We start from the raw sequence: 57,671 nt of genomic DNA, 5'->3' as shown, positions 1-57,671 counted from the left end.
TGTGAATCAGATTGTCGAGTACATTGTCCATAATGGAATGATGACCGATCTGTCGGTCCTTCAGGATTCTCCGTTTACCGATCGCGGAAGCGTGGTGGATATCTTTACGGATCTGTCGGTATGGGGATCCATCCGGAAAGTGATTGACTCGATCAATGCCAATGCGACGGCGTAAAAACAGATTACGAAAGACAGATTTCGAAAACAGAATACTAAGCGCGTAATGTTCGCTGGATGAAAACGATGTCTGAACAACAAATCCCGCCCGGCCCGGATTATTCCGGAATGGGCGGGATTTGCTGCATTTCAATTACATTATGAGAATCGATCAAGCTGCTTCACTTCAACAGTTTTGTGAGAAGCAGTCAATCTGCTTCATTATGGAAAGATTCCATCTCAGTTCCGCTCAGTCCCCTCTCAGGCACACCTCAGTCGCCCAGGACGCAATCCCACGAGATTCCTCCGGACACAACTTTATCATTGCTGATTACGTTGATGCCGCTCATGGTCATGTGAGTGCTGTCGGTAAGTGTGATGGTGATGGGGCCTTTGTTGGTCGGCGCGTCGATGATCAGCACACTGCTGCTTTTCTCGGAAACGGTGCCGGGGTAGGACTTGCCGTTCGTCCCTTTTCCAAAGGCAACCAGGTTGTAGGAGTTGGCTCCGGTCTGGTCAATCTGAAAACCAAAGGCGGTCGGTTCACCGCTTTTGCCGATGATGTACCATTTGCCGGCAAAGTTATCCTTATCGTCGATGACTATTTCCGTCGTCGGATAGTCGAAATGGAACATTGCGCTTGTGACTGGTTCGTCGTTGTCGATATCGGCGTTCGACTCATAGACATTCAGCCGATCGGGCAGACCTGCCATAATATAGCCGATCACCGTTGCCTCTGTTGTGACGGTGCCGTCGTCTTTCAGCTTTCCCGTCCAGCTTCTGACGGCTTTTTCCGAGCTTGCGGCAGAGCTGAGTTCTGCAAAGCGGAGGCGGTAGCCGCCGAAGGACGGTACGTCCTTGTTCTCCATGTTTTCGTGAATGTCGAAGGTAACCGTACGGTTCAGTTCCGCTTTCACTGCGTTCATACTTTCCAGAAGGAGCTGTTCCGTCCTGCGCTGGTAATCCTTCTGCATTTCTTTCAGGATGGCGCTGGACAGCCGCTGGTACATGCGCTGCTTGTACTGCTTGACGAGCTCTTCTTCCTGATCCTTCGTGATGTTGCCGACGCGGCCTCCGGAGAAATGTTCCGCAAAGTCCGTCTGCAGCTGCCAGACAACGTTATCGCTCTCTTTAAAGAACTTGCGGGCATAGGAATCGATCTCATCCTCGAGGTATTGTTTGAACTGTTTTTCGTCTCCCTCGGAGTCAGCGACCGCTTTGGCGACAATATCCCGCCATTCTTTGGTTTTTCTGGCTACGTGGCTGGTCCCGTAGTCCCTGCCGCCGGGGAATTTATCATTGTAATAGAGATACAGGTTGTTGATTCGCTCGACCTTGTATCCCTGCGCGGCCTGCGCAAATTCCGTGATAGACCGGTCGATCATGCTGACGCCCACCAGACTGATGCCGAGAGCGGTATTCGCGCCGGCGCTGAGGGCAAACATGCCGGCATCCTTGTAGATCGTGAGGATGTCATCGCGGGTTTTTTCTTCTTTGAGGATTTCAATTCCAAGGTTGACTGCGCTGAAGGCAAAGCCGACATTTCCCATCTTATCCCAGAAGCCCTCGTTGAGTTTTGCATATTTTTCCGTGAAGAAGAAAAGGTCGGAGAGCTGCATGGCTGTGCCGGCGTCATTTACCTTCGCGAAAGAGTTGTTGATATCCGTGAAGAAGTCGGTCATGGCGACTTCGCCGAGTTTGAAACATTTCTCACTGGACGCGCCGTTGGCCGCATATTCCGCAAGCGCCGCGGCAGATTCATCCAGATGGCCTCCGTAGAGTGACTCATAGAGCCCTTCGGAATCGATGGACGAGATATAGGCTTTGCGAAGCCCTGCATTTTTCACTTCGAAGCAGCCGTATTTGGACAGATGATCCGTGTGGATGACGACTTCTCCGGCTTCCGCGTCCACGTCAAAGAGCACATCCTCCCATTCGCCTGTCGATTCATTGAAATATTTGGCTCCGACACATTTCGCAGGGTCTTCCCCCGGATCGCAGAATTTTCCGTCATAGGGGATGCGGATGTCGATCCAGGTGTCCAGATCGTGAGTATCCCCGATATTGATTTCATACGTCGTTGCCTGCCAGTCTCCGTTTTCTGCGGTCTCCGTGCCGGCGGGCCGGATGCTGACATCCACCTCGTCTTCCGGATAATCGAACAGAAGCGGAGATAATTCCAGTTTTACCCCTGTTTTGCTGTCTGCGGTAAGGTTCTCAGAGGAGACGGTGACGGTCTCAGCGGGTTCCGGTTCCGCCTGCCGGTCGGCAATGCTCCCGGAAGCGCCGGTATTCTCTGCACTGTCTGGTTTTGATGCATTGTTGCCGGAACCGCCGCAGGCGGTGATAAGCAGGGACAACACTACGGTAAGACTCAGATACTTCATCGAACGTTTTCTCATAAGATCCTCCTTTATACGATATTTTTTTAAAACCATAAAAACAATATCCGGATGTCCGAAAGCACAGTTGTCTATGATATGTCCAAAGGAACAATAACCGCAGAATTCAACGGAAGAAAAAGGGGAATAATATTCAGTTTTGGTTATTTTAAGTATAACATGAACTGTCTTCGTAAAAAAAACATTCTTCGGAAAATAATGCGATGAACCGGCAGGAAATGAGGACAATTCAGGAAGGTTTCCCGGGATATTCCCTGGCGCTTATGCGCAGGCGGAAAGATGGCCTTTGTCTCTCTTGCATTCCGGACAAAAGGAGACTATAACAGGTGGTTAGGGTTAGCTAATTTTGGCTAATCTAAAAAATGATCTGTATGTGGGAGGAATGAGCGATGTCCAGAAGAGCATCCAATTTTCAGCGCGTAGTCATGTCGTGGGGGTACCGTGGAAAAGAGATCTTTAAACCACTGAATACCGGAAAGATCGACGAGCATGTGTCCTGTGTCCGGGAATGGATCGCGAATATTTTCTTTTATTCGAAGAACGGAACGACCGTCATGATCGATGCCGGATACAGTTATCCGCGTCTGGCGGAAAAAATGAAATGGATTGATGTGGACCCGGCCTCGATCCGGCATATCCTGCTGACACATCAGGACACGGATCATGTCGGGGCGGTGGAGCGCGACAGTGACGGACTCTTTCGCAGGGCAAAAGTCTATCTCAGTGAAACAGAAAACAGATATCTGACGGGAGAGGTGCGCCGGAAGGTATGCTTTGGCCTTTATAAGCTCCCGATGGTGGTGAGCGATAATGAGCGGAGGCTCTTAAAAGACGGCGAGATATTTTATATTGGAGACATCCGGGTGGAGGCGATCCTGGTTCCGGGACACACCTGGGGACATATGGTCTATCTGATCGATGACCGGTATCTGTTTACCGGAGATACCATCTGGTTTGGACCGGATGGCGGATACAGTTTTATCGGAGGTCTTGCCGAAGACAATCGTCTGTCGGTACAGTCCCTTGCGGCATTGGAGCGAAATCTCCGCGGCAGAGACATTTTTCCAAAGGTGCTCACCGGACACACCGGATGGTCGGACGATCCGGATTATGTCTTCGCGCATACCGATCTTGTGTGCAATGGATTGAAAAAGCAGAAGCCGCATGATCCGAATGCGCCGTATGACGGTTATGATGAGCGGGAGGACACGGAAGCGCGGGCAAGGAGTGGGATGCTGAAGAGAGCGGAGCCGGTGGTGGTTTCCTGAAGGATAATCCCGGACCGAAAGAGCGTCATCCTTTCCTGAAAATCTTTGAAGCCGGAGTACATTGTATTTGGGGAGAAACAGTGATATTATCAGTAATAATACTACTGATAATATCAGTTTTTTCCGGAAGAAGGGAGCGGTACGATGGCATTATCGAGAGAATTGATGGAGAACTATACACAGATTCTGAGGGAGGAGCTGATTCCGGCGATGGGTTGCACCGAGCCGATTGCGATCGCTTATGCAGCAGCGGTTGCGCGGAAGATCCTGGGGGAGGATCCGGTTCGCGTGGCAGTCAATTGTTCCGGCAACATGATCAAGAACGTGAAGGGCGTGACGGTGCCGAATTCCGGGGGGCTCAAGGGAATCGACGCAGCGGCGCTTCTCGGCATCGTGGGCGGAGATCCGGAGAAGGCGCTGGAGGTGATTGCGAAGGTGACGGACGCTGAGCGGGCGAAGACGGCAGAGATTGTCAAAAAACATATCTGCGAGGTCTCTCTGGTGGAAAATGTTCCGAACCTCTATATCCAGATTCTTCTCACCGGTGAGCATCATACATCCGAGGTTGTCATCAGCAAACGCCATACCAATCTTGCGGTCATGAAGCGAGACGGAAAAGACTGCGGAAACTGTCAGGAAGGCGAGGCGTCCCACAGCCTGGATCAGGTTAAGGAAGAGAAAGAGGACAATGAGCGCCGGAAGATGACGCTGATGGATCTGCTCGAGTACGCGGATACCGTTGATCTGGACGATGTGAGAGAGGTGCTGGAGCGGCAGATTGCATTTAACAGCGCGATCGCACAGGAGGGACTCGACAATGCCTGGGGAGCCGGCGTCGGAAAAACGATCGTGGAACAGTGGGGCGGAAATGTCAAAGAACTCGCCTGCGCCATGGCGGCAGCCGGTTCGGATGCTCGGATGAGCGGATGTCCGCTGCCGGTTGTGATCAATTCGGGAAGCGGAAACCAGGGCATCACGGTTACCATGCCGGTAGTGGTCTATGCGAAGGAGTGGCATGTGTCGCATGACAAAATGCTGCGCTCGCTTCTGGTCAGCAATCTGGTATCCATTTACATCAAGCATTACATCGGCGCGCTCAGCGCGTTCTGCGGCGCGGTCAGTGCGGCCTGCGGTGCCGGTGCGGCCGTGACCTATATGTCCGGCGGTGATTACTCCCATATCGGAAAGACCATTACCAATGCGCTCTGCAATGTCGGCGGTATCGTCTGCGACGGCGCAAAGCCCAGCTGTGCGGCAAAGATCGCGGCGTCGGTTCACGCGGCACTTCTGGGACACTATATGAGTATGGGCGGCCGTCAGTTTGAGGCCGGAGAGGGCCTGGTGGAAGAAGATGTCGAGCAGACGATCAAGAATATGGGATATGTTGGAAAAGTCGGCATGAAGGGAACGGATCACGAGATCCTGAATGTCATGATCGACAAGGTGGATGTCGATTCCAGCCTGTGAAAAAATAGAATAAAACAGACAATTGGCGGAAATGATAAAGTTTGAAAGTAAACTTTCAAACTTTGATTGACGGCTCAAATAGACAAGCAAGCTTGTCTGCTTGAGCCTGGAGGACAAAAATATGGAAGGTAACATCATAAGGATAAGGAAAGAAAAAGAAATTATAACATTTTAACCTGAAAACTGTTACAATATTATGGAAGTATACAAAAATTAAATTGCATTTCATGGCATGAAACGGCAATTGGCAGTGGATGGAGAGAAGCACGCCGGTATTTTTTGAGAACAGAAGGCGGATGATCGGGCGCAGTGCGGCTTCGGAATATCCGGAGAGCAGCATTTTCCAAAAAGCAGGAGCAGATATTGACAGCAAAACAGTAGCAGAAAGTCTTGAAAATGGAGTTGGTCAGTTTGAAACGGAGCTGCCGATTGACGTTGAGGATGCGTCTCCGTTATTTGATCTGTCCGCCTATCCGGAAAATCAGCATGATCTTCTTAGAGAATGCAACCGCAGAATTGCAGAGGCAAACAGCAAATACCGTATTGCCCGGTTTCGGGAGGAAATGTTTGCCAAGGGACTGAAAGCGGGGATGTTTTTCTGCACCTTTGACTGGGACGAGAATCTGCTCAGCTTTGAGTTCAATGATGAAACCCGGAAGATGTTGGGGTATAACGGGGTGGAGGATCTTCCCGATGAATTTGACAGTTGGGTGAAGACGCTTGTCCCGGAGGAAAGAGATGCGATCGTGAAGCTTTTCTGGGATTCCATTCATGTTCACCGGGAGCTTCCGGAGATTACGCACGCCACCTATCGGATGCTGAAAAAAGACGGCACCATTATTTGGATTACCGGAGCCGGTCGTTTCATTCGGCGTCCGGATGACGGATCGCTGGAGATCTATATGGGCTGCTATCGGGATATCACCGCGCAGCAGGAACTGAAGGAACATATAAAGATCATTGAGGCGATCGGTAAAGTGTTCAATTTTTCCCTGTTTATCGATGTACGGGATATGAGTTACCGTGTGATCAGCACCAATGAATATGTGGAGATGGCTCCGAAGGATCCGGATGCCTTTCAGTTTCTCAGAAACAATATTGACACAACCGTGGCGGAGCATTTCCGGACAAGCCTGCACGAGTGGCTGAACCTGAAAATGATTCTTTCAGCCATCGAGGAGAACGGTTCAACCAGTATGGAGTTTTACAGTGAGAGCGCTCACCGCTGGTTTGAGGGGATTTTTATGGTCGGCGACCGGGATGAGGCGGGAAATATCACCCATATCGTATATGGCTGCATCGATACTACAGATGTAAAACTTCAGAAACTCGCCCAGCAGAAGAAGATTTCCGATTTCGAGGCGGAGATTTATTTCGACTCCCTGTCCCGAGTGCGAAACCGGAGATTCCTGGATGAGAAAGTGATCGGTAAACCGTGTCATGCCGTGGTTATGGCTGACATCGATCTGTTCAAACAGATCAATGACACGGCCGGTCATCAGCGCGGCGACGAGGTCATCCAAAGGGTGGCAGAACTTTTGAACCGGTCTGTCCGGAAAGAAGATGTCGTTCTTCGCTATGGCGGCGACGAGTTCATGATGGTGTTTTTTGATATTACCAGGAAGGACCTGGAGGCGAAACTCTCGTATCTGCAGTCTGAAGTGAAGAAGATCACGTTTGAGAAAGAGCCGGAAGTCCATATCACGATGAGTTTCGGCGGAGCATTTGGGATCGATATGGTATATAATCTGATCGGAATTGCCGACAAGGCGTTATATGAATCCAAAAAGAAGCGTGATAGTTATACGGTGATTGAGACATAAAGAGATCCATGAGAGCCGAAGCGTGAGAAATGAGAATTGTGAGGATTGTGACGGAGTACGGATGAACTTTGAATCTGTGATCACGAGAGAGAGCCCCGGGCCGGATGGCCCGGGGCTTTTGCGGTGTGTCAAATCACACAGAAAACGGTGCGCTGCGCCGTCCGGCTGTGGTCCGGCGTTATCCGGCAAACGAACACTGCGCCGTCCGGCTGTGGTTCGGTGTTATCCGGCAAACGAAGCATTATGCCGCCGGCTTGTGTTCCAGATGTTTTATACAGAACGGAACGAGGAAGGTTACATAGAACATCTGGACGAAGCAGGTCAGGAGTGTTCCGCCTGCTCCCGGAATCCCGCTTTTGAACAACGGCAGCAGGATCAGGCTGACGGCATAATATCCGAGAAGTCCTGCCGTGAGTCTGGTCATCCGCGTCATCATCGGGATATCGGTGGAAAAACCGACATATCGTCTTTCCAACACCCAGCCGAGCAGGAAGCCGATGCACCAGCCGACACCCTTGAAGGTGTCGTTGGCCATTTTGGCACCGTCCACCAGAAGTTTTCCGGCTGCGTCATAATCGACCGGATAAGATTTTAGAGCCGCGTATGCGGCAACGGCGACGGAGATACCGATGCCGGCACACATCACCGCGATATCTTTTTCCGGATGCCGATTGATCCATGCAAGAAGCTTTGCCGTCAGCCACATGACAAGAACTCCTGCCGCCAGACCGACCAGAATATCCTGCGGGGTGTGCACGCCGAGGAAATTCCGGCTTAACGCGATGAGTACGGCAATCAATCCAAGGACAACCCGAAGAAGTCGGGGGAGTTCCCGGCGGATCGCGCCTCCTCCGAAGAGAGAGGCGGCATTCATGCTGTGTCCGCTGGGAAATGAATAACCGGTCGCCGACGCGAGGGCATCGCTGTCGGGAATAATCCGGGGATCCCTGATCCAGGGACGGTATACGCAGGCACTCACCTTCAAAAGGCCGTTGACGATGCGGTTGCCGCTCCAGCCCATCAGAAGATAGGTGCCGAAGTTTTTGCTGACGCACCAGTAGATCAGGGCGGTGAAGATCAGGACCGTATTCATTTCTCCGATGTAACTCATCTTGGTCATAAAGGCGGTCAGACAGGAACCGACTCCGTTCCGGAATTCCTGAAAACCCAACAGTATATTGATATCCATGACTTATCCTTCCTGTTATGGCAAAACTGAAATTTAGATTTTATCAAGTTCACTCTTCTTCTTTGGTCAGATGCTCGTCCATGAAATCCAGAATTCCGTCTTCCACGATCTCTTTGAGATCCCGGTAATTGTGAATCTCATGGCGATAGCCCGGATAGAGCATGGTTTCCACATCGTGTCCAGTGTCGATCAGCCAGTTGGTCGTCTGCATGACGCCGGTTCCGAACTGACCGACCGGATCCTGATCCCCCGCGATATTGTAGATCGGAAGCCCGGCCGGAACCTTCTTTGCCCATTCTTCGCCGGTGATATATTCCATCATCTGACCGAAGTAATAGAAGGACTGATTCAGACACGGTCTGCTGAATGCGTCAAACGGGTCGGCGGCGTGATCCTTCTGAACGAACGGATCCGCGCAGATCCATTCATTGCCGATGGAGGCGCCTTCCGGGCATCGGCGGAACATCCAGCCCATCATTTTTGCCGGAACCAGCGGATCCGCCTCTTTTCCCTTTCCGTCATCCATCAGTTTCTGGAGATAATCCAGATTCTCTTTCAGGTTCGGCCATACGCCGAGGGTTCCGCAGATGGTTACACCTGCAAGCTCATCGCCGTATTTTGTGATGTAATCGCGGACGATGAAGGATCCCATGCTGTGACCGAAGAGGAAATACGGCAGGTCCGGGTACATTTTGACCGTCAGGTCATGGAGCCGGTGTTCATCCTCCATCATCGTATGGAATCCTTTGTCACCCCAGTCGCCCCAGGTGTTGTTCTCCAGCGCGGTCTTTCCATGGCCGACATGATCGTCGGCGGCCACGATATAACCTTCTTCGACAAACGTTGAAATCATATGAAGATACCGGCGGGAGTGTTCCCCGAAACCATGGATCAGCTGTACAATGCCCTTGGGCTCGGCAGCCGGGACGTAGATCCATCCGTATACGGTATCTCTTTCATTGAATGACGGGAAATTGACTTCGTGCAGCATAAGACGCCTCCTCTGTTTGATGGATTCGGACCGTGTTCGCGAAATCCAAAGAGGCGGTGTTCCTTACCCGTTCGGATTGGGCGAAAACAGACCGAAATGTGCAGAAAATACAGTGTGAATGGAATGAAATAATCCACAAATAGAGTATAACATGAAAAAATACTTATACCAGAGCGGAATTGTGGGAAGCACACGCAGGAAACGTGAAAATGTTGAACGGTAAATTGTGGATGGAATAATGTGAAGGGAAAATAAAAAAAATAAAAAATTCAGAATAAATCGTTGACAAATGAAACATGATTTGATAAACTATCAAAGTCGCGTGAGCGACAGCAAGGATGTGGGGTGTTAGCTCAGCTGGGAGAGCATCTGCCTTACAAGCAGGGGGTCATAGGTTCGAGCCCTATACGCCCCATCCGATCGGTTCAGGTGAAAGCCTGAACCGAATCTTAAATATGGCGAGGTAGCTCAGCTGGCTAGAGCACACGGTTCATACCCGTGGTGTCGAGGGTTCAAGTCCCCCTCTCGCTATGATCGATTCCGGAAGCAGAGATGCTTCCGGTTTTTTTGTTGCGCAGGAAATTTCTTCGGAATTCCTGTGCAACAAAACCGCTCTGCGGGGATGCGCGCTGCTGAGCGGAAGAGGGCATTCTGGGGGCAGCAGCGATGGCCGGCGGCGACCGCCGCGTTCCGCGTTCTTTCTGCCCGAATTCGTGTCTTCAAGGGAGTTTTAAAAACAATTCGAAAAAATCGAAAAATAATGTTGACATATCACCCCAGGTCTGCTATTATGATGGAGTCGCGTGAGCGACACAAAAGGATGTGGGGTGTTAGCTCAGCTGGGAGAGCATCTGCCTTACAAGCAGGGGGTCATAGGTTCGAGCCCTATACGCCCCATCCAATCGGTTCAGACCTGATCGTCTGAACCGATGATTTTTTCTTAATATGGCGAGGTAGCTCAGCTGGCTAGAGCACGCGGTTCATACCCGCGGTGTCGAGGGTTCAAGTCCCCCTCTCGCTATGATAACCGACTCCGGAAGCAGCGATGTTTCCGGAGTTTTTTACGCGAGCAACGAGCCAAAGCCTGTGCTTGCACGAGGCCTTGGCGACTGCCGCGAAACGGTCGAAAACCGCGAAACGTGTTTCGTCTCGTTGAAGTAACAGGCCCGCCGGCGGCTGCGAAACGTTTGAAGTGCGCGGAGCATGCTCCGGGGCTGACGGCCGAAACAACACGGAGCGTGAGGATGATTGGGCGGAAGCTGTAAGACAGGCTTGTCATGAGGTGAAAAGATGGATTTTTTGAAGATATTTTTGGTTTCCATGGTTCCGATGGTTGAGCTGCGAGGCGCAATTCCATTTTCACAATATCTGGGACTTCCGCTGATCCCGTCGTATCTGATCTGCATCGTGGGCAATATGCTTCCGGTTCCGTTTATCCATCTGTTTGCCAGAAAAGTTCTGGTGGCCGGGAAAAACTGGCCGGTCGTCGGGAATATGTTTGAGTGGATTCTGGACCGTGGAGAAAAGGCGGGAAAAAGGCTGACGGCGAAGGCTGGACGCGGAACCTTTCTTGCGCTTCTCCTTTTTGTCGGAATTCCGCTCCCGGGAACCGGGGCATGGACCGGGACACTGGCGGCCAGCATTCTGGATATGAAGTTTCGGGAGACCGTTGCGGCGGTTATGCTGGGAGTTCTTCTCGCCGGTGTGATCATGATGACCGCAAGTGTGCTCGGTTTCCGTCTTGTATAAGAAATGGCGTAAAAGCACCGGAAAAGGCGCAGGAAACAGCACCGGAAAAACGCAGGAAACAGCGCCGGAAAAGCGTAAAAACATAAGAAAAACATCAGAAAAACATCAGAGGAAACATAAGAAAAAAGTTGCTTTATGGCGCCGCCGCGCGGACCGTTCGTCGGACAGAGACGGGACTTCCGCAGGGGCGCCATTGTTTATATTTTTTTTATCCATTCGTCACAGGCGATATGCTATACTGATTACTAATCGAGAAGACGAAAAACGATCACGGGTATCGGCAGAGTCTGGAACGGCCGGTATCGGAAATCGCTTGTTGACGGAGGCGGAGATGTACTATTTTATCGTCAATCCCAATTCAGGAAGCGGAAGAGGCTTGAAAGTCTGGCAGACAATCGAGCGTATCATCGCCCGAAAGCACATCGAATATGAGGCATATCTGACGGAGGGGCCGGAGCAGGCGGGAGAGTACGCTGCGGCGATCACGGAATCCCTCCGCAAACAATATGAAAGCACGTCGGAAGAAGAATCCACAGATGAGACGGAAACAGCAGACGAACATGTGATGGTCATTGTCGGCGGAGACGGGACATTCAGTGAAGTCCTGAACGGGATGGACACGGATGCACCGGTCACCGTTGGCTATGTTCCCGTGGGAGTGGGCAATGATCTTGCCCGGAGTCTTCGCCTGTCGCGGAGCGTGAATTCCCGCATCCGCAGAATTCTGCGGGCGAAGAAGTACCGCAACCTTGATTACGGCATTATGACAGTGGACGGAGCGGACGGAGAAGCCTGCCACCGGCGTTTTATCGTCAGCAGCGGGATCGGACTCGATGCGGATATCTGCCACCGGGAAGATTCCATGATGCTGAAAATTCTCTTCGGAAAACTGCGGCTGGATCGGCTTTCCCGTTTTTTTGCGCGGTATCACAGCTGCCGGTCGGCGGTTCCGAGCAAAGGCTATATTGTCCTCAACGGAGAGCGGCGAGTGGAGTTCAACAACATTTATTTTGTGAGCGCCATGCTTCTTCCGTATGAATGCGGCGGTATGAAGATCGGACGGGATGCGGGGCGCGGCAACGGGGAACTCTCGATCTGCGTCTATTCGAACAGCAGCCGGACGGAACTGATGAATGCGATGCGGTGCGCGGCGGGCGGACGAAGGAAGATCCGCGGACTCCGGACGTATTCCTGCAAGGAGGCGAAGATTCACACCGAGATTCCGTTTCTTGTCCATGCGGACGGCGAGAGCAGCGGAAACGCGATGACGGATATTCAGGTTTCCTGTGTAAAGGGAAAGATTCGGATGATTATCTGATTTTTATTTGGGAAAGGTAAGAAAGAAACAGATGAGGATAGGACAGGGTTACGATGTACACAAACTGACGGAGGGACGGGAACTGATTCTCGGAGGGGTAAAAATCCCGTATGAAAAGGGACTTCTCGGCCACTCCGACGCGGACGTTCTGCTCCATGCCATCATGGATGCGCTTCTCGGCGCGGCGGCGCTCGGTGACATCGGACAGCATTTTCCGGATACCGATCCGAGGTATGAGGGCGCGGACAGCATGATGCTTCTGCGGGAAGTCGGAAAGATTCTGGAAGAGCACAATTATATCATTGAGAATATTGATTCGACGATCATTGCACAGAAGCCGAAACTCGCGGATTACCGGCCGAAGATGGCGCAGAATATCGCCGATGCGCTCGGGCTGGATGTCGATCAGGTCAGCGTGAAGGCGACGACGGAAGAGCATCTCGGATTTACCGGGCGGGGCGAGGGCATTTCCGCACAGGCGGTAGCGCTTCTTTCGACGGTGGACAATTTCATCTACTACGATCAGACAATGCCAAATGGCGGATGTGCGGGCGGCCGATGCGCCGGATGCGCGGGATGCCTGAAAAATCAGCCGGAGTGATGCATCTGTGAGTTGCGGTGGCACAGAATATTGTTTTGTGATAGAATGGAGGACAGACTATAGCGTTCTGTCTTCCTTTTGTTTAGGCGAGCAAAGAGCCAAAGCTCACGCTTGCGTGAGGCCCTGGCGACTGACGTGAAACGCTCGAAACTTGTGAAGCGTGTTACGACTCGTTTATGCGGGCAGGGAGTCAATGTCCATGCCGGCACAGGGGACATTTGCCCGGATGGTGAGCCGACCTGCGAAGAGCGTCTTATGCCGGGAAAGACAGAATAGAGTAAGATCGTGAACATAAGATCGTGAAAGAATGGAAAAGGGGAAAGTTCGATGAAAATCTTCAACACACTCAGCAGAACAAAAGAAGAGTTCAAGCCGCTTCAGGACGGACAGGTCAGCATGTATGTCTGCGGTCCGACGGTTTATAACTTTATTCATATCGGAAATGCGCGCCCGATGATCGTGTTTGACACCGTGCGCCGGTATTTTGAGTACAAGGGATATAAAGTCAATTACGTATCGAATTTTACGGATGTGGATGACAAGATTATCAAGGCGGCCAACGAAGAGGGCGTGGAGTCTTCCGTTATCTCCGAGCGCTTTATCAGAGAGTGCCTGACCGACATGAAGGGGATGAATATCATGCCGGCGACGAAGAATCCGAAGGCGACAGAAGAGATCGACGGCATGATCGAGATGGTTCAGACGCTGATCGACAAGGGACATGCCTATGTCGCAAAGGACGGAACGGTCTATTTCCGTGTGAAGAGCGACCCGAATTACGGAAAGCTTTCCCATAAGAATATGGATGATCTGGAGTCCGCATTTACCGAGAGAACACTGAAAGTCAGCGGTGAGGACCAGAAGGAAGATCCGAATGATTTCGTTCTCTGGAAACCGAAGAAAGAGGGCGAGCCGTTCTGGGTATCCCCGTGGTGCGAGGGAAGACCGGGCTGGCACATCGAGTGCTCGGTGATGTCCAAAAAATATCTTGGAACCACCATTGACATTCATGCGGGCGGCGAAGATCTCGTGTTCCCGCACCATGAAAATGAGATCGCGCAGAGTGAGTGCGCGAACGGCGAGCCGTTTGCCAAATACTGGATGCACAACGCATTCCTGAATATCGACGGAACCAAGATGTCCAAGTCTCTCGGTAACTTCCGTACCGTCCGCGAGATCAGCGAGCATTATGATCTTCAGGTTCTCCGCCTGTTCATGCTGAGCGCGCAGTACCGCAGCCCGCTGAACTTCAGCGCTGACATGATGGAGTCTGCCAAGACTTCTCTGGAGCGTATCCGCACCGCGTCCGAGAACCAGAGAACGGTGATGGAAAATGGTGCAGAGGGCGCAATGACGGAAGAGGAGACAAAGAATGCGGCTCTTTTGAAGGATTACATCGCAAAGTTTGAGTCGGCGATGGATGATGATTTTAATACCGCGGATGCGGTATCGGCGGTATTTGAGCTGGTTCGTTTCTCCAACTCCACAGTAAAGGCGGATTCCACAAAGGAATATGCAAAGACCGTATTTGACGTTATGGAAAAACTCTGCGGTGTTCTGGGTATCATCACCGAGACAAAAAAGGAGATGCTGGACAGCGATATCGAGGCGATGATTCAGGCGCGTCAGGATGCGAGAAAAGCAAAGAATTTTGCCGAGGCTGACCGGATCCGCAACGAACTGCTGGAAAAAGGGATTATTCTGGAAGACACCAGAGAGGGCGTAAAATGGAAGAGAGCCTGAAGACGATCCTCGAAAACTTCCGGACAGCATTCCGGATCAAAGGACATGAGACCGGAGAGTACTCCGGTCTTCAGCTTGCCTACATCGGCGATGCAGCGTATGAGATGGTGATCCGGACCTATGTGATGGATCAGGGAAACATGCAGGTGGAAAAAATGCACAAGCATACCACTTCTCTGGTCAGGGCGGGGGCACAGGCGGCGATGTACCACGCCATGAATGACGCGGACATCCTGACGGCGGAGGAGATCCGCGCCTATAAGCTCGGAAGAAATTCCAAGTCTTATACCAAAGCGAAGAATGCCACGATGACGGATTACCGGACCGCAACCGGATTTGAAGCGCTGATGGGCTGGCTCTATATGACCGGCCATTACAGCCGCATGATCGAACTGATCGCGTTCGGTTTGAAGGCGATCGGGGAACTGAAGGAGAATGAATGAGCGAGAAAGAGAAAAACAGATTCGGCGGAAGATGGAACGGGGGAAAGGAACTCCGACCGCTCGGCACCATTTCCCGGCCGGAGAGAGCAGAGGATACCGTGGGCGGCTCCGGGCGAAACGGACGGGGAAGTTCCGAGCGCAGGATGTCCGATCGGGTGTCTGACCGGAAGCCGGGTGCCTTCGGAAAACAGACCACGGGGCAGGGATATACGGGGAGAGAAAAGAGCGGAGACCGCAGAAAACCTTTCGAAAAGAGCGAGCGAAAAGGCTTGGGCGGAAAGTATGCGACCTACCGTCTGGACGAAAAACGGGCATCCCGGGTTCAAGATGAGTACGGCGCGACGGCTTCGGAGAAGGCGGAGGACGATGAGTTCATCGCTTCTACCCATATCGAGGGAAGAAATGCCGTCTTAGAAGCATTCCGTTCCGGCAAAACCATCGAAAAGCTTTTTGTACAGGATGCCTGCAAGGATGGTCCGGTCCAGACCATCGTCCGGGAGGCGAAGAAGAATCCGGAAACGATTCTGAACTTTGTCAGCCGCGAGCGCCTGGACGAGCTCTCCGAGACCGGACACCATCAGGGCGTCATCGCCTATGCTGCGGCGTATGCCTATTCCGAGGTGTCGGATATGCTGGCCAAGGCAAAGGAAAAGGGAGAGGATCCGTTCCTGATCCTTCTGGACGGAATTGAAGATCCGCACAATCTCGGGGCGATCATCCGTACGGCGAATCAGGCCGGTGCGCACGGTGTGATTATCACCAAACACAGAGCCTGCGGTCTGACGGCGACGGTGGCAAAGTCCTCCGCCGGCGCGCTGAATTATACGCCGGTCGCCCGGGTGACGAATCTGGGCCAGACCATCGAGGAACTGAAGAAGGAAGGTCTGTGGTTTGCCTGTGCCGATATGGGCGATACGCCGGTCTATAAGCAGAACCTGAAAGGCCCCATCGGTCTGGTGATCGGTAACGAGGGAGACGGCGTCAGCCGTCTGGTGAAGGAGAAATGCGATCTGGTTGCATCCATTCCGATGAAGGGGGATATCGACTCCCTGAACGCATCGGTTGCGGCCGGTATTCTCGCATTTGAGATCGTGCGTCAGCGGATGGGCTGAGAGATGTTTTTCCCAAAATGACGGCTGAGTGAGGATCGCCAGGAACGTCATTGGGGGTCAGATGCCGTGCGGACTTCAGAATCTGGAGACGATGGTTGGAATGTCAGGAAGACAATAATAATAGAATATCATACAGAGAAGGTCTGTGGAACTGTTGGAATCTGTTTAAGGTCTGTAGAGCTGCGAAAAGCAGCCCTGCAGACCTTTTTGTTTCATAGGAAATTTCTCCGAAATTCCCTATGAAACAAAACGCCCCGCGGACTTTGTTCTTTTACGCGAGCAACGAGCCAAAGCCTATGCTTGCATGAGGCCTTGGCGATTGCCGCGAAACGTTCGAAACTCGCGAAGCGTGTTTTACTTTGTTGCCAATTTTATGCATTTCGTTACAATTTGCATTGTTATGATTGAAGCCTGATGTGCATTCTGATAGTATATGTATCGAATAAACACCTGATAGTAGTCGTATCGGGTCGGAAAGATAGAGTGACAAAGGAGATGTCTGCTGTTACCGGTATACATCAGAGAAATAAGAGGGAGAATCAGGATGAAACGATCAATATGGAAAAATCTGGCACAAAGAATAAAAAAGGCGGCCGCCATTGTGACGGCTTTATCCCTTGGATTGTCGCTTGCAGTGGCACAGCCGGTGTATGCCGGAACAGGGGTTTCGAAAATTTCGATTAAAATGCCAATGCCAATAAAAGGGAATGACAAACATCAGGTAGTCATTCCGAAAGGCAAGAAAACCACATTTGTTGTAAAACTGACCGGGTATAGCGGCAAGCCGCTGTATCAGTCAGATTGCAAAACAGTTTTTACGCCAAGCAGTAAGACGAAAGCAACGATCTCGGAACCGGATTACAAAAAAAAGAATTCCAACGTATATTGGGCGGATGTACAGGTGAAACCAAATTCACCCGGTAAATTTGAACTTAAGGCTAAAGTCAAGAAAAAAAATCTTTATGTGTATTGGACAGTCTGTGTCTCCACACCGATTGATCGGATTGCAATCAACAAGGAGGTGGGAGATGATATATACGAAAGTGGAAACGGACCGATCATGGTCGGAGATAAGCTGATTGCGAAAGGCGTGGATCCGGACGACTTAGTGCTGACCACGGCACTGGTAAATTTTAAATGGTATGTGATCGGGGACGATGGTACCCGGACGGAAGTTCCCAAAGGAGTGCGGGATGAAGAGCTGGTTGTTACGGAGGAGATGGTCGGACACAGACTCATGGTGGAAGCAAGACCGTCCAGTTATCTGACAGGAAGCGCGTCCTACGAGACGAGTGAAGCCGTTATCGAGTACCGTGAACGACTGGAAGAACCGGACGCCCCGAAAAACCTGGAGGAGCAGAAATGTTCTGCGAAGGGTAAGAAGGACGGTAAAATAACCGGTGTAACGACTGCGATGGAGTATCAGTTGGAAGGGGCCAAGATTTGGACCCCCGTCACCGGAGATGAGATTACCGGTCTTGCCGAAGGCACATATTATGTGCGATACATGGCGACCGATAAGGCACTGGCATCCAAAAAAACGAAAGTTCGTGTGGGCGCGGTGGCGACGGTTTCTGCACCGAAATTCAGTCCGATGGGTGGAAGTTTTCCGGAACCGGTGGATGTTGCGATCTCCAGTGAGACAAAAGGGGCAGATATCTACTATACTCTGGATGACAGTGAGCCGACCGTGGATAGTGAAAAGTATTCCGGACCGATTCATATCTCGGAGACCACTACCGTCAGGGCGATTGCGGTGAAGGAAGGAAGTAATAACAGTTCCGTGGTTTCGGCAACCTATGAGGTGATCAAAGAAGAAGAAGGTCCGAAGATCACGAAGGATCCGGAGGGAATTTCGGAACTGATGTATGACGGGGAAGAGCATGCTCTGATTACCCCGGGCGAAGTGAAGGACGGGGAACTGTATTATGCGGTGCAGAAAGCCGTAGCCGACGAAAATGAGGATGAGAATGCGGATACGCTGCAGTACCGCAAAGAAATTCCGACTGCGGCAGAGCCCGGAAGCTACTATGTCTGGTATAAGGCGGTTGACACGGAAAAGAAGATCGAAAGTGAGCCGGAGCTTATCATTGTTACGATTTATGACCGGATCCGGATTCATTTCCACGCAAACGGCGGAACCGGGAAAATGGATGACCAGAATGTGACCACGGAGGAAGAGGTAAAGCTGAATGCGAATACATTTTCCAGAGAAGGCTTCCGGTTCACCGGATGGAATACGAAGGCGAATGGCGACGGAGACTCGTATGAGGACGGGGGAGAAGCGGAATTTACCGAAGAAACGGACCTGTATGCGCAGTGGGAGAAGGTGATGGATCATAACCATCTTCCTCTGACAAAGGTGGAAGCGCAGGAGCCGGGATGCGAGAGCGAAGGGAACAAGCAGTATTATGTATGCGAACACTGCGGAAAGATTTATGAAGATCCGGAAGGACAGCTGGAACTCGACAAAACGGCGGTCATCGTTGCGGCGACCGGACACCGGTGGGACGAGGGAACGGTGATTCAGGAACCGACGCATGAGGAGGAGGGAATTCGACGTTATACCTGCCTGAATGATTCTTCTCATACCAAAGAAGAAAAAATTCCGAAAAAGACAAAACCGGCTGCTCCTTCGACCGTTGTGGCCGGCAACTGCACGACGGCGGACAACAACGATGGAAGACTGATTGGCGTAACGACTGCGATGGAATATAAGAAGGCCGATGCCACAGGCTGGACTGCCGGAACAGGAGAGGACATCACAGGCCTTGTTCCCGGAACCTATTATGTCCGCTTAAAGGAAACCGATACGACTTGTGCATCAGACAATCAGGAACTGACGATTTCGGAATATGTTGTGCCGGCCTATGACGTGATCTACAGGGTTGTGGGCGGAACCTGGGCGGATGGCAGTACGGCGGATCGGACAGAAACCGTACAAAGCGGATCGAAGCCGGCCGGCGTGCCTACCGGCATGAAAGCCTCCGAGGGTTTCGAGGACGGATCGTGGGATACAGATCCGGCGGATGCGGAAATCACGGGAGAGAAGACATTTACTTATACTTTCACGGCGAAGCGTATAGCAGCGGTTACCGAAGCGCCCACAGCAAAGAATCTGATTTATAACGGACAGGCTCAGGAACTTGTGACCGCAGGTGAGGCGGAAAACGGCACTATGTTTTACGCTGTGACCGGGGAAGATGATCCGGAACCAGACGCATCTCTTTACACCTCATCCATCCCGGCAAAAACCGGCCCAGGAACCTACCATGTCTGGTATAAGGCGTGTGACACGGAAAAGAATAACGAAAGCGAGCCGGAGTACGTCTCCGTTACGATTCATGACCGAATTGTGATTCATTTCCACGCGAACGGCGGAACCGGAAAAATGGATGATCAGAATGCGGTCACGGGTGATGAGACAAAGCTGAATGCGAATACATTTTCCAGAGAAGGCTTCCGGTTCACCGGATGGAATACGAAGGCGAATGGCAACGGAGATTCGTATGAGGACGGGGAAGAAGCGGAATTTGACGACGAAACGGACCTCTACGCGCAGTGGGAGAAGGTGATGGATCACAACCATCTTCCGCTGACGAAAGTGGAAGCGTGCGATCCGGGATGCGAGAGCGAAGGAAATAAACAGTACTACGAATGCGAGCACTGCGGGAAGATTTATGAGGATCCGGCAGGGCAGGTGGAACTCGACAAAACGGCGGTCATCGTTGCGGCGACCGGACACCGGTGGGACGAGGGAACGGTGATTCAGGAACCGACGTATGAGGAGGAGGGAATTCGCCTTTATACCTGCCTGAATGATTCGTCTCATACCAAAGAAGAAAAAATTCCGAAGAAGACAAAACCGGATCCTGCGATCGATGATTCCGGCGAACCGGGAAGCGGAGAACCCGGAAACGGCGACCACAACGGCGGCGAGGACGACAACGGCGGCGAGGACGACAACGGCGGCGAGGATGACCACGGCGGTGAGGACGACAACCACGGCGGCGAGGATGACAACCACGGCGGCGAGAACGACAACGGCGGCGAGGATGACAACGGCGGCAGCGGGAAGCACAAACGTGATGAACAGATTGTCTGGGATGACAACGATGACGACGACGATAGCGACGATGAGAGCAACGGATCATACCGGTCCGAACTGGAAGGTAAAATGCCTCTGACGCAGTACCGGATCACGGAACATCATCAGGCAGAATCCGGCGTTCCGGTCAGTGATGAGGGCGGCCACTGGGATCAGCAGTCTGACAGCTGGACTTATACCAAGTCGGATGGAACACTTGCCCGGGATGAATGGCTGAACCTCAATTACAACGGACTGACCTACTGGTATGATTTCGATGAGAATGGCATCATGCGGACCAGCTGGTTTGAATTTGGCGGTGAGCGGTACTATTTCATGACGAAGAAAGACGGATGGCGGGGCCGCATGGCGACCGGCTGGAAGCAGATTGACGGAAAGTGGTACTATTTCGATGTCATTCCGGGAGCGACACAGGGAAGAATGATTCATGCCGCGGTGACGCCGGACGGACACAGTGTCGGGGATGACGGCGCCTGGGACGGAAACGGAGAGACCCCGGCAGAGATGGAATAATCATATGTGCCGAACAATCACCGAATCGGGACTGTATCAGGTTTAAAGGACAGTGCGGTCAGGCCAGAAAACGAGGAAACGGAGAAGTTTCGGTAAATTAGGAGTGTTTTGGGAAAGAGAGAATCGGGAGATGTGGACATCATCCAGAGGAGAGAAGAAGATTGAGGCAAGACGAAACGAACTTCTTCAAAAAGGATATGAACTGTTTACGGAACGGAACATCGAATCCGTGACCATGCGTGACGTGGCCAATGCGGTCGGCTGTGGGATTGCCAGCGTATACCGCTATTATAAGAGCAAACCGGTTTTTGTCATCGCGGTGGCGACCTGGGTATGGTCCGGAGTGATTCAGAAAAACAGAGAGAAAAGGCCACATCCGGACCTGACCGCGATGACGGCGGAGGAGATCTTTTCGCTTTTTCTGGAAAGCTTTATCGAGCTGTACCGCTCCCGGCCGGATCTTCTTCGTTTTAACCAGTTTTTCAATATTTATATTCGGTCGGCAAAGATCAGTCCGGAGATGCTGAAACCGTATCAGGATATGATCGAAGAACTGAAAGAACGGTTTCATATCATGTACCGGAAAGCGGAGAGTGATCGGACGATACGGACGGATGAACCGGAGGAAGAGATGTTCTCCACGATCCTTCATCTGATGCTTGCGGCGGTGACAAGATACGCCATCGGACTGGTATACATTCCGGAAAACGGTTTTGATGCGGAAAAGGAATTGGAAAAGCAGAAGGAAGCCCTTCTTCTCCGGTATCGGAACGGGAAGCAGGTCAAAGCGGAAACGCTTGGATCGACATTTTACGAAAAACCGTAATCGGATGAATTTTTTCATGTGACATCTGGCAGAAACAGAGGGGAAAGGATATGAAAAGAAAAACAACAAAAAACATAAAAATAATGGCGCTGGCAGGATTATTGGCCGCATCTGCCGCGTGGAGCGTACATGCTGACGAGATTCCGGCAAAGACTTATGCTGATGAGGGCAGCGCCGGAGCTTCCGGTCAGAACGGGAAACTCTGCGGGGAAAATGGGAGTCCGGAATCACCGGATCTTTCTTCTGAGGAGTATTTCCAGAAAAAAACGGCGTCGGCATCGGAAGGCGGAGAGAGCGAAGAAAAAACGAATCCGGCGAACAACAGCGGAGAAAATTCTGAGACCGAGCCCTCCGGCGAGGGAGGCAGCGGAGCGGAAGAGACCGGTTCCGGTGAGAACAGCGATGGTTCCGCAGCCGGCGATTCCGATCAGAGTGACGCGGGAAAAAACGGAGATGATCAGGAACAGACCGGGGAAGGCGCGGAACAGTCCGGAGATGACCAGAAAAAGGCCGGGGAAGACGCGGAACAGTCCGGAGATGACCAGAAAAAGGCCGGGGAAGACGCGGAACAGTCTGCAGATGATCAGGAAAAGGCCGGGGAAGACGCGGAACAGTCCGCAGATGATCAGGAAAAGGCCGGGGAAGACGCGGAACAGTCCGGAGATGATCAGGAAAAGGCCGGAGAAGACGCGGAACAGTCCGGAGATGATCAGGAAAAGGTCGGAGATGACGCGGAACAGTCCGCAGAGAACCCGGAGGCAGAGACCGGGGCAGTAAATGACAGGAATGGCGCAGAGACGGCACCGACGGAAGCAGCGGGCGTTCCGACAGGAACTTTGCCGGAAACACTGCCGGTTCCGGAGGTCGTTCCGGCTCAGTCTCTCATCCCGCCGGTACAGAAGCCGGAAATCGTGGAACCGGAATTCCTTAGGATGAAAGATATTCAGGGAACCTGGTGCATTGATGACGATACCTTATACCGTTTCAGCACCAACGGAACCGGCGCACTGATCCTGCCGGAGCACAGTTATTCGTTCCATTATACCCTTGAGGAAGATATTCTGGAGATGGACTTTGACAAGTCGGGACTCCGGGATTCGACCTTCAGTGTCTCACTGGAGGACGGCGAGCTGACCATGATCTGTCTGGACGAATTCTTTGAGGATGAGTTCGTTCTGGAGAGGGCAGGCGCTGGGATGTAACGGAGAAATACCGGCAGAAGAGGAAAACTTAGTTTCTTTCCCGGGAGAAGGAACGCGCCGCCATGCGGTAGGCGTGCCGGAAATACAGCATTTCGGCAACGCCGGTCACTGTCCACGAGAAAATGTAGAGCAGATAGAGCGATGTGATGGTATGGAAATACGCAAATACGGTAAAAATCCATACAATCCGGAAGGCACATGACCCGAGAAGGACGATGACGGTCGGGACAGCACTTTTTCCGAGCCCGCGGCAGGCCGCGATGCTGTTATCCATGAATGCGGAAAAACCATAGGAGAGCGCCATGACGGAGAGCCGGTAGATTCCGGCTTCCGCTACGGCGTCATCTTTTGTAAACAGGTGAAGAAACGGCTCTCCGAAGGCATAGAGGAGAAGACCGATGGCGGTGCCGACGGCAAACGCGTAGGCAGTGCTGATGATATAGGACTTTTTGACGCGGTCCATTTTTCCGGCGCCAAAGTTCTGTCCGATAAAGCTGCTGCCGGCCGTATAGAATGCTGCCATGACATCATAGTCGAGAGCATCCGCGTTCTGTGCTGCCGCATTGCCGGCCACGACAACCGCGTCAAAGGTGTTGACGCCGTACTGAACGAACAGGTTGGCAATCTGGAAGATGGCGTTGGAGAGTCCGGCCGCCAGACTGATGGGAAGAATGCGCGAGGCAATACGTTTGTCGTAGGACATACCGGACCGTGTCAGACGGATTTCCGTCTTTTCACGTATCAGAGAAAACACGATAAGGCCGGCGGAGCAGTACTGGGCAATGATACTTGCCAGTGCAACGCCGGCTACATCCATGTTCAGGGCAATCACGAAATAGAGATTGAGCAGGATGTTCAGGATGCCGGAGGCGGTCAGCAGCATCAGAGGACGCCGGGTGTTTCCGGCAGCACTGTACACCGCGCTGCCGAAATTGTAAACGGCGAGCGCCGGTGCTCCGAGAAAATAGATCCGGAGATAGAGCATCGAACCGTCAAGGAGTTCCTCTTTCGTCTGAAGAAGCTTCAGGATAAGACCCTGCAAAAGCTCTCCGGCACATAACGTCAGAAGACCGATGACGATGCAAAGAAGAAAGGAGGTCTGGATGGTCCGACGGACTTCGTCGTCATCCTGCTTTCCGAGTGCATGGGCGGTGACCACATTGATGCCGCTTCCGATTCCGATGATGAACGTCGTGATCATGACGACCAGCGTCGAGGTGGAACCGACGCTTCCGAGCGCTGTCGGGCCGGCGAAACGGCCGACCACCGCGATATCGGACATATTGAAGAGAATCTGAAGTAGATTGGAGGCGATCAGCGGAATTCCGAAGAACAGAATTCCCTTCCACAGGGAGCCTTCCGTCAGATTTGAAGTTCGGTTTCCGGATAAGGATTTTCGTTTTCCGGATGCTGTGAATGCCATGATGATTCCTTCCGTGAGCCGGAGTGTTGAGAGCCGGCAGTCTGACAAGATGATAATGATACAAAACGAGCGAAGCGGGGCGCCACTCTGGCATGGAGTGGATGACCGCACCTGCGAGCTGGAAGCATGTAAACTTATCTAAAAAACGTGACACATTCGTGACACAGTAGATGCCCAAAAATGACCTTTACAAGCCATAGTGTAACAGGAAATGACATAATGATGGAATAAAAAACCGCACAACCAAGCCGATTTGGCGAAGTTGAGCGGTTTTTAAAATGCACTCAGATAGTGGAGACGACGGGATTCGAACCCGCGGTCTCAGCGTTGCGAACGCTGCGCTTTCCCAGCTAAGCTACGTCCCCGAGAACAACCCTATTATACCACGTCAGCGAATCAATTCAATATATTTTCGAAATTTTTCTGATTACATCAGCGAGATGGATTTCCATGCCTCTGCTGTGAACTCGATGAAATCGGTGATATGCGCAGGTCTTGGTTCTGTATTGTGAAAGAGGAGATAGAGCGGAACGTCGACAAAGTCTGTTCCCTGACGGATCGGGAAAATGTTGATGTCCGGGTACAGTCTTCTCAGCTGCGGGCAACGGCTGGAGCGCACGAAAAAGGCACCGTAGCTTCCGGGATACAGAGATTGAAGGAGATCAACACTGGCGGATTCCATGTAGACATTCGGGCGGAAACCCGCGTTGTGAAAACATTCGTCGGCAATCGCCCGCATGTGGGAACCGGGATTCTGCAGAAGATACGGGATCTCGGAGAACTCGGTCAGATCCGTGCCGGAGAGGGCGCGGTTCCGGATTTCCGGTGCCTTTTGACCGAAATACTGCCGCAGGAGCTCATCGGAGAGGATCAGGCAGGTTCTCTCCCGGGTGAGAAAACGCTTGGAGAATTCGTCCGGGAAACGCTGCAGATAACGGGGGGATTCGATGGGAGCGAAGATCAGATCGAGTCGGTGATCTGCCAGATCGCGCAGAAGGTCATCCGTGCCGCGGTCCACCAGGGAAATGCGGATGTTGGGCCATTTCTTCCGGAACCTCGGCAGGATATCCGGAAAACAGAGCTCGGAGCGCACGGTGGAGATTCCGATGCGGAGTGTTCCGTAGTGGGATCGGCTGATCGCGGAAAAACGGTTGATCAGATCGTCGTTCTCACGGAGTATCTGCTCGGCGGTGATTCTCAGCGACTCTCCGGCCGGTGTCAGCCGAAGCGCTGGTTTTCGCTCGAAGAGCGTCACGCCGTAGAACTCCTCCAGATTCCGGATCTGGAGGCTGAGTGCCTGCTGGGAGAGATAGAGACGCCGGGCGGTCCGGGACATATTCAGATCTTTGCATACTTCCAAAAAATACCGGAGACTGTTCAGATTCATGGGGGCGATTCCTTTCGGATGGATAAAAAACCGCGGCTCGGCCGGTGGATACCGCGCCCGGAGCAGCGTTCATAAAGTAACGATAGCATGGGGAAAAAACTACAAGTAAAACTTGTATATAAACAAGTTATATACAAGTTAAAATGTTTGTCAATCCGTTGGCGGCGTTTTAAGATAAGATTACGGAGACGGTGAAGCCGCGGCTGCGAAGGTTTGACGATTATTGAAGTGAGCGCGGATTGGCCGTAATGGCAGCAGTCACCGGCCTGCAGAAAAGAGAAAAACAGGAAAAGAACCAGACAAAAGAACCGGAACCAGAAATCTGAAGCAAGAACCAGAAAGAAGAACCAGAAAGAAGAGTCAGAAACAAGAACAGGAAAGGAACTTATCATGGAATTCAGAAAGTTTGAAGATACTTATGTAGTTCGTCTTGACCGCGGCGAGGAGATCATTGCTTCGCTGACCGAACTTTGCGCGAAGGAGCACATTGCCCTCGGATCCGTTCAGGCGATCGGCGCGGCGGACAAAGCGGTGATCGGTCTCTACGATGTGGAAAAGAAGTTCTACCACAAAACAGAATTGGAAGGACCGATGGAGATCACTTCCCTGCTCGGAAACATCACGGAGAAGGACGGAGAGGTGTATCTTCATCTCCACATCAATCTCTGCGATGAGCAGATGATGATCCACGGCGGCCATCTGAATGAGTGCCGGATCTCCGCAACCTGCGAGATGATTGTGCACACCCTTCCGGGAAAGGTCGGCCGGATTCATGACACCAAGGTGACCGGACTGAATTTGTTTGCATTCTGAGCCGATTAGCGGAATACGAGAGGAGTAATCATATGAAGATTGTGGTGCTGGACGGATATACGGAGAACCCGGGAGATCTCAGCTGGGAGCCGATGAAGGCTCTCGGAGAACTGACTATCTATGACCGGACTTCCGTGACGGAGTCCCCGCTGATCGCGGAGCGGATCGGGGATGCGGAGATCATTGTGACCAACAAGACGCCGATCTCAAAGGACACCATCGACAAATGCCCGAACCTTAAGGCGATCGCGGTATTTGCGACCGGATACAACGTGGTGGATTACGAGTATGCAAAGGAGAAGAAGATCGCAGTCATGAATGTTCCGACATACGGAACACAGATCGTCGGCCAGTACGCGGTAGGCCTTCTTTTGGAGATCTGCTCCCATTTTGCGCATCACGATCAGGCGGTCAAAGAAGGACGCTGGGAGCACAACATTGACTGGTGCTTCTGGGATTATCCGATGATCGAACTCAGCGGCAAGACCGCCGGTATCATCGGCTTCGGAAGAATCGGTCAGACAACCGGAAAGATCCTGAAAGCGATGAATATGCGGGTTCTCGCCAATGATAAGTTTGAGAGTGACACCGGGAGAGAGATCGCGGAATATGTGGATCGGGAGACGCTGTTCAGAGAGTCGGATGTGATCTTCCTTCACTGCCCGCTGTTCCCGGATACCGAAGGCCTTATCAATAAGGACAATATCGCCAAAATGAAGGATGGTGTGATCCTGATCAATAACAGCCGCGGCGGTCTTGTGGCGGAGCAGGATCTGGCCGATGCATTGAACAGCGGCAAGGTATATGCTGCCGGACTCGATGTGGTGAGCACAGAGCCGATCCGCGGAGATAATCCGCTTCTGGGCGCGAAGAACTGTCTGATTACGCCGCACATTTCCTGGGCGGCTCTGGCGGCAAGACAGCGCATCATGGATATTACGGTGGATAACCTTCGCGCATTTATAGAGGGACATCCGGTTAATATCGTCAATTCGTGAGATACGACATTTGAAATCAGACCTTCAGATACTGCCTGATGGAGGATATATTTATGAAACTGCTCTTTGCATCGGACTCCTTTAAGGGGACGTTGTCCAGTGAACAGACGGGAAAGCTTCTTGCGGACGCGGCGCGGGAGGTCTTCGGTGAATGTGAAACCGAAACCGTCCCGGTTGCCGACGGCGGAGAAGGAACGACGAGGGCTGTTGTGAAAGCCCGCGGCGGCGAACTGGAGCGGGTTTTTGTTCACGGACCTTATATGGAAGCGGAACCTGCCATTTTCGGGAAGATCGGGACGGAGGAGGCAGTGATGGAGATGGCATCGGCCTCCGGTCTTCCGATGGTTCCGGAGGAAAAGCGGGATCCGCGGTATACCACGAGTTTCGGAACCGGAGAACTTCTGAAATTCATTCTGGATACCGGGTGCCGGCGCGTCTCGATCGCGATCGGCGGCTCGGCAACCAATGACGGCGGGATCGGATTTGCGAGAGCGCTGGGCGTCCGTTTTCTGGATGCGCAGGGACGTGAACTCGGCGGGAAGCGCCCGGATGAGCCGGGATACGGCGGGATCGGGGCGGATCTCATCCGTGTGGACAGAATCGACCTGAGCCGGATCGACCCGCGGATCCGCGATACGGAGTTTACCGTCATGTGTGATGTGACGAATCCGCTCACAGGGCCGGACGGGGCGACCAGAACCTTCGGTGCGCAGAAGGGCGCATCTCCCGTGGTTATCGAAGCACTGGAACAGGGCATGGAGCATTACCGCGAGGTTCTGATCCGGGAATTCGGAACGGATCCGAATGAGATTGCCGGAAGCGGCGCGGCGGGAGGACTCGGCGCGGCAATGTGTTTTTTTCTTCAGGCGAAGATTCGCTCCGGCATCGAGACGGTGCTGGATCTGGTAAAGTTTGATGAAAAACTGGAAAATGTGGATCTGGTTGTGACCGGAGAAGGCCGGACAGACTGGCAGAGCGCATACGGAAAAGTGATGCAGGGCGTCGGACAGCGGGCGAAGGCGCGCGGAATTCCGGTGATCGGACTGTCGGGATCTCTGGGACAAGACTATGAAAAGATGTATGAGCACGGGATTGCGTCGCTCATGACGACAGTGGATGCGCCCATGAGTCTGGTGGAAGCCATGGAGCACGCGGAAGAACTCTATTTCCGCGGGGCCGTCCGGATGTTCCGGATGGTAAAGACCGGAATGGCATTGGGGCATCACTGAAAATGCTCTGCGGAAGGAACGGGGAAAGCCGAAGCCTGCCTGCGGACGTGGTTATATATATCCGTATTCAGCCGATGTGTGTTTTGATTAAGATTATTATGGAAAAAGATATTTTCGTTTGCATAAGAACTATCTGCGGAAGGCGGTATTTCTTCGCACGGGGCTAAACAGGATACGGCATATGATTATATACTCACATCTCATTGAGATTGCTATTCTCTTCTATATTATGTACAGTTTGAGACAGGATCAGATCATAGAGCCGGAGGTGAAAAAGAATTTTTACATCTCCGGCGTTTTTTTGGTGTGTCTTCTGACCGGCAATCAGCTGTGGCAGCTGGTTGCCCATTTGGGAAATGAATGGCCGAATCAGGATTTTATCCTGAATACCATTGACAGCATCTGTTACGCGTTCATTCCTCCGGTGATCACCCTCCTTTTGTGGATCAATCAGAAAAATGTCACTTTGCAGCAGCGGATTCTTGTTCATATGACCGGCCCATGGTTTATTCTGATTGCGATTCTGAATATTTGGATTCCGCTGATTTTTATAACGAAAAACGCACAGATGATACAGCTTCCGGGAAGTATGATTTACACGGCATTGGAGGTGTTATACTTTCTCTGGCTGTTGTACCGGTATTACGTCCACAGTTTTGCACAGTATCCGAAGGATAAGGTGCTTCTCACCATGGTTGTGATCATTGTCGTGATCGGCCAGATCGCGGAAGCACATCAGAATGATTATACGACGTCCTGGGGAAGCATCGCGATTGCATATTATTTCCTCTACCGCGCGGTGGCAAATCTCTATGAGAACACGGATCAGCTGACGCATGTGTTTAACTATTACAGCTACGTCAATCATATGCGCAGTATTGAAAAGAAGAACATGACCATCATTGCCTTTGATCTGAACGGCCTGAAGCAATACAATGACACGGAAGGTCATCAGAAAGGCGATGAGTATCTGACGGCATTTGCACAGACTGCCCAGAAAAAAATGTGGGGAAAGGGAATGCTCTTCCGGACCGGAGGCGATGAATTTGTCTTTCTATCCCCGCAGAAACCGGGAGAACTGGAGCCGGTTCTGGAAAAAATCCTTGAAAAGAAATGTGATCCGAAGTATGGTGATTATCTGTTGAGTTTTTCCTACGGAATCGCGGAGAAGGCGGCGGAGGAAAGTACTGAGGCGGCCTGCGCGCGGGCGGACAGAAAAATGTATGATATGAAAATGGAGTATTACCGGACCCATGAGCGCAGGGCAAATGATTTGCCCAAGGGGAAGGAATAAGCCTGAAAGCAAACTTTCAGACCCGGGCTGGCGGTGCAAAAGACAGGCAAGCCCATCGGACTGAGCCGGGAGGAAAAAATGATCAGAGCAGTATTATTTGATATGGACGGAACGATGTTTGACACGGAGCGGCTTTCGATGGAGGGCTGGCTCAGAGCCGCGAAGGCGAAGAACAATGGACTGGACCGGGAACATTTTCTCCTGTTCCGCGGCCGGTCCGTACCGGCCAATGCGGCGGCGTTCGCATCGTGGTACGGAAGCGAAGAGCTGTATTATGAGATGCGGAAGCTTCGCACGGAGTATATTCAGAATTATCTGAAGAAAAACGGAATGCCCATCAAACCGGGACTGTTTGAGCTTCTGAAGCTGCTGAAAAAGAAAAATCTGAAGACATGCATCGCGACTTCGACGAAGCGGGACCAGGCGGAGCAGTATTTTGTGCAGACCGGCGTGAAGGATTATTTTACGGACACGGTGTGCGGAGACGAGGCGGAAAAGTCCAAACCGGATCCGGAAATCTTTCTGAAGGCAGCGGAGAAGATCGGCGAAAAGCCGGAGAACTGTCTGGTTCTGGAGGACAGTCCGAACGGGATTCTGGCGGCAAAAGCGGCGGGATGCATGGCGTTCATGATTCCGGATCTTGCCCCGGCGGAGGAGGAGATAAAGGGCGTCTTCGACCGGGAATGTGCCTCTCTCCTGGAAGTGGCGGGGATCATTGAGACCTGGCCGGATGTGCCGCAGAACTGAGGGGATGGGGGAGCCGAAGTCCGCTTGCGGACTTTGTTCTTCCGGATTCATTAAGTTATTTGTAGGTGAATCTTAATTTTCCATTCCTTGTAATGGACGGAAAGTTGTATTAAACTCGTGAATATGCAGGAAAGAACGGACAAAGTACGTCAGCAGGGATCAGAGGATCGCCGGAAACGATACCGGCCGGACGAAGGATCCGGATGTGACGGCAGCGGTCGTCCTGCATGATTACGCAGGAGGTATAACTTTATGAAAAAGACAGGATACTGTGCAGTACTGGCAGCAGGAGTTCTGGCTGCTGCATTGGCAGCAGGGTGCGGAAGCAAGAAAGCGGATGTGACCACTTCGGCTGTGACAACCGCTGCGGAGTCTGCTCCGGATAACGGTGAGACGGATGCCGCTATGGAGGTTAATGAGATCAATGAGTCAGAGTTCGAGGAAGGCGATCTGAAGATCCCGACCGGAAACGTGGAAGTGGAGAGAAAGAACGCTGACGGAACAGTTTTGGTTGAGGGTTATTACGAGCAGGTTGTCATTCCGGATTCACTGAAAGATAAGCCCATCGGAAAGGCACTCGAAGCATTCAATCAGGCACAGATTGAGCGCGCAAGAACAGATATCGCTTATCTGGAGTCAGAGGCCGAAAAGAACCTGAAGGATAAGGGCGATAAGTTTAAGGCATTTGAATACAATTCAGACGTATCGTTCAGCACTCAGAACCAGGATTACGTCAGCATTCAGGCATCCAGCTATTCCAAGACGGATGCGGAGGAGAAGACCGTTTACCATACGGCAACCTATGATACCAAGACGGGAAATGAGCTGAAGGTATCCGATATCGTAGCGGAACCGGACAAACTGGCCGATGTGCTTGCCGATCGTCTTCTTCACGAGAACAGCAAGGAAGACTTTGGTGATGTGGATGTCAAGGGCAAGATCAAGGAAATGATCACCAACGGCACGCTGGCATGGAATCTGGAAGACGACGGTGCCGTATTTACCTTTGCTGAGGGAACGGTTGCACCGGTGGATAATGGTGAGTTCACCGTAAAGTATCTGTATGCGTTTACACCGGAGTTCTTTAAGTCTGTTCCGGAAGCAGCGATGAAGGCAGCGCAGGAAGGCGCGGAGATCCTCGATGACGGAAATGATGCTGCGGATTCGAAGTCTGCAGAGAACAGCGATGAGGGCGCATCCGGCCCGGGAAAGGAAGCAAAGCCGGCGCAGGAGTCCATCGCGGCAAAGAAGAAATGATGGAATAACGCGGCACAGTTTAGACATATCCGTGACACATATGTGACACACCCGCGACACAGCAGACACCTGACGGGGCATATGGAAGTCAGGGTGTGACGGAAAATAACAAAAACGGAATAATCAAAAAATCCGCACAGCCACGCCAAACGGCGCAACTGTGCGGATTTTTTTTAGTTTCATAGGAAATTTTCTCCGAAATTCCCTATGAAACTAAACGCTCCGCGAGGATGCGCACGCCGCTGTAAGGAAGCTGTCACCTAACGGTGACCAGCGGCGGCGCGCAAAGTCCGCTTGCGGACTTTGTTCTTGCTTTTAAGTAAGTGCGGAATAAGGGACTTGAACCCTTACGTCTTGCGACACAAGAACCTAAATCTTGCGTGTCTGCCAATTCCACCAATTCCGCTTATCACAGCCTTGCAGTATGTCGGAAGAGCCTAAATCCTGCGTGCCAGCCAATTCCACCATAGCCGTGCAATTACAAGAAGTATTATAAGGGAAACGGTGGAGGAAGACAAGAAAAGATTCACGATTTTCAATACAATAACACACAATATTTAAAATGGTGTATGCATTTTATGCGAACACATTTTTGCTTCATAGGAGATTTCTCCGAAATTCCCTATGAAACAAAAAAACGCCCAACCGGAAGAACTTCTTCCAGATTGAGCGGTCTCATCGTTCAAGCTGCTGACGGGAATCGGACCCGTGACCTCCGCACTACCAATGCGACGCTCTACCGACTGAGCCACAGCAGCTTATTTTGTTTTAGGTCTCTCGCGAAACCTCAGATATAGTACCACGGTATTTCAGGCATGTCAACAACTTTTTTTTGCATATTTTTTCCATTTCTTCCGGCTCATCCCTGAAACCAGCGCAATTCAGGGAAAAAACGGCTTTTCTTATTTGCAAAAAATGCACGTTATGCGTTATACGGATTCCATATAACCAAAACAACTCCTTTTTCATGAATTCCATTTCTATTTTGATATTCTTGTGCTAACATAACTGCTATAAGGTCCGCTGAATACCATCGTTCTGGGGCAGGCTGTCATACCTGTACGGCGGTATTCCCCAATGTAGGGAATGCGGTCCAAGCAGAGAAAAAAAGGGGGATAATATCTGTATGGAAAGTCTTGTCAAACTCACTGGCGACCTCGACAGCTTCATGTACACCTATCTGCTGATCATCATTTTGCTTGCAGCCGGTATCTATTTTACCTTTGCAAGTAAATTTGTTCAGCTCCGCATGTTCGCCGAGTCGCTCCGCGTCATCATGGAAAAGCCATCCAAGGAAGGCTCTGTTTCTTCCTTCCAGGCTCTGATGGTTTCCACCGCTTCCCGTGTCGGTACCGGCAACATTGTCGGTGTCGCATCCGCAATCTGCACCGGCGGCTACGGCGCGGTATTCTGGATGTGGATCATCGCCATCATCGGCGGTTCTTCCGCATTTGTCGAGAGTACACTTGCTCAGATTTATAAGAAGAAAGACCCGGAAGGCAACTTCTACGGCGGTCCTTCCTATTATATCGAGGCAGCACTCCACAGCCGTCCGCTGGCACTGCTCTTCGCGGTCAGCATGCTGATTACTTACGCAGGCGGTTTCAATATGCTCTGCGCATACAACCTTCAGTCCACATTCAGCGGCTATTCTTTCTATGATCCGAGCACATCTCCGGTCATCATCGGAATCGTTCTTGCGGGACTCTTTGGCTTCTGTCTTTGGGGCGGCGGCAAGAGAATCATCAGCACCACCTCTGCTCTGGTTCCGTTCATGGGTGCTCTGTACGTACTGATTTCTCTCGTTGTTATCCTGCTGAACATCGGAAATCTTCCGATGGTATTCGGAAAGATCTTCTCCGAGGCCTTTGATTTTCAGGCAATCTTCGGCGGATTCACCGGTTCTGCAATCATGATGGGTATCAAGAGAGGTCTCTATTCCAACGAGGCCGGTGTCGGTTCTGCTCCGAACGCCGCCGCTGCAGCCGATGTAAGCCATCCGGTTAAGCAGGGACTCGTTCAGATGCTCTCCGTATTCATCGATACGCTTCTTCTGTGCACCGCTACCGCAATGATGTGTCTGTGCTCCGGTATCGCTCCGAATGCGGACCTTGCAGGCGCACCGTACGTTCAGGCTGCCCTCCAGTCCACTCTCGGCACATTCGGTCCGGTTTTCATCACCGTTTCCATGATCCTGTTCGCATTCACAACACTGATCGGAAACTACTACTACACCGGAAACCTTCTGAATTACATTCATAAGGGTGTTCCGAGCCAGACCTTCCTCAAGTGCTTCCGGGTTATCTGCACCTTTATCGTCTTCTTCGGTGCAATTGCACAGATGGACCTTGCATGGAATGTGGCCGATATCCTGATGGGTATCATGGCTATCATCAACCTGCCGGTTATCTTCATCCTTCATCGCGTCGCTTTCCGTGCGGAGAAAGATTACCTCCAGCAGAAGGCAGAAGGAAAGAATCCGGTATTCCATTCTTCCACCGTCGGTCTGGAAGGAAAGACAGACTGCTGGGAAGAAGGAATGCATATCTGACCGGTTCAAATTCAATCTGATCCGATCTAAAACCGCAACACAACCCGATTGACCAGACCCGGTAGGGAAGCCCCAGATTCCCTGCCGGTCTTTTTGTCCCAGAACAAAGTCCGCCTGCGGACTTTGTTCTGCTTTCTTATTTTATTTGGAAAGATTCCCGATCTTTTCGACGACATACAAACTGCTCTGCGGGGATGCTCTGCGGGGAAGGGCAGAACACCATTTTGGGGCTTCGGATAAAATATGATTACTTTTGTTATTTCTTTGTCAGATTGTATGCCATAGGGTACATTTCCCGTCCGGAAAAGAATTGAATATAAATAGCGGTTATGCGATAATATGCACAATAAAGGAAACTGAGTAAGTGTGGCCTCAGAGCTGCATTTACCGTATATAATGCACGAAAGTGAGGCATATTCTATGAAAGTATCGATCTGCATCGGCTCTGCCTGTCATCTGAAAGGATCCCGCGATGTCATCCGCATTCTTCAGGAGCTGGTTGCTTCTCACGGATTAGAGGGAAAAGTGAACCTTACCGGAGCCTTCTGCAGCGGAAACTGCCGCAAGGGTGTCTGTGTGACCATCGATGATCAGCCGGAAATCTACAGCGTGAAGCCGGAGACAGCGCAGGCATTCTTCGAGGAACAGGTACTGACCAGAGTCTGAGAGACGTTCAGAACGGTGCGGCCGTCCGGTCGTCTGCCGTGAGAATAACGGGGCCCTGCGATATGGAGGCGAAACATGGCGATTATTGATTTTAATGCGGCGGAATGCCGGCACTGCTATCGATGCGTCAGAAGCTGCCGCGTCAATTCCATTGCGTTCCGCGACGGACATGCATTTGTTCTTCCGAACAGCTGTATTCTGTGCGGCGAGTGTCTGGTTCACTGCCCGCAGTCTGCCAAAAAGATGGCGAGTGATCTCGAGAAGGTGAAAGAGCTGATCCGGGACGGACGCAAGGTGGTTCTTTCCCTTGCACCGTCGGCAATCGGCGTTTTTGGCGTCGGCAATTACCGCCGGGTGAAGACTGCGCTGAGAAAACTCGGCTTTTCCGAGATCCGCAGCACGGCAGAAGGAGCGGCGCTGGATACGATCGAGTATGTACGGCTTCTCCGGGAAGGCAGCATGAAAAACATCATTTCGACTGCCTGTCCTTCCGTAATCAATCTCATCGAAGTGCATTATCCGGATCTGATTCCGCAGCTTGCGCCGGTCAAGATTCCGTCCGGTATGCATGTTCATATGCTGCGTGACGAGTTCGGACCGGATGCTGTGATCGCATTCATGGGATCCTGCCTGGCAGAGAAGGACCGGAGCCGCACGACCCGGCCGGACTGTGTCCTGAGTTTTGAGGATTTCCGCCGGTGGATGGAAGAAGAGAAGATCTGTCTGGAAGACTGCGAACCGGATGAGGGAAGCGACGAATATCTGGGGGCAAACCTCCGTTATTCCCTCAGCGGAGGACTTCTCCGTGCGGTGCGCGCGGAGGAGGAAGCGAGAGGAATCACGGATCACTACCGCAAACTCTACGCGAGCAGCGTGGAGGACTGTAAGGAGATCTGTGAAGCCATCCAGTCCGGTGCGGTAAACAACTGTTTTATTGAGATGAATACGTGCCATGGCGGATGCATTAACGGACCGGAGGCATCTCGCAGAACAACCGGTTTCAAACTGAAACTGGAGCTGGAAGAGGCACTTCCGAAATACCCTGCCGACCGTGGCTGGCTTTCGGAGAAGATGGCAAAATATCAGGCTGTCCGCGGTTTTACGGATCGTTCCGTGAAGGAGAAAATGCCGACGGAAGAGCAGATTCGAGAGATTCTGAGCGCGACCGGAAAAATGCATCCGGATCAGGATCTGAACTGCGGTGCGTGCGGTTACAGCACCTGCCGTGCGAAAGCGATTGCGGTATTTCAGGGAAAAGCGGAACTGGAAATGTGTATTCCGTATCTTCACAAGAGGGCAAGCTCCCTGGCGCATATGATTATGGAGACCACGCCGAATGCCATTCTGATTCTGGATGAGAATCTGCGCATTCTCGACTGTTCCGCGGCGGTTCAGAGTTTCTTCGGACTTCCGGCGGAAAAAATGTATCAGCATGTTCTGAGCGAGTTTATGGCGACCGGCGATGTGCAGGAAGTGTTTGACAGTCATATCAGCGTTCAGGGAAAACGTGTGATGTATCCGGAGCGGAACCTCATCACATTTCAGAATATTGCCTATGTTCCGGAGTCGGATTATGTTATCCTCACGATCATTGACGTGACCGCAGAGGAGCAGCAGATGGAAAAAGAATACCAGAAGCGAAAAGAGACGGTAGATCTGGCACACAATGTCATCTACAAGCAGATGCGCGTTGCACAGCAGATTGCCGGGCTGCTCGGCGAGACGACTGCGGAAACGCAGACGACCCTGACAAAACTCTGTTCCCTGTTTGAGACAGAACACGAAAGTGAGGTCCGCTGAAATGAGCATTACGGTCGATGTGTCGAAGCACAGTCTGAATAAACATTCGGAGTATCTCTGCGGCGATACGGTCGAGATGCTCAAAACAGAGAATTCCGATGTCATGATTCTGGCGGACGGCATGGGAAGCGGCGTACAGGCCAGCATTCTCTCAACCCTCACGGCGAAGATTCTCGGCTCCATGTTTGCCCAGGGAGCAAAGCTGGAAGAGTGCGTAGAGACGGTGGTGAACACGCTTCCGGTGGAAAAAGTCCGTCAGGTTGCGTATTCCACGTTCACCATTCTTCAGATTTTCAATAACGGTGAAGTCTATCTGGTCAATTACGACAATCCGCCGGTTATTTATCTCAAATCCGGTGTTCCCGCCGATCTCCCGGTCACCACGCGGGTGATCAGCGGTCAGAAGATCCGTGAGTGCCGCTTCATGGTGAAAAAGGGAGATACCCTGATTCTCGTCAGCGACGGCGTGACTCATGCCGGTACCGGCCGTTCGGCGTATCCTTTCGGCTGGCAGTGGAGACAGGCCGCGGCGTACGCGGCGGAAGTCTGCGGTCACTCCGCATCGGCGGTCCGCATTGCCGTTTCACTCACCGACCGGTGCCGGGAACTTTATGAGGGTAATCCGGATGATGACACGACTGTTGTCTGTGTCCGGATCATTGAGGCTCAGAAGGTTCACATTATGACCGGACCGCCGCGGGATGCGGATATGGATCCGGTCATTACCAGAGAGTTTATGGAGGATCCGGATGCGAAAAAGATCGTTTCCGGCGGTACGACCGCGACGATCGTATCCCGGGAAATCGGGAAACCGCTGACGATCTCGCTGGATTATATGGATCCGGATATCCCGCCAACGGCAAATATGGAGGGCGTGGATCTGGTGACGGAGGGGATTCTCACTCTCCGGAGAGTGGTGGAACTTTTGGAAAAATACCGGAAGCTGGCCCTGCCCTCTGCTGCATTTTTCAGAGAACTGGATCGGAAGAATGCCGCATCGGTTATGGCGAAAATGCTGATTGAAGAGTGCACGGATCTGACCATGTTTATCGGAACAGCGGTCAACAGTGCATATCAGAACCCGGATTTGCCGATCGATCTGGGAATCCGTCAGGCCCTGACCAAGAGACTCGTGAATGCGATGCGCGGTCTCGGAAAACGGGTCACGGTAAAATATTATTAATATAAGAAGTTCATTTCGGGAGAAATACAATGATTACAAATGACGCGACGATACTGAAATTTAAGCATAAGATCCTGCGGGAGGTTGCAAAGCTGGCGTGGGACGGAAAACTGGATGAGGAGAGAGATCTTCTTCCGTACCGCCTGATTCCGGGTCCGAAGGCAAGTTACCGCTGCTGTATCTATAAGGAAAGAGAGATCGTTCGCCAGCGAATCCGTCTGGCGGAGGGAAAGTGCCCGAGCGACCGCGACACAACCAATGTGGTTCAGGTTATCAATGCGGCCTGCGAGGAGTGTCCGATCGCATCGTACACCGTTACGGACAACTGCCGTAAATGTATGGGTAAGGCATGTCAGAACTCCTGCCATTTCGGCGCGATCACCATGGAAGCGACCAGAGCCCACATTGATCCGGACAAATGCCGTGAGTGCGGTATGTGTGCGAAGGCCTGCCCGTACAATGCCATTGCCCATCTGGAGCGTCCGTGCAAACAGGTCTGCCCGGCGGATGCCATCACCTATGACGAGTTTGGCGTCTGTGTGATTGATGAGAAGAAGTGCATCCAGTGCGGACACTGCATCCACAGCTGCCCGTTCGGCGCGATCGGTTCAAAGACATTCATGGTAGACCTGATCCGACTGATCAATGCAGGCAAGAAAGTCATTGCCATGATGGCACCGGCAACCGAAGGACAGTTCGGGCCGGACATCACCTACTCCAGCTGGAGAACCGCGCTGAAGAAGGTCGGCTTCTACGATATGTATGAAGTCGGACTCGGCGGTGATATGACCGCATGGGCGGAAGCGGAAGAGTGGCTTGAGGCTCTGCACGAGGACAAGAAGATGACGACGTCCTGCTGTCCGGCCTTTGTCAATATGATTCGCCAGCATTATCCGGAACTGATCGATAATGTGTCCACTTCCGTATCGCCGATGGTGGCGCTGTCCCGTATGCTGAAGGCAAAGGATCCGGGCGTGACGACGGTATTCATCGGCCCGTGTATTGCCAAGAAGAGTGAGGCAATGGATCTGAACATTCCGGGAAATGTGGACTATGCCCTCACCTACGGGGAGATCCGCGCCATGCTGAAAGCAAAGGATGTGGAACTTCTTCCGGAGCCGAACGACACACAGCAGGCCAGCCAGTTCGGAAAACGATTCGGCCAGGTCGGCGTTGCCAGCGCGGTGATCGAGTGCATGAAGGAGATGGGAGAGAGCGGAGATATTTCCGCTCTTCGCTGCAGCGGTGCGGCGGAGTGCAAGAAAGCACTTCTTCTTATGAAGATGGGCAAGCTTCCGCAGCAGTTTGTGGAAGGTATGATCTGTGAAGGCGGCTGCATCGCCGGACCGAGCTCCAACAAGACACCGATGGAGGCAAAGAAGATTCGTGAGTCTATGATCGCCGAGGCGGATGACCGCACGGTAAAGGAGAATCTGAAAGATTACGATATGGATGCATTCTCCATGCACTCCAAGAGAGTGATTCGCTGAGAACGGGAAAACTGCCCGGGGGACATTCGGAACGGAACGGGAGTTCCCGGCGGTTTTTCGAACTGTTCGGGCGGGGTGTCTCGCAATTTTTGAAATTATAGTTTTAAATATACTAAACCGGCAGATGTCAGTTCGTGGAAACACGCCAGACATCTGCCGGTTTTTTGTTTCATAGAAAATTTCTCCGAAATTTCCTATGAAACAAAAACGCTCCGCGAGGATGCGCACGCCGCTGTAAGGAAGCTGTCACCTGACGGTGACCAGCGGCGGCGCGCAAAGTCCGCGGGGCTCCCCTCAGGACTGAGGGGATGGGGAACCGAAGTCCGCTTGCGGACTTTGTTCCTGCATGAGGCCGTCGTCTGTATTCTTTGGTGATCCTGTACAAAAGAAGAATCAAATACAATCGAACGGATGTTTGAAAATCGTGGTTATTGCTCTTGAATCCAGTATTTTATCAATGATACAGTAGGGACAACGGATTATTCCCGGCCGGACCAGCAGTAGGTGCAGAGCCGGCAGGAGCCGATTCCGATGGATTCTTCCAGATCGTCGAGGCGCTGGAACTGAAGGGAGGTGAAGTTCAGCCTGCGGCAGATTTCGTCAACCATCTCTTTGTAATTCCGGCTGTCCGGATTTGCGTAGTCGAGCAGGATTTCTTTGGAGACGTTTTCCCCTTCCCGTTCCCGGATGATCCGACGGGTGATCATGTCGTAATCGGAATTGGAGCGGGAGAAATTGATGTATTTGCAGCCAAACAGAAGCGGCGGACATGCCGGGCGGATATGAACTTCCTTTGCACCGCGCTCATACAGAAATTCGGTGGTGTTTCGGAGCTGTGTTCCGCGGACGATGGAGTCGTCAATCATCAGGAGCCGCTTGTTGCGGATCAGGGATTCCACGGCGATGAGTTTCATGTGAGCGATCAGTTCGCGCTGGCTTTGGCGGGTCGGCATAAAGGAACGCGGCCAGGTCGGGGTATATTTGATAAACGGGCGCTCATACGGGATGCCGGATTCGTTGGCGTATCCGACGGCGTGAGCGATACCGGAGTCCGGAACGCCTGCGACGGAATCAGCGGAGACATTGTCACGTTTGGCCAGCATTTTTCCACATTCATAGCGCATCTGCTCGACGCTGACCCCGTCATAGGATGCACTCGGATAACCGTAATAAACCCAGAGGAAGGAGCAGATCCGTTCTTTGTCCCTTGGCTGTGCGAGACACTCGTAGCCGTCCGGGGTGACAAAGTCGATCTCTCCGGGGCCCAGTTCGTGGCAGGTTTCATATCCGAGATTAAAGTATGCGAAATCTTCGAAGGAGATGCAGTATCCGTCATTGTTTCTGCCGAGAACAGCCGGTGTGCGGCCCAGAAGATCTCTGGCAACATAGATACCTTTTGAAGTGAGAAGAAGAATTGTCATAGAACCGTCGATTTTCTGCTGTGCGAGCTGCAGACCTTCGACGATGGAATCACCCTGATTGATGATGGATGCGGTCAGTTCGGTGGCGTTGATTTCTCCGCCGCTCATTTCGATAAACTGGACGTGGCGCCGTTCGTCCGCTTCCCGGACGAGTTCGTCTTTGTTGTTGATCTTGCCGACTGTGCAGATCGCGTAGGTTCCGAGATGAGAATGGATGAGGAGCGGCTGCGGTTCCATGTCGGAGATACACCCGATTCCGAGATTTCCTTCCAATTCATCCAGGTCCCGGTCAAATTTGCTTCGGAACGGTGTGTTTTCGATGTTGTGGATGGACCGGTGAAAACCGTCCTTTCCGTACACGGCCAGTCCGCCTCTTCTGGTTCCCAGATGTGAATGATAATCTGTTCCGAAAAACAGGTCATTCGTGCAGCTGCGTTTCGATACGACTCCGAAAAAGCCTCCCATAAGATATCCTTTCGTGCAAAGATATGCTGCCCGGCCGAACTGCCGGACAGTGAAACGAATTTTTACGCAGAATATCATAGCACAGGATTTGGATTTGTGGGAAAGAAATTCTCTTGACAGGGGAGAGTTCAGGAAGTATGATAGTCACAGAAATGAACGAATGTTCGAAAAAAGAACGTTCTGAGATGATACAGTTACGGAGGAGACCACTTATGAACAAAGATGACAAGCTGAAAGCATTGGACGCCGCGCTCACACAGATTGAGAAAGCGTACGGTAAGGGCGCCGTGATGAAGCTCGGTGATCAGGGGGCCGGCATGGAGATTGAGACGGTTCCGACCGGATCGCTCAGTCTGGATATCGCACTCGGACTCGGCGGCGTGCCGCGCGGAAGAATTCTCGAGATTTACGGTCCGGAATCCAGTGGTAAGACCACCGTTGCTCTTCACATGGTGGCGGAAGTCCAGAAGCGCGGCGGAATCGCCGGATTTATCGATGCGGAGCATGCTTTGGATCCGGTATATGCGAGAAATATCGGTGTCGATATCGACAACCTCTATATCTCCCAGCCGGACAGCGGTGAGCAGGCATTGGAGATTACCGAGACCATGGTTCGTTCCGGTGCGGTGGACATTGTCATCGTCGACTCGGTTGCTGCTCTTGTACCGAAGGCAGAGATTGACGGAGAGATGGGAGATGCTCATGTGGGTCTTCAGGCCCGCCTGATGTCTCAGGCACTGCGCAAGCTGACGGCAGTGATCAGCAAGTCCAACTGTATCGTGGTATTTATCAACCAGCTTCGTGAAAAGGTCGGTGTTATGTTCGGCAATCCGGAGACGACAACCGGAGGCCGTGCGCTGAAGTTCTATTCTTCCGTTCGTATGGATGTTCGCAGAACCGAGTCACTGAAACGCGGCGGTGAGGTTATCGGAAACCATGTTCGCGTCAAGGTTGTGAAGAATAAGATTGCTCCGCCGTTCAAGGAGGCGGAATTCGATATCATGTTCGGTAAGGGCATCTCCAAAGAAGGCGATATTCTGGATCTCGCCGAGAAGAACGATATCATCAACAAGAGCGGAGCATGGTATGCATATCTCGGAGAAAAGATCGGTCAGGGACGTGAAAATGCCAAGGTCTATCTTCAGGAGAATCCGGAGGTCTGCGAAGAGATCGAACGCAAGGTTCGTGAGCTGTACGGACTGAACGGTGGTGCTTCTGCGGAGGAAGCGCCGGTAAAGAAGCCGGATGGCGTGGAAGAGGAAGCAGTGCTGAAACCGGTAAAAGAGACAAAATAAAACATATTTGAACGGCATTCCGGGGCAGCAATGCTCCGGGATGCTGTCGTTTATGCCGGAAGAGGAAGCTCGAAAAGTCAAAAAAAGAGGATTGCGATATGTATTTGGTGGATAAGACAGAGCCGTTGGATTCCCGGCGAACCGTAATCTGGCTGGACGGGGAGGCCGCATTTGCACTGTACAACGGCGAGATGCGCCGGTTTCACATTGAAGAAGGGGAGAAACTCACCGAGGAAGTCTATGAAACTGTGATGACAGAGATTCTTCCGAAAAGAGCCCGGGAACGCGCGCTGTACTATCTGAAATCACAGGCCCGGACGGAGCGGGAAGTGTGGTCGAAACTGAGACAGGGAATGTATCCGGATTCGATTGTTCAGGAAACGGTATTATTCTTAAAGCGATATCATTACATTGATGATGCGGAATACGCACGGAATTACATTGAAACTGCCGGATGCCGAAAGAGCAGGAGAGAGATCGAACAGCGACTCCGGACCAAGGGGATAGAGCGTGAAATCATCCGCGAGATTTTTGCCGAAAACGCACCTCCGGCAGAAGAAACATTGAAAAAAATTCTTAAGAAAAGGCATTACTCCGCAGACGCATCGGAGGAGGAGACACGAAAAACGATCGGTTATCTGATGCGCCGCGGATTCGGCTATGAGGAAATTCGCCGGGCTATGGTTGAAATGCATAATGATGCATGATTGATGATTTCAATTCTTGACAGAATGTTGTAAAGAGATTAAAATTATTTATGTTGTATTTTTGTACAATGAAAACTGAATAAGGAGGTGCTCCTGTGTCACAGATAGTAGTAATAGTGCTTATTACAGCTGTAGTTGTAGCTGCTATTACCTGGGTGATTTCCGGAGAGATTCGCAAGAGAAATTATGATGCGAAGATCGGAAGTGCGGAACAGAAATCCCGGGAGATAATAGATGAAGCATTAAAAGTTGCAGAGACTAAGAAGCGAGAAGCTCTCCTGGAGGCGAAGGAAGAGTCTTTAAAGACTAAGAATGAGCTGGAAAAAGAAACAAAAGAAAGAAGAGCTGAGCTTCAACGCTATGAGCGACGCGTACTGAGCAAAGAAGAGAATCTTGACAAGAAGTCCGAAATCCTCGAGAGAAGAGAGCAGAGCATCAACAGCAGGGAGGAGTCTCTGAAGAAGAGAACTGCGGAAGTGGAAGAAATTCAACAGAAGCAGCGTGAAGAACTGGAGCGAATCTCCGGACTCACATCCGAACAGGCAAAGGAATATCTGCTGAAGATCGTTGAGGAGGATGTCAAGCACGATACCGCGAAGATGGTTCGTGATCTTGAGACCCAGGCAAAGGAAGAGGCCGACAAGAAGGCGAAGGATATCGTCGTGACTGCCATTCAGAGATGTGCGGCAGATCATGTGGCGGAATCCACCGTTTCTGTGGTTCAGCTTCCGAATGATGAGATGAAGGGCCGTATCATCGGACGTGAGGGAAGAAATATCCGCACGTTGGAGACGATGACCGGTGTCGAACTGATCATCGATGATACTCCGGAGGCAGTGGTTCTCTCAAGCTTCGATCCGGTTCGCCGTGAGGTTGCGAGAATTGCACTGGAAAGACTGATCGTCGATGGCCGTATTCATCCGGCCAGAATCGAGGAGATGGTTGAAAAAGCCCGCAGAGAAGTGGAAACCAAGATGGTTCAGGACGGCGAAGACGCACTGATCCAGGCTGGCGTACACGGAATTCATCCGGAACTGATCAAACTTCTCGGAAAGATGAGATATCGCACAAGCTACGGACAGAACGCGCTGATGCATTCGATTGAGGTTGCTCAGATCGCAGGTCTTCTTGCAGCAGAAGTTGGATGTGACGTGAGACTGGCAAAGAGAGCCGGACTCCTGCATGATATCGGTAAATCGATTGACCATGAACAGGAAGGAACACATGTGGAACTCGGTGTTGCACTCTGCAGAAAGTATAAAGAATCTGCAACAGTGATCAACGCGGTCGAGTCTCACCACGGCGACGTGGAACCGCAGAGTCTGATTGCGGTACTGGTTGCTGCGGCGGATACGATTTCCGCGGCAAGACCGGGCGCAAGACGCGAGCAGGTTGAGACTTACACCACTCGTCTGAAGAAACTGGAGGATATTGCAAACTCTTATAAGGGTGTTGACAAGTCCTTTGCGATTCAGGCGGGCCGTGAGATCCGTATCATGGTTGTTCCGGAGCAGGTCAGCGATGACGATATGGTTCTTCTCGCTCGGGATATCTCGAAGCGGATTCAGGAAGAACTGCAGTATCCGGGTCAGATCAAGGTCAACGTGATCCGCGAGTCAAGAGTCACGGAATACGCAAAATAATTATCCGTCAGGAAGCCAAGCCCCATGGACCGAGAGGTCTGTGGGGCTATTTTTTTTGCGTGTGATGGAGTATGATAGGAGATGACATTAGACAAGAAACGAAAAAATACGGATTTCACGGCGAAAATGAAGAAATACAGGAAGAAGGAGAAAGCGATGTATAACGTTGGGTTTATCGGAATGGGAAATATGGGGACCGCAATTCTGAAAGGTCTGTTGAAAACATACCGCCCGGATCAGCTGGTTTTCACTCAGCCGACCGAGGCAAAGGGAAAGAGAATAGAAGCGGAGACAGGGGTTAAGTATGCAGCCACCAATGAAGAGATTGCAAAGAATGCGGAAATCCTTGTGCTCGCGGTAAAGCCGCAGTTCTATAACAGCGTTCTTCCGGAGATCGGAGAAGTCCTTGCAAAGGATGCGATTGTGATTTCGCTCGCGCCGGGTGTGACGATCGATAGCATCCGCGAGAAACTCGGTGGGAAAGGCCGCATTGTCCGCTGTATGCCGAACACACCGGCGATGATCGGCGAGGGAATGACCGGCGTTTGCTATGATGAGACACTGTTTTCCGAGAAAGAGAGAAAGGATATTCAGGACATTTTCGAATCATTCGGTGAAATGCAGCTGGTTCCGGAACATCTGATGGATGTGGTTACCTGTCTGAGCGGAAGTTCTCCGGCTTATGTGTATATGTTTATTGAGGCACTGGCGGATGCAGGTGTAAAACACGGAATGCCGCGGGCTGCTGCATATAAATTTGCGGCAAAAGCTGTGGCGGGAAGTGCGGAGATGGTTCTAAAGACCGGAAAACATCCGGCGGAACTGAAGGACAATGTCTGCTCTCCGGGCGGAACCACCATTGCCGGAGTGGCGGCGCTGGAAGAGTATGGTCTTCGCAATGCGGTGATCAAGGCTTCGGACGCGTGTTATGACGTCTGCACGGCAATGAAAGATAAAAAATGACAGGAAACGATAAAAAAAGCGGAAGATGAACGGGCCGGTTTATGGAACGGCGAATGATACGCTGAACGAGATGGCCGAATGCGACGGCGCACGAGACGCTAAATGGAACGACGAATGATACGTTGAACGAAACGTTAAATGGAACGTTGAACGATACGCTGACTGAGACGGCGAATGCAATGAGGAATGAGACGATGAATGAAATGGAAGAGAATTATGGATTGGAACGCGTGGAACTCCTGAAACGGGAACTCAGATATACGGGATCGGTGCTGCATGTGTATCAGGATACGGTGCTTGTTAAGGGACATGAGGCAAAATGGGATTTTATTCATCACATGGGGGCGGCAGCGGTTGTTCCGGTCCTTGAAGATGGCAGAATCGTTATGGTGCGCCAGTACCGCCACGCGCTGGGGCGCTTTACCCTGGAGATTCCGGCGGGAAAACTGGATTTTGAGGGGGAACCGATGCAGGACTGTGCGATCCGTGAACTTCATGAAGAGTCCGGATTTGTCAGCAGCGAGCCGGAGTATCTGATGACGGTGAACACGACAGTGGCCTTCTGTGATGAGAAAATCGGTATCTATGTCTGCCGAAACCTGAAGAAGGCTGAACAGAGTCTGGATCCGGACGAGGAGATCAACATTGAACTCTGGGACGTGGAGGAACTGAAAAAGAAGATTTTTGCCGGCGAGATGACGGACGGCAAGACCGTTGCGGCGATCCTTGCGTATGATGCAAAGTACTGCCGATAAACATACTGCAAAGATCATTGATCATGAGATCGCACAGTGAGGAATGGAAGGAATAGGTTGGTTGCCTGCGTCTGCATGAGCCAAAGCCCCGCGCAGGCGACGGACCTTGACGACGGATATGATAAGAGCGGAACCCGCGCAGCGGGTTCCGCTCTTATCATCATGTTTGAAACAGTGTCGTATGGAGATGCTCCGCCGTATGGCGGAAGATTATCCACTCGCATAAGTTCGGGAGAAAATCAGGAGATTACGCTCTCGTTTTTTTCCGAAATCCGCTTATTTGCAACGGCGAGCATCAGTTTGATCCGGTTAAGCTGGTTGACTTCACTGGCACCGGCATCATAGTCGATGGCAATGATGTTGGCTTCCGGATTGGTCCGGCGCAGTTCCTTGATGACACCCTTGCCGACAATATGGTTCGGAAGACATCCAAACGGCTGGGTGCAGATGATATTTTTCGTTCCGCTGTGGATCAGCTCCAGCATTTCTCCGGTCAGGAACCATCCCTCACCGGTCTGATTGCCGAGAGAAACGTATTTCTGCGCCATGGATGCGAGAGATTCGATCCGGGTCGGCGGAGTGAAATGACGGCTCCTTTCAAATTCGCGGCGTGCCGTGCGGCGGAGATACTCCAAAACGGAGATAACCATGTTGCAAAGCGTCGCGGTGGTCTTCCGGAAGCCGAGATTTTCCGCTTTGAAATTCGTGTTGTAGAAGCAGTACAGCAGGAAATCAAGAAGATCCGGCATCACGGCTTCGGCTCCTTCCGATTCCAGAAGGTCCACCACGTGGTTGTTGGCAAGGGGCGAGAATTTTACCAGAATCTCGCCGACGATGCCGACCTTCGGCTTTATGGTATTTAATCGCGGAAGAGCGTCAAAATCGCGGATGATGCCGCGAATGTTGCGGTTAAACTCGCCCATGGAAGCGCCCTTTTTCGCGAGAGAACGGATGCAGATTTCTTTCCATTTCTCATGAAGCCTTTCGGCAGCGCCGCGCTCGGCTTCATACGGTCTCGTCGCATACAGACACCGCATGAATACGTCGCCGTATACCAGAGCCTGCATACTCTTCATGACCAGGGGAAGAGAGAGCTTAAAGCCCGGATTCTTTTCCATACCGTTCGCGTTCAGGGAGATAACCGGAATGTTCTGCATGCCGGCATTTTCCAGAGCGCGGCGGATAAAGCCGATGTAGTTGGAAGCACGGCAGCCGCCTCCGGTCTGGCTCATGATGACGGCGGTCTTCTTCAGGTCATATTTGCCGGAGAGCAGAGCCTTCATGATCTGTCCCACGACGATGGTGGACGGATAGCAGGCGTCATTGTTCACGTATTTCAGACCCTCGTCGATGATCTGACGGCCTTCCTCCGTCCGGCCGTATTTCAGGATGACGAGGTTGATGCCGCAGCTGCGTACCGCAGGCTCGATCAGGTCAAAGTGAATCGGTGACAGTTCCGGACACAGAACGGTGTAATTGTCCTTCTGCATCTTTTTGGTGAACAGCACGCGGTTATAGGAAGCATCCTCCACCGGGTGAGAGTATTTCTTCATTTCACGGATCCGGATCGCGGCGATCAGGGAGCGGACACGGATGCGGGCCGCTCCGAGGTTGTTGACCTCGTCGATTTTGAGAACCGTGTAGATTCGGCCGGAGGTAGTGAGAATGTCACTGCACTGGTTGGTGGTGACCGCATCCAGACCGCATCCGAAGGAGTTTAACTGGATCAGCTCCAGCATCGGCTGGGTTTTGACAAACGAGGCCGCCTTGTAAAGTCTGGAGTGGTACATCCACTGGTCGGTCACGATCAGCGGCCGGTCGACACTTCCCAGATGGGAAATGGAGTCCTCGGTGAGTACCGCAAATCCGTAGGAGGTGATCAGTTCCGGAATTCCGTGGTTGATCTCCGGGTCGACATGATACGGACGTCCGGCGAGAACGATGCCGTGGCGGCCGTGCTCTTTCATCCAGCGGAGCGCATCTTCGCCGGCCTGTTCCATGTCTTTTCGGGAGCGGAGAAGCTCTTTCCAGGCCTTGCGCGCGGCTGTGCGGACCTCGGAGCCGGTATGATGGTAATCCGAACCGTCTTTTCCGGTAAAGATTTCTACCAGACGGTTGGCAGCCACTTCCTCACTGGTAAATGCGATAAACGGATTCTCAAAACGGATCCGGTTTTCCTCCAGCGATTCCATATTGTTTTTGATGTTTTCCGCGTAAGAGGTTACCATCGGACAGTTGTAGTGGTTGCCGGCATCCGGGGTCTCATTTCGCTCGTAAGGAACGCAGGGGTAGAAAATGTGACGAATCCCCTGTTTGATGAGCCATTCGATGTGGCCGTGCACCATTTTCGCCGGATAGCACTCAGATTCGCTCGGAATGGTTTCAATGCCGAGCTCATAGAGCTTTCGGGTCGACTGTGGGGATACGATCACCCGGTAACCCAGTTCACGGAAGAAAACAGCCCAGAACGGGAAGTTTTCAAACATATTCAGGACGCGCGGGATGCCGATGACGCCGTGCTTGGCCTCATCCTCCGGAAGCGGAGTGTACGCATCGAACATGCGCTGCATTTTGTACTTGAACAGGTTCGGGACATTCTCGCTGGTCTTGCGGATGCCGAGACCCCGCTCGCAGCGGTTTCCGGACACGAACTGACGTCCGCCGTCGAAACGGTTGATGGTCAGAACGCAGTGGTTGGTGCAGCCCTGACATCTCGCCATATTGGTCTGGTAGGAGAGATTCAGAATCTGATCGATCGGAAGCATGGTGGTACCTTTTTCGGCATCGTAGCGCTCCCGCGCAATCAGAGCGGCGCCGTAGGCGCCCATGATGCCGGCGATGTCCGGACGAACCGCGTCCACTCCGGAGATCTTTTCAAAACTGCGGAGAACCGCATCGTTGTAGAAGGTACCTCCCTGAACGACGACATGTTTTCCCAGATCCTCCGGGCTGGTGATCTTGATGACTTTAAAGAGTGCGTTCCGGATGACTGAGTAGGCAAGTCCCGCGGAGATATCGCCGACTTCTGCGCCCTCTTTCTGCGCCTGCTTTACGTTGGAGTTCATAAACACAGTGCAGCGGGTTCCGAGATCCGTCGGATTCTGCGCGAACAATGCGATTTTTGCAAAATCCGCGACGCCGTAGCCGAGAGATTTCGCGAAGGTCTCGATAAAGGAACCGCATCCGGACGAGCAGGCCTCATTCAGCTGAACGCTGTCGACCGTTCCGTCCTTGATCTTGATGCATTTCATGTCCTGCCCGCCGATGTCGAGGATACAGTCCACATCCGGCTCGAACGCGGCAGCGGCATAGTAGTGGGCGATGGTCTCAACTTCCCCTTCATCCAGCATAAATGCGGATTTGAGGAGCGCCTCACCGTATCCGGTGGAACAGGAAAAGGCAATCTCCGCATCTTCCGGCATAATCTCGGAAATCTCTTTCATCGCACGGATGGCGGTTGCAAGAGGACTTCCGCTGTTGCTGCTGTAGAAATTATAGAGGAGAGTTCCGTCCTCGCCGACCAGGGCCAGCTTTGTGGTTGTGGAGCCGGCGTCGATGCCGAGAAAACACTTTCCGTGATAGTCGCGGAGGTCCTTTTTCGGAACGGTATGGCGTGCGTGGTGGCTGCGGAATGCGTCATATTCGGCCTGATCCCGGAAAAGCGGATCCATTCGCTGGATTTCCGTTTCCATGCGGACGCCGTCAGAGAGACGGGAGATCAGATCCCGGATGTCAACCGGCTCATTTTTTTCATCGGCGCTCATGGCGGAACCGAGAGCGGCGAACAGGTGAGAGTGCTCCGGTGCGATGATCTGGGATTCGCCCAGGTTCAGCGTGCGGATGAACGCATTGCGAAGCTCCGGCATGAAGTGCAGCGGTCCGCCCAGAAATGCGACATTTCCGCGGATCGGTTTTCCCTGCGCGAGACCGGAGATGGTCTGATTGACTACTGCCTGGAAAATGGACTCCGCCAGATCCTCTTTGGTTGCGCCCTCGTTGATCAGCGGCTGAATATCGGATTTTGCGAATACACCGCATCGTGCCGCGATCGGGTAGATCATTTTATAATTTTTTGCATACTCGTTCAGACCGGCAGCGTCCGTCTGAAGAAGAGACGCCATCTGGTCGATGAAGGAGCCGGTGCCGCCGGCGCACAGACCGTTCATTCGCTGGTCGATACCGCCGGTAAAATAAATGATTTTTGCGTCTTCTCCGCCGAGTTCGATGGCCACATCGGTTTGCGGCGCATAATCCTTTAAGGATGCGGCGACCGCAACGACTTCCTGCGTGAATGGGATGTCCAGATGATTGGAGAGAGCAAGACCGCCGGAACCGGTGATGACCGGGCGGACGGAGATTTCTCCGAGACGGTCTTTTGCTTCAAGCAAAAGATCTGCGAGCGTTCCCTGGATGTCTGCAAAGTGACGCTTATAATCGGAAAACAGAAGAGAGTTCTTCTCATCGATGATCGTGATCTTTACGGTTGTAGATCCGATATCGATACCGAGCCGTTTTACTGAATTCATGGCTATGGCCTGAAGGCCGATCCCCCCTTTGACATAATGAATGATTCATTTCCATATATAAACGAGCCGAAACAGACCGGAGCGGTTGGGTTCGGGACTCGTATAAATGAAAAAAATGAATACTAAATAGAAATTTAGATATAAAACCGTCATATACTCTATCACAATCGTACCGTAAAAACAATTTTCTGAACCGTTAAGAAAGTGATAAAGTGATAGACAGGAAGGAATGCGGGAGGTTCACGGAAGGCAATTCGACGCCGGGGCTGGCAGCAGGATTTTCCGGAGTCGGGAAAGCATTTGACAAGGAGACGCAGTCTCTTCTATAATGTATCGCAAATGCGGAAAAATCCCGTAAAAGACAGCATTTTTGGAGAATGCTGATCTGTATAATAACAATATATATGGAAGGAATAACTACTATGAATTTTCTGAACCGTCTGGAGCGGAAGATAGGAAGGTATGCAATTCCGAATCTGATGTACTATGTTGTGCTGATGTATCTGCTGGGCGTGATTTTGAGCTTTGTGAATCCGTATTTTTATTACGAGCACCTATGCCTGAATGTGGGGGCGATCCTTCAGGGCGAAATATGGCGCGTGATCACATTTCTGATCTGTCCGCCGTCGGCCGGGCTCCTGTTTAATCTCCTGATGATGTACCTCTATTATTCCCTCGGCACAACACTGGAGAGAACCTGGGGAACCTTCCGGTTTAATGTCTATTTCCTGATGGGTATCCTCGGACATATCGCGGCGGCCTTTGTGATCTATGCGCTTTTTGGCGCATCGGTTCCGCTGACGACGTACTACCTGAATGAATCGTTGTTTCTTGCGTTTGCAGCGACATTTCCGGACATGGTGTTCAACTTCTTCGGGATCATTCCGATCAAGGCAAAATGGTTGGGGTTCGTGATCGGTGCGCAGTTCCTGTACCATTTTGTGACCGGGGGAATGATCAGCCGGATTGCCATCGGAATGTCGCTCCTGAACTTTGTGGTCTTCTTCCTGATGAGCCGGGATTACAACCGGTTTTCACCGTCGGAGATTTCCAGAAGAAATCAGTATCAGAAAGCGGTAAAACAGAGCAGGGAACTCCATAGGCCGGCGAAAGCGGATATTGTCCGCATGAGACCGAGATCAGAGGGACCGCTGCATCGATGTGAAGTGTGCGGACGAACGGAAAAAGATGATCCGTCTCTGGAATTCCGGTACTGTTCGAAATGTGCGGGCAGCAGGGAGTATTGCATGGACCATCTTTACACCCATGAGCATGTGACGGAAGACAACGGAGAATACAAAGAATAATCGATACGGTAACAAAAGGTTTCTTTCTAAATTAATATAGAATATACACGAAATAAGACGGTCATTCCGGAACGGCGCAGCATCTGCGCTTTGAGATGGCGACCGGATCGAAAACGGAGTATCCGGTATTAATTGCGAGAAATCTGTTTACATCATAGAAAGCCATAACATAAAAGCAGGAGGACCAACATGGATAAGAAACCGTTTGCAACCAGAGAACAGCTCGAAAAGATCCGCGAACAGTACCCGACACCGTTCTATCTTTACGACGAAAAAGGACTTCGCGACAATGCTGAACGTGTCAAACGCGCGTTTTCCTGGAATAAGGGCTTTCGCGAGTATTTCGCCGTAAAAGCAACACCGAATCCGTCGATTGTAAAAATCCTCGGGGAGTACGGCTGCGGCGTGGACTGTTCTTCCCTGACTGAGCTGATGATGGCAAAGGCACTGGGATACCGGGACGACAGAATCATGTTCTCGTCCAACGATACTCCGGAGGGAGAGTTCCGCTATGTTCATGAGATGGGCGGAATCATCAATCTGGATGATATTACTCTGATTGATTTTCTGGAAAATGAACTCGGAGAGATTCCGAAGACCATCAGCTGCCGTTTCAATCCGGGCGGTCTTTTCAAGGTGAGCAATGATATTATGGACAATCCGGGGGACTCCAAGTACGGAATGACGGAAGAGCAGCTCTTTGAGGCATTTCGCATTCTGAAGGCGAAAGGGGCGGAACATTTCGGAATCCATGCCTTTCTTGCCAGCAACACGGTCACGGATGAGTATTATCCGATGCTGGCCGGAATTCTCTTTAAACTGGCAGTCAAACTCCAGAAAGAGACCGGCGCGCATGTGGAGTTTATTAATCTGTCCGGCGGCGTAGGTATCCCGTATCGTCCGGATCAGACGCCGAATGATATTTTTGCCATCGGAGAAGGAGTCCGCAAAGTATATGAGGACATTCTTGTTCCGGCAGGTATGGGTGATGTCTCGATCTACACGGAAATGGGCCGGTATATGGTGGGGCCGTACGGAGCGCTTGTCACGACAGCAATCCACGAGAAACACATTTATAAGGAATATGTCGGCGTTGACGCGTGTGCCGTCAATCTGATGCGCCCGGCGATGTACGGAGCGTACCATCACATCACTGTTATGGGAAAAGAGGGACTCCCGTGTGATCACAAATACGATGTAACCGGTTCTCTCTGCGAGAACAACGATAAATTTGCAATCGACCGTATGCTTCCGAAGATTGACCGGGGAGACATCCTGTTCATTCATGATGCGGGAGCCCATGGCTTCTCTATGGGATACAATTACAACGGAAAGCTGAAATCCGCGGAACTTCTTCTGAAGACGGACGGATCGGTAGAAATGATCCGCCGTGCAGAGACGCCGAGGGATTATTATTCAACCTTTGATTTCAGCCATGAATTCGATCAGGTTCTGGAAGAATGGGAGAAGAGGAACAAATAAGCAGCGGAGAAACATTAATTATTTCTTCATGATTTATTATGTGCTCCTTCAATCTTTTTCGAAGACAGTATGATATACTTGAATCAAGAAAAAGAAAAAATATTTTCAAAAAAGAAAATTCCTGATTACTATTTTAATACACACTTCGAAAATCCTGAGAAAGAGGCTCCGCAGAAGCGGAGCCTCTTTCTTGTTTCACAGGAAATTTCTCCGGAATTCCCTATGAAACAAAACGCCCCGCGGATTTTGTTCCTTTATAGGAAGTATCTCTGGAATTTTATTAAAAAAGATCCGGCGGCTGCACAGAGACTGCCGCTGTATCCGAAGCAGGGATTACTCGCGATACTGTCGGGCAGCCGACAGCGCTGTGAGGACAGGTGCTGTTCAGAAAAATCTGATTTCGGATTATGTAATTTTGTGAAAATTTTTAAAAAACTTTGTAACTTAATTAACGATGCGCGTGATTTTCTTGCGCAATCCACAAATCTGGGGTAAAATATTTTCCTGCGAGTGGTCGTTTTTTATGAAAAGATTCTATTGCGTTCGACGGATGGGGAGCTGAAGAAAGTTGATGTTTTTTTTCTAAGGAGTCAGACTCGCAAAATTTAAAACAAATGGAGGGTAAAAAATGGTTAACACACTAATGATCGTCCCGGTCCTCGGAGTGGTTGCATTGCTTTTTGCGGCATACCAGTCATCCAGAGTCTCCGCACTGGATTCGGGCAACGATCGCATGAAGGAGATTGCTCAGGCCATCAGTGAAGGCGCGCATGCGTTCCTGTTTTCTGAGTATAAGATCCTGGTTATCTTTGTCGCAGTTCTCTTTGTACTGATCGGCATCGGCATCGGAAGCTGGGTGACAGCGATCTGTTTCGTTTTTGGTGCGGCGTTTTCCACACTTGCCGGATATTTCGGTATGTCGGTTGCGGTTAAAGCGAATGTGAGGACAACCAATGCGGCAATGACGCATGGAATGAATAAAGCTCTTTCCACCGCATTTGCCGGCGGTTCGGTTATGGGAATGTGCGTTGCGGGATTCGGCGTTCTGGGAGTAAGCGTCATTTACCTCCTGACGGGAAATGTTGACGTTCTCTCGGGCTTCAGCCTCGGCGCGTCTTCCATTGCACTGTTCGCCCGTGTCGGCGGCGGTATCTACACAAAGGCAGCCGATGTCGGCGCGGACCTTGTCGGTAAAGTTGAGGCGGGAATTCCGGAGGATGATCCGAGAAACCCGGCTGTTATTGCAGACAATGTCGGTGACAATGTCGGCGACGTAGCCGGAATGGGCGCGGACCTCTTTGAGTCCTATGTCGGAGCGCTGGTATCCGCACTGACACTCGGCATTGTATATTTCAATGCGGCAGGTGCCCTGTATCCGCTGTTTATCGCTTCCTTCGGTCTGGCTGCATGCATCATCGGATGCTTCTTTGTAAGAGGAGATGAAAAATCCGATCCGCATAAGGCACTGAATACCGGTACCTATGTTGCGAGTGCAGTAGTGCTGATCGTTGCGGTGGTATTTGGCAATATGCTGTTCGGCGGCTATAATCAGACAATTGCCGTGGCGGCAGGCCTTGTGGTTGGTCTGATGATCGGTCGGATCACCGAGTATTATACTTCCGGCGATTACAGCCCGGTTCAGGAGATTGCACGTCAGTCTGAGACCGGTGCCGGAACAACGCTGATTTCCGGTCTGGCAGTCGGCATGAAGTCCGCAGCAGTTCCGATTCTCCTGATCTGTGTCGGCATTTTCGTATCCTATGCATGCTCCGGCCTCTACGGCATTGCCCTGGCGGCAGTTGGCATGCTCTCCACAACCGGTATTACGGTTGCGGTTGATGCGTACGGACCGATCGCAGACAATGCCGGCGGTATCGCTGAGATGTCGGAACTGGATGAGAGCGTAAGAGAGATCACCGATAAGCTGGATGCGGTAGGTAATACAACCGCTGCAATGGGCAAGGGATTTGCGATCGGATCTGCTGCTCTGACAGCACTTGCTCTGTTCGTTTCCTATGCGGAAGCGGTAAAACTGGATAAGATTGATATTCTGGATCACAAAGTAATCATCGGTATTCTGATCGGTGGTATGCTTCCGTTCCTGTTCTCTGCTTTTACCATGGAGTCGGTATCAAAGGCGGCGTACCAGATGATTGAGGAAGTTCGCAGACAGTTCCATACGATTCCGGGAATCATGGAAGGAACCGGAAGACCGGACTACAAGTCCTGCGTTGCGATTTCCACACAGGCAGCGCTGAAAGAAATGCTTGTTCCGGGTATTATGGCAGTTGTATCTCCGCTTGCAGTCGGCATCATTCTTGGACCGGCATCTCTCGGCGGACTTCTGGCAGGCTCTCTGGTTACCGGCGTTATGCTGGCAATCTTTATGTCCAATGCCGGCGGTGCATGGGATAACGCAAAGAAGTATATTGAAGACGGTAATCACGGCGGTAAGGGAAGCGAAGCGCATAAGGCAGCTGTTGTCGGCGACACCGTCGGCGATCCGTTTAAGGATACATCCGGCCCGGCTCTGAACATCCTGATCAAGCTGATGACCGTAGTATCTCTTGTATTCGCTCCGCTGTTTATGTCGATTGGCGGAATGATCTGATCAAATCATCCAATCGAATCATCGGATCAGATGATTTGATTGGATGACAGAAATAAAATGAAACGGAAGGATCCTCTCTGCGTAAAGCAGGGGGGATCTTTTCCATTTCATAGGAAATTTCTCTGAAATTCCCCTATGATACCAAAACGCTTCGCGGACTTTGTTAGTAAAATAGCTTCGGGGATAAGCGGCGATCCGGAAGCAGCTCCGCGAAATCCGGAAAAATTCTCCCTGTGAAAGTGTTTTTTGAAAAAGTGCTTGACGTGAAAATGCAAATGAGGTATCATACAGAAGCTGTCGCAAAACAGTAATGACTGCTTCGAAAGAACAGAGGATTTCAAAAAAAGAAATCAAAAATTCCTGTTGACACGGACAACTCACTGTGATATATTAAATGAGCTGTCGGCGAGACGGCGAGAACATTGAAAACTGAACAGTATATAAAACCCTGAAAATTCCAAGAACAAAGGCCGATAAGGTAGAGGCCTGAAGTTCGAGAGATTTTCAAGAACAAAACCTTAAACAGTAATAACGGTTAAGAATAAGCCAAGCTTAAGTCTAAACCGGATCAAACTTTTAACGAGAGAGTTCGATCCTGGCTCAGGATGAACGCTGGCGGCGTGCCTAACACATGCAAGTCGAACGGAAATTACAGAAGGAAGTTTTCGGATGGAATTTTGTAATTTTAGTGGCGGACGGGTGAGTAACACGTGGGTAACCTGCCCTGTACCGGGGGATAACAGTTGG

General features: G+C 51.6%; 40 protein-coding genes, 7 tRNA genes and 1 rRNA gene (1 of these 48 running past the window's edge). 38 read left to right on the top strand and 10 right to left on the bottom strand.

Going from position 1 to position 57,671, the window contains the following annotated elements; genetic code table 11:
* On the top strand, positions 1–175 hold the end of the coding sequence (locus BMW41_RS04745) for a DEAD/DEAH box helicase family protein (protein WP_074649079.1). It extends 3,188 nt beyond the left edge of the window; only the last 175 of its 3,363 coding nucleotides appear in the window; the start codon falls outside the window, past its left edge; the stop codon is at positions 173–175.
* Positions 176–428: 253 nt separating this feature from the next.
* Here the strand turns inward: BMW41_RS04745 and BMW41_RS04740 are convergent, their stop codons facing one another.
* Positions 429–2,558 (bottom strand): hypothetical protein, encoded by a 2,130-nt coding sequence (locus BMW41_RS04740; RefSeq protein WP_074649078.1) that lies wholly within the window; start codon positions 2,556–2,558, stop codon positions 429–431.
* 389 nt (positions 2,559–2,947) lie between these two features.
* Between BMW41_RS04740 and BMW41_RS04735 the strand changes: the two genes are divergently transcribed.
* From BMW41_RS04735 to BMW41_RS04725, 3 genes are all read left to right on the top strand, one after another.
* Complete coding sequence (locus BMW41_RS04735) at positions 2,948–3,826, top strand: MBL fold metallo-hydrolase (protein ID WP_074649077.1); 879 nt, start codon at positions 2,948–2,950, stop codon at positions 3,824–3,826.
* Positions 3,827–3,970: 144 nt separating this feature from the next.
* Positions 3,971–5,293, top strand: coding sequence for an L-cysteine desulfidase family protein (locus BMW41_RS04730; RefSeq protein WP_074649076.1), 1,323 nt, complete (start codon positions 3,971–3,973; stop codon positions 5,291–5,293).
* A 254-nt stretch (positions 5,294–5,547) separates the two neighbouring features.
* Positions 5,548–7,116 carry a sensor domain-containing diguanylate cyclase gene (locus BMW41_RS04725; RefSeq protein WP_083378786.1) on the top strand — a complete coding sequence of 523 codons (1,569 nt, stop codon included), beginning with the start codon at positions 5,548–5,550 and terminating at the stop codon, positions 7,114–7,116.
* 241 nt (positions 7,117–7,357) lie between these two features.
* On the opposite strand, the gene BMW41_RS04720 is transcribed toward BMW41_RS04725, so the two are convergent.
* Together BMW41_RS04720 and BMW41_RS04715 are read right to left on the bottom strand one after the other, a co-directional pair.
* Entirely contained in the window at positions 7,358–8,305 is a 948-nt protein-coding gene (locus BMW41_RS04720) for a phosphatase PAP2 family protein (RefSeq protein ID WP_051684713.1), read from the bottom strand.
* 49 nt (positions 8,306–8,354) lie between these two features.
* On the bottom strand, positions 8,355–9,296 hold the full coding sequence (locus tag BMW41_RS04715) for an alpha/beta fold hydrolase (RefSeq protein WP_074649074.1): 942 nt from the start codon (positions 9,294–9,296) through the stop codon (positions 8,355–8,357).
* 342 nt (positions 9,297–9,638) lie between these two features.
* Here BMW41_RS04715 and BMW41_RS04710 point away from each other — a divergent pair.
* From BMW41_RS04710 to BMW41_RS04640, 13 genes are all read left to right on the top strand, one after another.
* A tRNA-Val gene (locus tag BMW41_RS04710) sits at positions 9,639–9,711 on the top strand.
* Positions 9,712–9,753: 42 nt separating this feature from the next.
* Positions 9,754–9,827 (top strand) — tRNA-Met (locus BMW41_RS04705).
* Between the two features lie 293 nt (positions 9,828–10,120).
* Positions 10,121–10,193: transfer RNA gene (locus BMW41_RS04695), tRNA-Val, on the top strand.
* 50 nt (positions 10,194–10,243) lie between these two features.
* Positions 10,244–10,317, top strand: a tRNA-Met gene (locus tag BMW41_RS04690).
* Between the two features lie 269 nt (positions 10,318–10,586).
* Complete coding sequence (locus BMW41_RS04685; RefSeq protein WP_074649072.1) at positions 10,587–11,045, top strand: COG2426 family protein; 459 nt, start codon at positions 10,587–10,589, stop codon at positions 11,043–11,045.
* 331 nt (positions 11,046–11,376) lie between these two features.
* Positions 11,377–12,363 (top strand): diacylglycerol/lipid kinase family protein, encoded by a 987-nt coding sequence (locus BMW41_RS04680; RefSeq protein ID WP_074649071.1) that lies wholly within the window; start codon positions 11,377–11,379, stop codon positions 12,361–12,363.
* Between the two features lie 31 nt (positions 12,364–12,394).
* Complete coding sequence (gene ispF / locus BMW41_RS04675; RefSeq protein ID WP_031473288.1) at positions 12,395–12,964, top strand: 2-C-methyl-D-erythritol 2,4-cyclodiphosphate synthase; 570 nt, start codon at positions 12,395–12,397, stop codon at positions 12,962–12,964.
* Between the two features lie 327 nt (positions 12,965–13,291).
* On the top strand, positions 13,292–14,707 hold the full coding sequence (gene cysS, locus BMW41_RS04670; protein ID WP_031473290.1) for a cysteine--tRNA ligase: 1,416 nt from the start codon (positions 13,292–13,294) through the stop codon (positions 14,705–14,707).
* Positions 14,692–15,150, top strand: coding sequence for a Mini-ribonuclease 3 (locus BMW41_RS04665; protein ID WP_074649070.1), 459 nt, complete (start codon positions 14,692–14,694; stop codon positions 15,148–15,150). The genes cysS and BMW41_RS04665 overlap by 16 nt, the downstream gene beginning before the upstream one ends.
* Before the next feature lie 374 nt (positions 15,151–15,524).
* Positions 15,525–16,262 (top strand): 23S rRNA (guanosine(2251)-2'-O)-methyltransferase RlmB, encoded by a 738-nt coding sequence (gene rlmB / locus BMW41_RS04660; RefSeq protein ID WP_074649083.1) that lies wholly within the window; start codon positions 15,525–15,527, stop codon positions 16,260–16,262.
* A 964-nt stretch (positions 16,263–17,226) separates the two neighbouring features.
* Complete coding sequence (locus tag BMW41_RS04650; RefSeq protein ID WP_177171163.1) at positions 17,227–20,883, top strand: InlB B-repeat-containing protein; 3,657 nt, start codon at positions 17,227–17,229, stop codon at positions 20,881–20,883.
* Positions 20,884–21,013: 130 nt separating this feature from the next.
* Positions 21,014–21,709: a TetR/AcrR family transcriptional regulator gene (locus BMW41_RS04645; RefSeq protein ID WP_074649067.1), complete on the top strand. Its 696-nt coding sequence runs from the start codon at positions 21,014–21,016 to the stop codon at positions 21,707–21,709.
* Positions 21,710–21,759: 50 nt separating this feature from the next.
* On the top strand, positions 21,760–22,911 hold the full coding sequence (locus BMW41_RS04640; protein WP_074649066.1) for a DUF5640 domain-containing protein: 1,152 nt from the start codon (positions 21,760–21,762) through the stop codon (positions 22,909–22,911).
* Positions 22,912–22,939: 28 nt separating this feature from the next.
* Here BMW41_RS04640 and BMW41_RS04635 read toward each other — a convergent pair whose 3' ends face one another.
* The 3 genes from BMW41_RS04635 to BMW41_RS04625 form a co-directional block, all read right to left on the bottom strand.
* Positions 22,940–24,334 carry an MATE family efflux transporter gene (locus BMW41_RS04635; RefSeq protein WP_074649065.1) on the bottom strand — a complete coding sequence of 465 codons (1,395 nt, stop codon included), beginning with the start codon at positions 24,332–24,334 and terminating at the stop codon, positions 22,940–22,942.
* Positions 24,335–24,626: 292 nt separating this feature from the next.
* A tRNA-Ala gene (locus tag BMW41_RS04630) sits at positions 24,627–24,699 on the bottom strand.
* A 62-nt stretch (positions 24,700–24,761) separates the two neighbouring features.
* Positions 24,762–25,721 carry a LysR family transcriptional regulator gene (locus BMW41_RS04625; RefSeq protein WP_074649064.1) on the bottom strand — a complete coding sequence of 320 codons (960 nt, stop codon included), beginning with the start codon at positions 25,719–25,721 and terminating at the stop codon, positions 24,762–24,764.
* Between the two features lie 390 nt (positions 25,722–26,111).
* Here BMW41_RS04625 and BMW41_RS04620 point away from each other — a divergent pair, with 390 nt between their 5' ends.
* The 6 genes from BMW41_RS04620 to BMW41_RS04595 all read left to right on the top strand — a co-directional run bounded on the left by BMW41_RS04620 (position 26,112) and on the right by BMW41_RS04595 (position 32,059).
* A complete protein-coding gene (locus tag BMW41_RS04620; RefSeq protein WP_074649063.1) occupies positions 26,112–26,534 on the top strand; it encodes a PPC domain-containing DNA-binding protein in 423 nt (140 codons plus the stop codon).
* Between the two features lie 32 nt (positions 26,535–26,566).
* The gene (locus BMW41_RS04615; protein WP_074649062.1) at positions 26,567–27,532 is read left to right on the top strand and encodes a D-2-hydroxyacid dehydrogenase; all 966 of its coding nucleotides are present in this window, start codon (positions 26,567–26,569) and stop codon (positions 27,530–27,532) included.
* Between the two features lie 53 nt (positions 27,533–27,585).
* Positions 27,586–28,761 (top strand): glycerate kinase family protein, encoded by a 1,176-nt coding sequence (locus BMW41_RS04610; protein ID WP_074649061.1) that lies wholly within the window; start codon positions 27,586–27,588, stop codon positions 28,759–28,761.
* A gap of 181 nt (positions 28,762–28,942) precedes the next feature.
* Positions 28,943–30,055, top strand: coding sequence for a GGDEF domain-containing protein (locus BMW41_RS04605; protein WP_074649060.1), 1,113 nt, complete (start codon positions 28,943–28,945; stop codon positions 30,053–30,055).
* Between the two features lie 78 nt (positions 30,056–30,133).
* On the top strand, positions 30,134–30,802 hold the full coding sequence (locus BMW41_RS04600) for an HAD family hydrolase (protein ID WP_074649059.1): 669 nt from the start codon (positions 30,134–30,136) through the stop codon (positions 30,800–30,802).
* 252 nt (positions 30,803–31,054) lie between these two features.
* Positions 31,055–32,059 (top strand): hypothetical protein, encoded by a 1,005-nt coding sequence (locus tag BMW41_RS04595; protein WP_074649058.1) that lies wholly within the window; start codon positions 31,055–31,057, stop codon positions 32,057–32,059.
* 324 nt (positions 32,060–32,383) lie between these two features.
* Here the strand turns inward: BMW41_RS04595 and BMW41_RS04590 are convergent.
* Together BMW41_RS04590 and BMW41_RS04585 are read right to left on the bottom strand one after the other, a co-directional pair.
* Positions 32,384–32,465, bottom strand: a tRNA-Leu gene (locus BMW41_RS04590).
* 279 nt (positions 32,466–32,744) lie between these two features.
* Positions 32,745–32,817, bottom strand: a tRNA-Thr gene (locus BMW41_RS04585).
* 368 nt (positions 32,818–33,185) lie between these two features.
* Between BMW41_RS04585 and BMW41_RS04580 the strand changes: the two genes are divergently transcribed.
* From BMW41_RS04580 to BMW41_RS04560, 5 genes are all read left to right on the top strand, one after another.
* Positions 33,186–34,610 (top strand): alanine/glycine:cation symporter family protein, encoded by a 1,425-nt coding sequence (locus BMW41_RS04580; RefSeq protein WP_074649057.1) that lies wholly within the window; start codon positions 33,186–33,188, stop codon positions 34,608–34,610.
* Between the two features lie 420 nt (positions 34,611–35,030).
* Positions 35,031–35,276 carry a (2Fe-2S) ferredoxin domain-containing protein gene (locus BMW41_RS04575; protein ID WP_031473319.1) on the top strand — a complete coding sequence of 82 codons (246 nt, stop codon included), beginning with the start codon at positions 35,031–35,033 and terminating at the stop codon, positions 35,274–35,276.
* Between the two features lie 75 nt (positions 35,277–35,351).
* Complete coding sequence (locus tag BMW41_RS04570; protein ID WP_074649056.1) at positions 35,352–37,076, top strand: [Fe-Fe] hydrogenase large subunit C-terminal domain-containing protein; 1,725 nt, start codon at positions 35,352–35,354, stop codon at positions 37,074–37,076.
* Position 37,077: 1 nt separating this feature from the next.
* Positions 37,078–38,259 (top strand): PP2C family protein-serine/threonine phosphatase, encoded by a 1,182-nt coding sequence (locus BMW41_RS04565; protein WP_074649055.1) that lies wholly within the window; start codon positions 37,078–37,080, stop codon positions 38,257–38,259.
* Positions 38,260–38,288: 29 nt separating this feature from the next.
* Positions 38,289–39,749 carry a 4Fe-4S dicluster domain-containing protein gene (locus BMW41_RS04560; protein WP_074649054.1) on the top strand — a complete coding sequence of 487 codons (1,461 nt, stop codon included), beginning with the start codon at positions 38,289–38,291 and terminating at the stop codon, positions 39,747–39,749.
* A gap of 479 nt (positions 39,750–40,228) precedes the next feature.
* On the opposite strand, the gene BMW41_RS04555 is transcribed toward BMW41_RS04560, so the two are convergent.
* Positions 40,229–41,635, bottom strand: a complete 1,407-nt coding sequence (locus BMW41_RS04555) for an amidophosphoribosyltransferase (protein ID WP_074649082.1) — start codon at positions 41,633–41,635, stop codon at positions 40,229–40,231.
* A 212-nt stretch (positions 41,636–41,847) separates the two neighbouring features.
* On the opposite strand from BMW41_RS04555, the gene recA reads away from it, so the two are divergent.
* The 5 genes from recA to BMW41_RS04530 all read left to right on the top strand — a co-directional run bounded on the left by recA (position 41,848) and on the right by BMW41_RS04530 (position 46,998).
* Positions 41,848–42,930, top strand: a complete 1,083-nt coding sequence (gene recA, locus BMW41_RS04550; RefSeq protein ID WP_074649053.1) for a recombinase RecA — start codon at positions 41,848–41,850, stop codon at positions 42,928–42,930.
* Between the two features lie 98 nt (positions 42,931–43,028).
* Positions 43,029–43,637 (top strand): regulatory protein RecX, encoded by a 609-nt coding sequence (locus tag BMW41_RS04545; protein WP_074649052.1) that lies wholly within the window; start codon positions 43,029–43,031, stop codon positions 43,635–43,637.
* 95 nt (positions 43,638–43,732) lie between these two features.
* Positions 43,733–45,280: a ribonuclease Y gene (gene rny / locus BMW41_RS04540; protein ID WP_031474641.1), complete on the top strand. Its 1,548-nt coding sequence runs from the start codon at positions 43,733–43,735 to the stop codon at positions 45,278–45,280.
* A gap of 156 nt (positions 45,281–45,436) precedes the next feature.
* Positions 45,437–46,243, top strand: coding sequence for a pyrroline-5-carboxylate reductase (proC, locus tag BMW41_RS04535; protein ID WP_074649081.1), 807 nt, complete (start codon positions 45,437–45,439; stop codon positions 46,241–46,243).
* A 194-nt stretch (positions 46,244–46,437) separates the two neighbouring features.
* Positions 46,438–46,998: an NUDIX hydrolase gene (locus tag BMW41_RS04530; protein ID WP_083378784.1), complete on the top strand. Its 561-nt coding sequence runs from the start codon at positions 46,438–46,440 to the stop codon at positions 46,996–46,998.
* A 239-nt stretch (positions 46,999–47,237) separates the two neighbouring features.
* Here the strand turns inward: BMW41_RS04530 and BMW41_RS04525 are convergent, their stop codons facing one another.
* The gene (locus BMW41_RS04525) at positions 47,238–51,524 is read right to left on the bottom strand and encodes a 2-hydroxyacyl-CoA dehydratase (RefSeq protein ID WP_074649050.1); all 4,287 of its coding nucleotides are present in this window, start codon (positions 51,522–51,524) and stop codon (positions 47,238–47,240) included.
* Between the two features lie 422 nt (positions 51,525–51,946).
* Here BMW41_RS04525 and BMW41_RS04520 point away from each other — a divergent pair, with 422 nt between their 5' ends.
* The 5 genes from BMW41_RS04520 to BMW41_RS04500 form a co-directional block, all read left to right on the top strand.
* Positions 51,947–52,831 carry a rhomboid family intramembrane serine protease gene (locus BMW41_RS04520; protein WP_074649049.1) on the top strand — a complete coding sequence of 295 codons (885 nt, stop codon included), beginning with the start codon at positions 51,947–51,949 and terminating at the stop codon, positions 52,829–52,831.
* 189 nt (positions 52,832–53,020) lie between these two features.
* Entirely contained in the window at positions 53,021–54,313 is a 1,293-nt protein-coding gene (locus tag BMW41_RS04515; protein WP_074649048.1) for a diaminopimelate decarboxylase, read from the top strand.
* A 78-nt stretch (positions 54,314–54,391) separates the two neighbouring features.
* Positions 54,392–54,808, top strand: coding sequence for a hypothetical protein (locus tag BMW41_RS04510; protein ID WP_177171162.1), 417 nt, complete (start codon positions 54,392–54,394; stop codon positions 54,806–54,808).
* A gap of 133 nt (positions 54,809–54,941) precedes the next feature.
* A complete protein-coding gene (locus BMW41_RS04505; protein ID WP_074649046.1) occupies positions 54,942–56,924 on the top strand; it encodes a sodium-translocating pyrophosphatase in 1,983 nt (660 codons plus the stop codon).
* 577 nt (positions 56,925–57,501) lie between these two features.
* Positions 57,502–57,671, top strand: a 16S ribosomal RNA gene (locus BMW41_RS04500); the annotation flags it as partial.

It is taken from the genome of [Clostridium] aminophilum, from assembly GCF_900101295.1.
Classification (GTDB): domain Bacteria; phylum Bacillota; class Clostridia; order Lachnospirales; family Lachnospiraceae; genus Clostridium_R; species Clostridium_R aminophilum_A.
The sequence above is the reverse complement of the archived record's forward strand: the minus strand, read 5'-3'. Positions and strand labels throughout refer to the sequence as shown.

What these genes read in the sequence shown, in the direction of transcription:
- BMW41_RS04565 (WP_074649055.1), top strand. Translation starts at nt 37,078, where the DNA reads ATGAGCATTACGGTCGATGTGTCGAAGCACAGTCTGAATAAACATTCG.
- BMW41_RS04645 (WP_074649067.1), top strand. Translation starts at nt 21,014, where the DNA reads ATGTGGACATCATCCAGAGGAGAGAAGAAGATTGAGGCAAGACGAAAC.
- BMW41_RS04640 (WP_074649066.1), top strand. Translation starts at nt 21,760, where the DNA reads ATGAAAAGAAAAACAACAAAAAACATAAAAATAATGGCGCTGGCAGGA.
- BMW41_RS04735 (WP_074649077.1), top strand. Translation starts at nt 2,948, where the DNA reads ATGTCCAGAAGAGCATCCAATTTTCAGCGCGTAGTCATGTCGTGGGGG.
- BMW41_RS04620 (WP_074649063.1), top strand. Translation starts at nt 26,112, where the DNA reads ATGGAATTCAGAAAGTTTGAAGATACTTATGTAGTTCGTCTTGACCGC.
- BMW41_RS04615 (WP_074649062.1), top strand. Translation starts at nt 26,567, where the DNA reads ATGAAGATTGTGGTGCTGGACGGATATACGGAGAACCCGGGAGATCTC.
- BMW41_RS04610 (WP_074649061.1), top strand. Translation starts at nt 27,586, where the DNA reads ATGAAACTGCTCTTTGCATCGGACTCCTTTAAGGGGACGTTGTCCAGT.
- BMW41_RS04580 (WP_074649057.1), top strand. Translation starts at nt 33,186, where the DNA reads ATGGAAAGTCTTGTCAAACTCACTGGCGACCTCGACAGCTTCATGTAC.
- BMW41_RS04605 (WP_074649060.1), top strand. Translation starts at nt 28,943, where the DNA reads ATGATTATATACTCACATCTCATTGAGATTGCTATTCTCTTCTATATT.
- BMW41_RS04570 (WP_074649056.1), top strand. Translation starts at nt 35,352, where the DNA reads ATGGCGATTATTGATTTTAATGCGGCGGAATGCCGGCACTGCTATCGA.
- BMW41_RS04515 (WP_074649048.1), top strand. Translation starts at nt 53,021, where the DNA reads ATGGATAAGAAACCGTTTGCAACCAGAGAACAGCTCGAAAAGATCCGC.
- BMW41_RS04520 (WP_074649049.1), top strand. Translation starts at nt 51,947, where the DNA reads ATGAATTTTCTGAACCGTCTGGAGCGGAAGATAGGAAGGTATGCAATT.
- BMW41_RS04740 (WP_074649078.1), bottom strand. Translation starts at nt 2,558, where the DNA reads ATGAGAAAACGTTCGATGAAGTATCTGAGTCTTACCGTAGTGTTGTCC.
- BMW41_RS04715 (WP_074649074.1), bottom strand. Translation starts at nt 9,296, where the DNA reads ATGCTGCACGAAGTCAATTTCCCGTCATTCAATGAAAGAGATACCGTA.
- BMW41_RS04720 (WP_051684713.1), bottom strand. Translation starts at nt 8,305, where the DNA reads ATGGATATCAATATACTGTTGGGTTTTCAGGAATTCCGGAACGGAGTC.
- BMW41_RS04685 (WP_074649072.1), top strand. Translation starts at nt 10,587, where the DNA reads ATGGATTTTTTGAAGATATTTTTGGTTTCCATGGTTCCGATGGTTGAG.
- BMW41_RS04625 (WP_074649064.1), bottom strand. Translation starts at nt 25,721, where the DNA reads ATGAATCTGAACAGTCTCCGGTATTTTTTGGAAGTATGCAAAGATCTG.
- BMW41_RS04665 (WP_074649070.1), top strand. Translation starts at nt 14,692, where the DNA reads ATGGAAGAGAGCCTGAAGACGATCCTCGAAAACTTCCGGACAGCATTC.
- recA (WP_074649053.1), top strand. Translation starts at nt 41,848, where the DNA reads ATGAACAAAGATGACAAGCTGAAAGCATTGGACGCCGCGCTCACACAG.
- BMW41_RS04595 (WP_074649058.1), top strand. Translation starts at nt 31,055, where the DNA reads ATGAAAAAGACAGGATACTGTGCAGTACTGGCAGCAGGAGTTCTGGCT.
- BMW41_RS04600 (WP_074649059.1), top strand. Translation starts at nt 30,134, where the DNA reads ATGATCAGAGCAGTATTATTTGATATGGACGGAACGATGTTTGACACG.
- BMW41_RS04560 (WP_074649054.1), top strand. Translation starts at nt 38,289, where the DNA reads ATGATTACAAATGACGCGACGATACTGAAATTTAAGCATAAGATCCTG.
- BMW41_RS04530 (WP_083378784.1), top strand. Translation starts at nt 46,438, where the DNA reads ATGAATGAAATGGAAGAGAATTATGGATTGGAACGCGTGGAACTCCTG.
- BMW41_RS04730 (WP_074649076.1), top strand. Translation starts at nt 3,971, where the DNA reads ATGGCATTATCGAGAGAATTGATGGAGAACTATACACAGATTCTGAGG.
- proC (WP_074649081.1), top strand. Translation starts at nt 45,437, where the DNA reads ATGTATAACGTTGGGTTTATCGGAATGGGAAATATGGGGACCGCAATT.
- BMW41_RS04635 (WP_074649065.1), bottom strand. Translation starts at nt 24,334, where the DNA reads ATGGCATTCACAGCATCCGGAAAACGAAAATCCTTATCCGGAAACCGA.
- BMW41_RS04725 (WP_083378786.1), top strand. Translation starts at nt 5,548, where the DNA reads ATGGAGAGAAGCACGCCGGTATTTTTTGAGAACAGAAGGCGGATGATC.
- BMW41_RS04575 (WP_031473319.1), top strand. Translation starts at nt 35,031, where the DNA reads ATGAAAGTATCGATCTGCATCGGCTCTGCCTGTCATCTGAAAGGATCC.
- BMW41_RS04555 (WP_074649082.1), bottom strand. Translation starts at nt 41,635, where the DNA reads ATGGGAGGCTTTTTCGGAGTCGTATCGAAACGCAGCTGCACGAATGAC.
- BMW41_RS04505 (WP_074649046.1), top strand. Translation starts at nt 54,942, where the DNA reads ATGGTTAACACACTAATGATCGTCCCGGTCCTCGGAGTGGTTGCATTG.
- BMW41_RS04525 (WP_074649050.1), bottom strand. Translation starts at nt 51,524, where the DNA reads ATGAATTCAGTAAAACGGCTCGGTATCGATATCGGATCTACAACCGTA.
- BMW41_RS04680 (WP_074649071.1), top strand. Translation starts at nt 11,377, where the DNA reads ATGTACTATTTTATCGTCAATCCCAATTCAGGAAGCGGAAGAGGCTTG.
- cysS (WP_031473290.1), top strand. Translation starts at nt 13,292, where the DNA reads ATGAAAATCTTCAACACACTCAGCAGAACAAAAGAAGAGTTCAAGCCG.
- BMW41_RS04545 (WP_074649052.1), top strand. Translation starts at nt 43,029, where the DNA reads ATGTATTTGGTGGATAAGACAGAGCCGTTGGATTCCCGGCGAACCGTA.
- ispF (WP_031473288.1), top strand. Translation starts at nt 12,395, where the DNA reads ATGAGGATAGGACAGGGTTACGATGTACACAAACTGACGGAGGGACGG.